General features: G+C 67.4%; 41 protein-coding genes and 1 tRNA gene. 22 read left to right on the plus strand and 20 right to left on the minus strand.

Annotated elements, in window-relative coordinates; all coding sequences use genetic code 11:
• Both OXM57_04300 and OXM57_04305 read left to right on the plus strand, forming a co-directional pair.
• The coding region (locus OXM57_04300) for a metal ABC transporter substrate-binding protein (GenBank protein MDE0351890.1) at positions 1-600 on the plus strand (600 nt) is incomplete at its 5' end.
• Between the two features lie 194 nt (positions 601-794).
• Positions 795-1,661, plus strand: a complete 867-nt coding sequence (locus OXM57_04305; GenBank protein MDE0351891.1) for a metal ABC transporter permease — start codon at positions 795-797, stop codon at positions 1,659-1,661.
• An 18-nt stretch (positions 1,662-1,679) separates the two neighbouring features.
• Here OXM57_04305 and OXM57_04310 read toward each other — a convergent pair whose 3' ends face one another.
• The 3 genes from OXM57_04310 to OXM57_04320 form a co-directional block, all read right to left on the minus strand.
• Entirely contained in the window at positions 1,680-1,949 is a 270-nt protein-coding gene (locus OXM57_04310) for a hypothetical protein (GenBank protein MDE0351892.1), read from the minus strand.
• Positions 1,950-2,069: 120 nt separating this feature from the next.
• A complete protein-coding gene (locus tag OXM57_04315) occupies positions 2,070-4,346 on the minus strand; it encodes a DEAD/DEAH box helicase (protein ID MDE0351893.1) in 2,277 nt (758 codons plus the stop codon).
• 105 nt (positions 4,347-4,451) lie between these two features.
• Positions 4,452-5,126, minus strand: a complete 675-nt coding sequence (locus tag OXM57_04320; GenBank protein ID MDE0351894.1) for an NYN domain-containing protein — start codon at positions 5,124-5,126, stop codon at positions 4,452-4,454.
• 163 nt (positions 5,127-5,289) lie between these two features.
• Here OXM57_04320 and OXM57_04325 point away from each other — a divergent pair, with 163 nt between their 5' ends.
• From OXM57_04325 to OXM57_04360, 8 genes are all read left to right on the plus strand, one after another.
• Positions 5,290-6,066 carry a CPBP family intramembrane metalloprotease gene (locus OXM57_04325; protein ID MDE0351895.1) on the plus strand — a complete coding sequence of 259 codons (777 nt, stop codon included), beginning with the start codon at positions 5,290-5,292 and terminating at the stop codon, positions 6,064-6,066.
• Positions 6,063-6,809, plus strand: coding sequence for a hypothetical protein (locus OXM57_04330; protein MDE0351896.1), 747 nt, complete (start codon positions 6,063-6,065; stop codon positions 6,807-6,809). The genes OXM57_04325 and OXM57_04330 overlap by 4 nt, the downstream gene beginning before the upstream one ends.
• 562 nt (positions 6,810-7,371) lie before the next feature.
• Positions 7,372-8,520: an alpha-hydroxy acid oxidase gene (locus tag OXM57_04335; protein MDE0351897.1), complete on the plus strand. Its 1,149-nt coding sequence runs from the start codon at positions 7,372-7,374 to the stop codon at positions 8,518-8,520.
• A gap of 27 nt (positions 8,521-8,547) precedes the next feature.
• Complete coding sequence (locus OXM57_04340) at positions 8,548-10,704, plus strand: malate synthase G (GenBank protein MDE0351898.1); 2,157 nt, start codon at positions 8,548-8,550, stop codon at positions 10,702-10,704.
• Between the two features lie 107 nt (positions 10,705-10,811).
• On the plus strand, positions 10,812-12,875 hold the full coding sequence (locus tag OXM57_04345) for a sodium-translocating pyrophosphatase (protein ID MDE0351899.1): 2,064 nt from the start codon (positions 10,812-10,814) through the stop codon (positions 12,873-12,875).
• A gap of 22 nt (positions 12,876-12,897) precedes the next feature.
• Entirely contained in the window at positions 12,898-14,136 is a 1,239-nt protein-coding gene (locus tag OXM57_04350; GenBank protein ID MDE0351900.1) for a histidine phosphatase family protein, read from the plus strand.
• Between the two features lie 69 nt (positions 14,137-14,205).
• Positions 14,206-14,712 (plus strand): response regulator, encoded by a 507-nt coding sequence (locus OXM57_04355; protein ID MDE0351901.1) that lies wholly within the window; start codon positions 14,206-14,208, stop codon positions 14,710-14,712.
• Complete coding sequence (locus tag OXM57_04360) at positions 14,709-15,623, plus strand: YceI family protein (protein MDE0351902.1); 915 nt, start codon at positions 14,709-14,711, stop codon at positions 15,621-15,623. The genes OXM57_04355 and OXM57_04360 overlap by 4 nt, the downstream gene beginning before the upstream one ends.
• A 53-nt stretch (positions 15,624-15,676) precedes the next feature.
• Here OXM57_04360 and OXM57_04365 read toward each other — a convergent pair whose 3' ends face one another.
• Together OXM57_04365 and OXM57_04370 are read right to left on the minus strand one after the other, a co-directional pair.
• Positions 15,677-15,817, minus strand: coding sequence for an AbrB/MazE/SpoVT family DNA-binding domain-containing protein (locus tag OXM57_04365; protein MDE0351903.1), 141 nt, complete (start codon positions 15,815-15,817; stop codon positions 15,677-15,679).
• Positions 15,818-16,088: 271 nt separating this feature from the next.
• Positions 16,089-16,706 carry a GNAT family N-acetyltransferase gene (locus OXM57_04370; GenBank protein ID MDE0351904.1) on the minus strand — a complete coding sequence of 206 codons (618 nt, stop codon included), beginning with the start codon at positions 16,704-16,706 and terminating at the stop codon, positions 16,089-16,091.
• Between the two features lie 22 nt (positions 16,707-16,728).
• Here OXM57_04370 and OXM57_04375 point away from each other — a divergent pair, with 22 nt between their 5' ends.
• The 3 genes from OXM57_04375 (at position 16,729) to queG (ending at position 19,956) form a co-directional block, all read left to right on the plus strand.
• The gene (locus OXM57_04375) at positions 16,729-18,105 is read left to right on the plus strand and encodes an FAD-binding oxidoreductase (protein MDE0351905.1); all 1,377 of its coding nucleotides are present in this window, start codon (positions 16,729-16,731) and stop codon (positions 18,103-18,105) included.
• Between the two features lie 110 nt (positions 18,106-18,215).
• A tRNA-Leu gene (locus OXM57_04380) sits at positions 18,216-18,308 on the plus strand.
• Between the two features lie 523 nt (positions 18,309-18,831).
• On the plus strand, positions 18,832-19,956 hold the full coding sequence (gene queG / locus OXM57_04385; GenBank protein MDE0351906.1) for a tRNA epoxyqueuosine(34) reductase QueG: 1,125 nt from the start codon (positions 18,832-18,834) through the stop codon (positions 19,954-19,956).
• Between the two features lie 3 nt (positions 19,957-19,959).
• Here queG and OXM57_04390 read toward each other — a convergent pair whose 3' ends face one another.
• The 6 genes from OXM57_04390 to xsc form a co-directional block, all read right to left on the minus strand.
• Entirely contained in the window at positions 19,960-21,069 is a 1,110-nt protein-coding gene (locus tag OXM57_04390) for a spermidine/putrescine ABC transporter substrate-binding protein (GenBank protein MDE0351907.1), read from the minus strand.
• 178 nt (positions 21,070-21,247) lie between these two features.
• Entirely contained in the window at positions 21,248-22,123 is an 876-nt protein-coding gene (locus OXM57_04395) for an ABC transporter permease (protein MDE0351908.1), read from the minus strand.
• 16 nt (positions 22,124-22,139) lie between these two features.
• Positions 22,140-23,066 (minus strand): ABC transporter permease, encoded by a 927-nt coding sequence (locus tag OXM57_04400; protein MDE0351909.1) that lies wholly within the window; start codon positions 23,064-23,066, stop codon positions 22,140-22,142.
• Between the two features lie 4 nt (positions 23,067-23,070).
• Positions 23,071-24,141 carry an ABC transporter ATP-binding protein gene (locus OXM57_04405; protein MDE0351910.1) on the minus strand — a complete coding sequence of 357 codons (1,071 nt, stop codon included), beginning with the start codon at positions 24,139-24,141 and terminating at the stop codon, positions 23,071-23,073.
• 15 nt (positions 24,142-24,156) lie between these two features.
• The gene (locus OXM57_04410; GenBank protein MDE0351911.1) at positions 24,157-25,242 is read right to left on the minus strand and encodes a C45 family autoproteolytic acyltransferase/hydrolase; all 1,086 of its coding nucleotides are present in this window, start codon (positions 25,240-25,242) and stop codon (positions 24,157-24,159) included.
• A 320-nt stretch (positions 25,243-25,562) separates the two neighbouring features.
• Entirely contained in the window at positions 25,563-27,275 is a 1,713-nt protein-coding gene (gene xsc, locus OXM57_04415) for a sulfoacetaldehyde acetyltransferase (GenBank protein ID MDE0351912.1), read from the minus strand.
• A gap of 662 nt (positions 27,276-27,937) precedes the next feature.
• Here xsc and OXM57_04420 point away from each other — a divergent pair.
• Positions 27,938-30,310 carry a response regulator gene (locus OXM57_04420; protein MDE0351913.1) on the plus strand — a complete coding sequence of 791 codons (2,373 nt, stop codon included), beginning with the start codon at positions 27,938-27,940 and terminating at the stop codon, positions 30,308-30,310.
• Between the two features lie 248 nt (positions 30,311-30,558).
• Positions 30,559-31,548 carry a phytanoyl-CoA dioxygenase family protein gene (locus OXM57_04425; protein ID MDE0351914.1) on the plus strand — a complete coding sequence of 330 codons (990 nt, stop codon included), beginning with the start codon at positions 30,559-30,561 and terminating at the stop codon, positions 31,546-31,548.
• A gap of 35 nt (positions 31,549-31,583) precedes the next feature.
• Here the strand turns inward: OXM57_04425 and OXM57_04430 are convergent, their stop codons facing one another.
• Together OXM57_04430 and OXM57_04435 are read right to left on the minus strand one after the other, a co-directional pair.
• Positions 31,584-33,323 (minus strand): alpha/beta fold hydrolase, encoded by a 1,740-nt coding sequence (locus tag OXM57_04430; protein MDE0351915.1) that lies wholly within the window; start codon positions 33,321-33,323, stop codon positions 31,584-31,586.
• Between the two features lie 403 nt (positions 33,324-33,726).
• On the minus strand, positions 33,727-35,010 hold the full coding sequence (locus OXM57_04435) for a DUF4143 domain-containing protein (GenBank protein ID MDE0351916.1): 1,284 nt from the start codon (positions 35,008-35,010) through the stop codon (positions 33,727-33,729).
• A gap of 164 nt (positions 35,011-35,174) precedes the next feature.
• Between OXM57_04435 and OXM57_04440 the strand changes: the two genes are divergently transcribed.
• Entirely contained in the window at positions 35,175-36,887 is a 1,713-nt protein-coding gene (locus tag OXM57_04440) for a thiamine pyrophosphate-binding protein (GenBank protein MDE0351917.1), read from the plus strand.
• Positions 36,888-36,908: 21 nt separating this feature from the next.
• Here OXM57_04440 and OXM57_04445 read toward each other — a convergent pair whose 3' ends face one another.
• The 3 genes from OXM57_04445 to OXM57_04455 all read right to left on the minus strand — a co-directional run bounded on the left by OXM57_04445 (position 36,909) and on the right by OXM57_04455 (position 41,045).
• On the minus strand, positions 36,909-38,645 hold the full coding sequence (locus tag OXM57_04445) for a hypothetical protein (GenBank protein ID MDE0351918.1): 1,737 nt from the start codon (positions 38,643-38,645) through the stop codon (positions 36,909-36,911).
• A 152-nt stretch (positions 38,646-38,797) separates the two neighbouring features.
• A complete protein-coding gene (locus OXM57_04450; GenBank protein MDE0351919.1) occupies positions 38,798-40,225 on the minus strand; it encodes an aldehyde dehydrogenase family protein in 1,428 nt (475 codons plus the stop codon).
• Positions 40,226-40,235: 10 nt separating this feature from the next.
• Positions 40,236-41,045 (minus strand): protein phosphatase 2C domain-containing protein, encoded by an 810-nt coding sequence (locus OXM57_04455; protein ID MDE0351920.1) that lies wholly within the window; start codon positions 41,043-41,045, stop codon positions 40,236-40,238.
• A gap of 87 nt (positions 41,046-41,132) precedes the next feature.
• On the opposite strand from OXM57_04455, the gene OXM57_04460 reads away from it, so the two are divergent.
• The 3 genes from OXM57_04460 to OXM57_04470 are packed head-to-tail and all read left to right on the plus strand — an operon-like array spanning position 41,133 to position 43,733.
• A complete protein-coding gene (locus OXM57_04460; GenBank protein ID MDE0351921.1) occupies positions 41,133-42,269 on the plus strand; it encodes an acetate--CoA ligase family protein in 1,137 nt (378 codons plus the stop codon).
• On the plus strand, positions 42,266-43,150 hold the full coding sequence (locus OXM57_04465) for a CoA-binding protein (GenBank protein MDE0351922.1): 885 nt from the start codon (positions 42,266-42,268) through the stop codon (positions 43,148-43,150). Before OXM57_04460 ends, OXM57_04465 begins: the two co-directional genes overlap by 4 nt.
• Positions 43,137-43,733, plus strand: coding sequence for a VanZ family protein (locus OXM57_04470; protein ID MDE0351923.1), 597 nt, complete (start codon positions 43,137-43,139; stop codon positions 43,731-43,733). Before OXM57_04465 ends, OXM57_04470 begins: the two co-directional genes overlap by 14 nt.
• A 23-nt stretch (positions 43,734-43,756) precedes the next feature.
• On the opposite strand, the gene OXM57_04475 is transcribed toward OXM57_04470, so the two are convergent.
• From OXM57_04475 to nrfD, 3 genes are read right to left on the minus strand one after another with little or no spacing between them, the layout of a single operon-like run.
• Positions 43,757-44,452: a haloacid dehalogenase type II gene (locus OXM57_04475; GenBank protein ID MDE0351924.1), complete on the minus strand. Its 696-nt coding sequence runs from the start codon at positions 44,450-44,452 to the stop codon at positions 43,757-43,759.
• Between the two features lie 35 nt (positions 44,453-44,487).
• Positions 44,488-47,226, minus strand: a complete 2,739-nt coding sequence (locus OXM57_04480; protein ID MDE0351925.1) for a molybdopterin-dependent oxidoreductase — start codon at positions 47,224-47,226, stop codon at positions 44,488-44,490.
• 18 nt (positions 47,227-47,244) lie between these two features.
• Positions 47,245-48,825 (minus strand): polysulfide reductase NrfD, encoded by a 1,581-nt coding sequence (nrfD, locus tag OXM57_04485; protein MDE0351926.1) that lies wholly within the window; start codon positions 48,823-48,825, stop codon positions 47,245-47,247.
• 175 nt (positions 48,826-49,000) lie between these two features.
• Here nrfD and OXM57_04490 point away from each other — a divergent pair, with 175 nt between their 5' ends.
• The 3 genes from OXM57_04490 to OXM57_04500 are packed head-to-tail and all read left to right on the plus strand — an operon-like array spanning position 49,001 to position 51,523.
• On the plus strand, positions 49,001-49,924 hold the full coding sequence (locus tag OXM57_04490; protein MDE0351927.1) for an ABC transporter ATP-binding protein: 924 nt from the start codon (positions 49,001-49,003) through the stop codon (positions 49,922-49,924).
• Between the two features lie 13 nt (positions 49,925-49,937).
• Entirely contained in the window at positions 49,938-50,717 is a 780-nt protein-coding gene (locus tag OXM57_04495) for an ABC transporter permease (GenBank protein ID MDE0351928.1), read from the plus strand.
• Positions 50,714-51,523: an ABC transporter permease gene (locus OXM57_04500; protein ID MDE0351929.1), complete on the plus strand. Its 810-nt coding sequence runs from the start codon at positions 50,714-50,716 to the stop codon at positions 51,521-51,523. The genes OXM57_04495 and OXM57_04500 overlap by 4 nt, the downstream gene beginning before the upstream one ends.
• Positions 51,524-51,651: 128 nt before the next feature.
• Here OXM57_04500 and OXM57_04505 read toward each other — a convergent pair whose 3' ends face one another.
• A complete protein-coding gene (locus OXM57_04505; GenBank protein MDE0351930.1) occupies positions 51,652-53,649 on the minus strand; it encodes a cadherin domain-containing protein in 1,998 nt (665 codons plus the stop codon).
• Positions 53,650-53,707: the final 58 nt, after the last annotated feature.

Below are 53,707 nucleotides of genomic sequence, written 5' to 3' on the forward strand. Positions count from 1 at the left end.
GAAGAAGACGATGATCACGCCGACGAAGAGGACGACCACGCCCACGAAGAAGACGGCGGACACGTCCACACCGGCGCGGATCCCCACTTCTGGCTCGATCCGCTGCGAGTCGCCAAAGCCGCTCTCCTGATCGCAGAGGCGCTTACGGAGATCGACCCGTCGGGTGACTGGATGTCCCGGGCGGAGGCCTACGCAGCCACCCTGACCGAACTGGACGCCGAGATCCAGGACATCCTTGCCCCGATCCCACACGAGAACCGCGTGCTGATCACGAACCACGACTCGCTCGGCTACTTCGCTGATCGTTACGAGTTCGAGGTCATCGGCGTGGTCATTCCGGGCGGCTCAACACTGGCCGATCCCAGTTCGGCAGAGCTCGCCGCGTTGGTCGAGGAGATCGTGGAAGAAGGCGTGAAGGTGATTTTCGCCGAGACCATCGATTCCACCGCCCTGGCGGAGGCGGTTGCGGCCGAGGCCGGCACCGACGTGGCAGTTGTCACGCTCCACACCGGATCTTTGGGTGAGCCGGGAACGGAGACCGACAACGTCGTCGGAATGCTCAGAAGCAACGCCATGAGGATCGCCGACGCGCTCTCTTAAGAGGGTGCTACAGCTCGGCGCCGCTTGCGGTGCGCGGCGCCGAGAAGGACTCTGAGAGTTCGCCGGTGGCAACCGCCTGACTCGAGATCTGCCGGCTACCTCGCGACCCTTTCCGTTAGGGGTAACCTCCCAGCACTCCTGCAACACTGCAGGCAACCGTCACAGCCTCCCACAGAGCAAGGGTCTGATACCCCATGGAATGGTTTACCGAACCCTTCGCGTTCGCCTTCCAGCAGCGGGCGATGCTGGGTGGCGCGCTGGCCGCCATCGCCGGCGCCGTGGTCGGGACCTGGGTGGTGATTCGGGGTATGAGCTTCCTGGGTGACGCCCTGATCCACGGGGTGATACCGGGGATCACGCTGGCCATCCTCCTCGACTTCAACGTGTTCATAGGAGCGGGGATGGCGGCGGTGGTCATGATCGCCGGGATCAACCTGGTCCACCGCCAGACCGTTTTCTCCGAGGACACCGGTATCGGGCTGCTGTTCGTGGGAATGCTGGGTCTGGGGGTCATCTTCATCTCCCGGTCTCCTTCCTACAGCGGCGGGATCACGGCGATCCTCTTCGGCGACACGCTGGGGGTCCAGGCGTCGGATATCCAGGTCCTGGCGGTGGTGACGGCCGTAGTGGTCCTGGTCTCGCTCATCCTCTACCGACCTTTTCTCGTGCTGTCCTTCAACGAGACCAAGGCCAGCCTGCTGGGGCTACGCCCTTCTCTCACCAACGCCGCCCTGCTGACGTTGATCACCCTCTCCATAGTCGGCTCGTACCGGACTGTCGGAACCTTGCTGGCATTCGGCCTGCTGGTCGGGCCTCCTGCAACGGCCGCTCTCCTGGTGCGGCGGGTTCCCTCCATGATGGTCATGAGCGCGGTTATAGGGGTTTTCAGCGTCGCCGCCGGACTGGTGGTCAGTTACCACGCGAACACTTCGGGGTCGGCAACCATGGCAGTCCTCCCGGTGGTGCTGTTCTTTCTGGTACTGGCCGTCACCAACCTCCGGGAGAAAGTTGCGTCAACGGCAAAGGATGCGCGCGGTGACAGCCAGACCGGTGTCTGCTAGCCTTGGTGCCTCGTAATCTCAGTCGGATTCCGTCCGGATGGTAACGGTCGGGCCCGGCGGGGAGCCGTCAGCACGAAAGGAGCCCGGATGGGTGGGCACGACACGCACGAGTGCGATACGCATGAGCACCACGGCGATGAGGAAGGCCACGTTCACGACTCGCACGAGTGCGATGACCACGAGCACCATGCCAATGAGCATGAGCATGATGACCACGAGTGCGATACGCATGAGCACCACGGCGATGAGGAAGGCCACGTTCACGATCCACACGAGTGCGACGGCCACGAGCACCACGGCCACTGAGTAACGAGCGACCGCTGGGATCGGAGCGGTAATACGTCCGGTCGCACGGTTACTCGAAGAAAGCCGAAGGATTCAACTCCTCCGGCTTTTCGCGTCCGGGACCTACCCGACGGCGTTGAGGGCGGCCCTCAGGAGTCTGCGTGCTCCGCCTTTGGAGAGGGGCTCGTTGAAGTTGCCGCACTTGGGCGACTGGACGCACGAAGGGCACCCGGAGATGCACCGGCACCGAGCGAGTGCCGCCACCGTGGCCATGACCAATTCCTCGCCCGCCGGGTACGCCACCGGAGCGATGCCGGAGCCACCCCGGTAGCCCTCATGGATGAAGATGGTGGCCTCTCCCGTCTGCGGGTGGTGCGTGACGGAGAGGCCACCTATATCGGAACGATCGCAGATCGCGAACAGCGGGAGCATGGCGATCATGGTGTGTTCCGCGGCGTGAAGCGACCCGGGTGCCTCCCGCCGGTCGATACCGGCCCGATCCATGACCGAGGCGGGCACGGTGAACCAGAAGGCGTCGGTCTCTATCTGCGTCGGGGGCAGTTCCAGGGGGATGGTTCGCCGGTCGTTGCCTCTATCTCTCATCCGATACTTGCGGCGGTAGCCCAGCACATGGGCCGACACCCGCACCGGGCCGAGGAAACTGCCCATCGCCCCCACCCGACCCTGCTCGGAGACCCCTAGCACGTCGAGAGCTTTCTGGACGTGCGGCTCTGTGTAGTAATCCACGCGGGCGCTCCGGGCGCGGACCTCCAGCCCGGCCACGTCCAGCTCCTCCACCAGGTAGGTGCGGCCCTGGTGCAGGTAGACGGCGCCCTCATGTGCGTCCGAGAAGGCCCGGTCCCAGTCCACCTCACCGATCACCCGGCGGGAATCGACGTCGTAGATGGAGAACGAGCGGGCGTCGGATGACCGGATGCTCCTTCCGTGGGCGGGCGACCGGCGGCCCGCCCAGAGCAGCCGGCGGTCCTCGACTCGCAGTTCGCCTTCTCCGACCAAGCGGGCCCCCGACTCCCATAGATCATCTCCGAAGACGGGCCGGTCACGCCAGCCGAGAGGTAGCTCGTGGGCAGCGCAACTCAGGTGATAGTCCATGACGTTGGGGTTGGTCGGGTTGACGACCGCGGCTTCGGGCGTCCGGCCGAAGAGCTCGTCCGGATGGTGGACGAAATACTGGTCCAGGGCGTCCTCTCCGGCCACCAGGACGACCAGCGCCATGTCCTGTTCCCGGCCGGCCCGGCCGGCCTGCTGCCGGAACGAGGAAATGGTGCCGGGGAACGTGCACAGCAAGGCCGCGTCCAAGCCCCCGATGTCGACGCCCAGCTCGAGGGCATTGGTGGCGGAGATGCCGACCAGTTCTCGCGAGAAGAGCCGGGCCTCGATGTCCCGCCGGTCCCGGGCCGTGTAGCCGGCACGATACGGAGAAATCCGGTCGGCGTCGGCGCCCAGGCGGCGGGCGGCGTTGACATGGATCAGCTCGGTGGCGCGCCGGCTGCGACCGAAGGCGATCGTATGGATACCGCGGCGCACCAGGTCGACGTACAGATCGGTCGTCTCTGCGATCGAGGATCGGCGGCCGGCGGACTCCTCCTTGAGCGGCGGGTTCCATATCGCCACCATCCGTTCACCGGTAGCGGAGTCGTCGCTGTCCACCAGCGAAACGTCCAGGCCGCACAGGCGCTCGGCCAGATCCACCGGGTTGCCGATGGTGGCGGAGGTAAGCACGAAGGTGGGATCGGCGCCGTAGTGGGCGGCCAGACGGCGCAGGCGCCGGATGATGTTGGCTGTGTGGCTACCGAACATCCCCCGCAGGTAGTGCATCTCGTCGATCACGACGTGACCCAGGCGGGACAGGAAGTCCTTCCACAGGCCGTGGTTGGGGAGGATCCCGTAGTGCAGCATGTCCGGGTTGGTCAGGATGACGTTGGCGCGCCTCCGGACCCGGGAACGCTGCTCGCGTGGAAGATCGCCGTCGTACGCGGATACCTTCATCTGCGGGAGGCTCAAGGCCTGGATGGAACCGAGCTGGTCCTGGGCCAGTGCCTTGGTCGGGAAGATGAGCAGGGCGGTGCTGGTCCCAACCTCGAGCATTCGTTCGGCAATCGGTGCCTGGTAGCACAGCGTCTTACCCGATGCGGTGCCGGAGACCACCACCGTGTGGGTCCCGGCCCTGATCGAGCGGATCGCCCGGGCCTGGTGGCCGTATAGACGCCCGATGCCCTTGCCGGCGAGCCGCTCGGATAGGGTCGGATCGAGAGGGGGATCCAAGTCCTCGAAACGAGCCGGGCGGGCAGGAAAGATCCGGGCATGGACCAGGTCCCCCGGAAAGCGTTCGCTCTTCTCCCAACCCGAGACCAAGTCCCGGAAGTCAGTACTTGCCATGGTCTCGATCCTCTCGCAGCCCGGTGGACACCGGCCACGCGGTCGCCGGCTATTACCCGACTATCGGCACGGAGCGACGAAGTTTCAACCCCCTTGAAGCGGACTTCACGTCAGGCTGGGGAGTCTCTCCGGGAGCATCAGGTTGAGGTCGTCCTCGGTGAGTTCGAGTATCTCATCGGCGAGGTCATTCATCTCTCGCGAGACGCTGTGCCGATCAGGTGTGGCGATCACCACCCGTGCGCCCAGTTCCTGTGCCGATCGCACGGCTTCCGCCAGATCGCGATCACCGGAGAAGATCACGGCCGTATCGAAAGCCCCGCGGCCGGCCAGCCGGGTGATGTCGGAGCACAGCATGGTGTCGACCCCGCGCTGGCGGCGTTCGGGCCGGAAGGTCCACTGCTGATCGAACTCCTCCATTACCCGATCCGGATCGAGGTCGAGCGCCACCGCGGTGCGGGTCAGCGCATCACGGATACCCTGCTCGAACCACGGCCGGTACTCCACGATGTGACCCAAGCGGAGCTGGATTCCGGCTGTCTGGCCGAGGGCCGAGAAGAAGCGGCGCTGGCCGTCCGCCAGCTCGTGGCCGCTATCGAACCGGGCGTCGTACCAGTAGACCCGGAGGAACCGCGCTCCCCGTTCGAAGGTCAGGTCCTGGAACCAGGAGACGACGGCTTCGCTGTCCATCCGCACGTTGCGGGGATTCTCATCGAGGGCCCGGGCGCCCTCAGCCCTCAGAAACCCTGCGTTCACAAACCCGGCATAAGTAGGCAACGTCATTGAAGGCCCTCTCAATCGCTAATAGATACGAGAACAATGGTGATCGATGTGATACATGGCGCTCGCCGGTCACAAGCCATGCCGCCGGAGGCGGGTCCCAATGGATTGGGCGGCACCCTTCCAACGATAGCTTGATGGCTCTCCAATGCTTAACCTTGGACCGATGCCTTCGATCTCCACGGGCCGCCTGTGGCGCCACAACCTCACCGGAGACCGGCGCCAGGTGGTGGTGGTGCTGGTCGTGTCGGCGCTCAGCCTGACCTTTCTCAACTTCGGGACCAACCCGGCGTGGTTCGTGGCCGTGCTGGAGACGGTGGGTGCAGGCGGTTGGGCCGAGCGGGCTAGGGGTGCCTTCGAGGGATCGGACTCCGCCCAACTCAACCGGTTGATCTTCTGGGGCGGTGCGCAGATCCTGGCGTACACCCTTCTCCCGGTTGCGGCCATCAAGCTGGTCCTCAAGGACAGAATCCGGAACTACGGGCTCCGGATGAAGGGGATCGGAGCGCACGGCGGCACCTACGTGATCCTGCTGGCGCTATCGATCCCCTTCGTGGTCCTCGCTTCCTTCACGCCGGCATTCCAGGCCAAGTACCCGTTCTACGACCTGGCCCCCGGTGAAGGGCTGTGGCCCGCCATGACGGTCTGGTGGGTGGTCTACGGCTTGCAGTTCGTGGCGCTCGAGTTCTTCTTCCGCGGGTTCATGGTGCACGGTCTCAGCGCCCGCTTCGGCTACCTGTCGGTGTTCGTGATGATGGTCCCGTACAACATGCTTCACTACAGCAAGCCGGTTGCCGAAGCACTGGCGGCGATCCTCGGAGGGATCATCCTCGGATCGCTGTCGTTGCGGAGCCGGTCCATCTGGTGGGGAGTCGGCGTTCATGTCGGGGTGGCGGCCACCATGGATGTGGCCGCCCTTGCCCACAAGGGCTTCCTGTGGTGAGCGAGCCGAGTGGTCGACGGCCCCTGGTCGCGGCCGTGGAAGCTGTCGGGGTCGGGGTCGCCGGGGCGGCGCTGGCCTGGCTGTTCATCGCGGCCCTGCGATGGGTTCCGGCCGCGCTGGCGGGCGCCGCGGTGGGGGCGGCCGGGCTAAACGGGGCGATCAGCGGCGCCAAGGGCATCTACCAGTGGCGCCGGCCCCGCGGCTGGGTGTGCTGGGGACTGGACTCCACCTGGGGGCTGATCAGCGTGGCAGGCGGGGTGCTGCTGCATCTGGTCAACGCCTTCTACCCGTCCTCGTACTTCGACGGCATGAGCCGCCGCACCAACCGCCATGTGTACGAGGCCGGTTTCACCTTCCGGTCCCGGTTCGCCATCACCTTCGGCAACGTGGTCTCGGCCGCCGGGGGCGACACCGGCCTCCGTGGGGATTCACCGCAGGTGACACGGCGAAGGCGCCTGATCGACGTGCACGAGGAGGCGCATGTCTTCCAGAACCGATCGTTCGGCCCCCTCTACGTTCTCGGATACGGCGCCTGGCTGCTGCTGGCGGGCGCGGCCGGCCTGTTGGTCGGGCTGGTGCTGGATCGGAGCAACTGGCGATCGGTGGTGGAGACCTTCGCCTACTACGACAACCCCTTCGAATACTGGGCCTACCGCAAGGACCGGTACTGGCCGCCCCACGGTGCCCATCCCCGCTTCGTCTGGAGGCCCGGGAACCAGTGCCGGCCGGGCGAAGATCCGTAGAGCCTCCTCGTAAGAACGCGAAAAACTGCGGGCGAACAGGCTCCGCACGCCGGGCCCTCCCCCACCGCCGCCACCTTGGTGTCGAGCGCGTTCCGTCCTCCCCCAGGGTGGGGGCTGCCTCGACGATTTGTTCTCTCTCACGGTCCGGCCGACGTCGGGTCCGGATCGCAGGTGCTTCAACCCTGATTCCTGATGTGGGCGAGACGGCAACCGATGCGGCCAGGGTCGGTGTGCCCTTCCGTGTCGCTTCGACAAACCGTCCATCCGGCATGGAGAATCGCGGTTAACGGTTGACCACTACCATAAAATGAAGGTGTGACACGAGCGGGTGAAGAAGGGCCGATTCCTCTTTTTCGATGGGGAGTCACGTAGCGAGAGGATGCAAGAGGCCGCCTGGAAGTGTCGCCGCCTAGACGAGGTCTCATGAGCACGAACCAACCCGATCACGCAGATCGCTAGCCTTTCACCCCATGGGCATATTCAGGACAATATGGGCATATTCAGGACAATCAGGTCCGTAGCGCGGTTCCGGACCTTCGAAAGAGACCCCGACCTGCGGCGCATGCAGTCGTCGGCAAATATCGACGACCTTCGCCTCATCGCTCGCCGCCGCCTGCCCCGAGGGGTGTTCGACTACGTGGACGGCGCTGCCGAGGACGAGATCACGTACCGTCGCAACAGCTCCGACTATCACAATTGGGAGTTCGTTCCCTCCGTGCTCCGGGACGTATCCCACATCGATACCTCCACCACCCTGCTCGGCCGGCCCCTCCCGATGCCGGTGGTCCTAGCCCCTACCGGCTTCACCAGGATCGTCGATCCGGGGGGCGAGCTGCCGGTGGCTCGGGCCGCGGCGCGCCGTGGCATCCCCTATTCCCTGTCCACGCTGGGGACCCGTTCCATCGAGGAAGTGGCCGACGCGGGCGCCGGGGGTCGCAACTGGTTCCAGGTGTACGTCTGGAAGGACCGCGAGCTGGTTCGCAACATGATCGAGCGGGCGGCCGATTGCGGCTACGAAGCGCTGTGCATCACCGTCGACCTGGCGGTTCCGGGACGCCGGGAACGGGACGTGCGCAACGGGATGACCCTGCCCCCCAAGCTGGGGCTGGACATGCTCTTCGACGGATTGCGGAGGCCGTCGTGGACATGGCGTTTCCTCAACGCCGAACCGATCACCTTCTCCAACGTGGTGGGCCTTACCGACCATGACGGCAGCTCGGCCGTCGCCCTTGCCAGCCTGGTCCACGACCAGTTCGATGCCAGCCTCTCGTGGTCGGACATCGAGTGGTTCCGTTCGGTCTGGGACGGCCCGATCATCATCAAGGGGATCCAATCCGTGGCGGACGCTCGGCGGGCGGTCGAGCACGGCGTGGATGCCATCGCCGTCTCCAACCACGGCGGCCGACAGCTCGAAGGCGCCCCCACGTCCATCGAGCTCATCGAGCCGATTGCCCAGGAAGTAGGCAACGACGCGGAGATCATCTGCGACGGCGGCGTACGGCGGGGGTCCGACATCCTGAAGGCACTCGCTCTGGGCGCCCGGGCGGTGATGGTGGGCCGCGCCTACCTGTACGGGCTGGGCGCCGGCGGGGAGAAGGGAGTCGACTGGGTTCTCGACTTCTTGGCCGAGACCATGCGCTCTACCATGGCGCTGGCCGGAGTGCGGTCGGTTGGCGAGGTGGGCCGGGACCTCGTGCGGCGCCGACCCTAGGGTCGGGAGTCGCCGAGGAGAAACACCATGAACATCGATGGTCTGGTAGTCGCCGACGAGCTGTACCAGTTCATCACCGAGGAGGCGCTCCCGGGCAGCGGCGTGGACCCCGGTGCCTTCTGGAAGGGATTCTCCGACCTGATCCACGACTTCGGTCCTCGGAACCGGGACCTGCTCTGCCAGCGCGCCGAGCTCCAGGCTGCTATCGACGGTTGGCATCGGGCCAACCGGGACGGGGCCTTCGATCGGGCGGCCTACCGGGCCTTCCTGGAGGAGATCGGCTATATCGAGCCGAGGGGCCCGGTGTTCTCCATCACCACCTCCGGCGTGGACCCCGAGGTGGCCGGGGTGGCCGGCCCCCAGCTGGTGGTCCCGATCACGAACGCCCGGTTCGCCCTCAACGCCCTGAACGCCCGATGGGGATCCCTCTACGACGCCCTCTACGGAACCGATGCTCTGGGCGACCCGCCCCCGGCGGGTGGGTACGACCCGGCCCGCGGTCGGCGGGTGGTTACCTGGTCCCGGAGCTTCCTGGACGATGTGGTCCCGCTGTCCGGCGGCTCGCACGCCGACGCCGCCCGGTATTCGGTGGCGGATGGCGGGTTGCGGGTGCTGCTGTCACCGGGCGTCGCCACCGGCCTGGCCCAACCTGACCAGCTGGCCGGTTACCAGGGATCCCCCGACGCCCCCACCGCGGTGCTGCTCCGGAACAACGGCCTTCACATCGCCATCGAGATCGACCCCGAGCGTCCCGTAGCCGCCGACGATCCGGCCGGCGTGTCCGACATCGTGCTGGAGGCGGCGGTCACCACCATCCTCGACCTCGAGGACTCCATCGCCGCCATCGACGCGGCGGACAAGGCGCTCGCCTACCGCAACCTGCTGGGCCTGACCAGGGGTGATCTGACCGCCGAGGTGACCAAGAACGGCCGGGCCTTCACCCGCCGGCTGGCACGGGATCGGACCTACACCGCGCCCGACGGGTCGGGCTTCACGCTTCCCGGTCTCTCCCTGTTCCTGGCCCGCAACGTGGGCCACCTGATGACCACACCTGCCGTCCTCGATCGAGACGGGAACGAGGCCCACGAGGGTCTGGTGGACGCCATGGTCACCACTCTGGTGGCGTGTCATGACCTCAGAGGACGAGCCGGCAGGCGCAACTCCCGGACCGGTTCCTACTACGTCGTCAAACCCAAGATGCACGGATCCGCGGAGGCGCGCTTCACGTCCGACGTTTTCGACCATGTGGAGGACGTGCTGGGCCTGCCTCGCGACACGGTCAAGATCGGTCTGATGGACGAGGAGCGCCGCACCACGCTCAACCTGGCCGAGTGCATCCGGGCCGCCCGGTCGAGAATCGTCTTCATCAACACCGGCTTTCTCGATCGCACGGGCGACGAGATCCACACTTCCATGGAAGCCGGGCCGATGGTGCCCAAAACCCGCATGAAGGCCCAGGGCTGGATCCAGGCCTACGAGGACTGGAACGTGGATGTGGGTATCGCCTGCGGTCTGCGGGGCAGGGCACAGATCGGCAAGGGGATGTGGGCTGCGCCCGACCTCATGGCGGCCATGCTCGAGGAGAAGGTGGGCCACCCGGAGGCCGGCGCCGACTGCGCGTGGGTGCCCTCCCCGACCGCCGCCACCCTCCACGCCACCCACTACCACCGGGTTGACGTGACCGCCCGCCAGGACGAGATAGCCGACCGCCCGCCGCGAGACCTGGCAGAGCTGCTCGAGATACCGCTGGCCCCGAGTGCCGACTGGACATCGGACGAGATCGCCGCCGAGCTCCGCAACAACGCGCAGGGGATCCTGGGCTACGTGGTTCGATGGGTCGATCAGGGCATAGGCTGCTCCAAGGTTCCCGATATCAACGACATCGGCCTCATGGAGGACCGGGCCACCTGCCGCATCTCGTCCCAGCACATCGCCAACTGGCTTCACCACGGGGTGGTGGACCGCCGCCAGGTCATGGAGACGATGAAGACGATGGCGGTGGTGGTCGATCGCCAGAACGCCGGCGATCCCGGCTACAAGCCCATGGCGCCGGCCTTCGACGGCCCTGCGTTCCGGGCTGCATGCGATCTGGTGTTCCTCGGGACGCAGCAGCCCTCCGGCTATACCGAACCGATCCTGCACGCCCGGCGCGCCGAACTGAAGCGCCGCCGAACCGCTAGCTGATCGGCCCGAGGAGGCGCGCCTCGCGTCGCGCCCAACGGCCGGACGGACCAGCCTCGCCGCGAGGGCCATATACTCCGGCATCCCGAGTCGAACAAGAGGTCTGACGTATGTCTTCAGATGCTGTACTGGTGATCGCGCTGGTGGCCGGGCTGGCCGCCCTGGTCCTGGCTGTCTACTACGCCCGGGTGGTCATGGCCGCCGACCAGGGCAACGACCGCATGCAGGAGCTCTCGGCAGCCATCCGGGAGGGCGCCAACGCCTTCATGAGGCGTGAGTACACGTGGGTGGCCGTCTTCGTGGTGGTGCTGGCCGTCCTCATATCGGTGGTCCTCCCCTGGGGGGCGCCGTGGGGTTCGATTGCGTACATCTTCGGAGCGGTGCTGTCGGCAGCCGCCGGCTTCGCGGGCATGCGGATCGCGACGGCGGCCAACTCCCGGACCGCTGAGGCGGCCCGGCTCGGCGGGGTGAAGCGCGCCCTGCCGGTGGCCTTCCGCGGGGGCGCGGTCATGGGGTTCTGCGTAGCCGGACTGGGCCTGCTGGGAGTGACCATCGGCTATCTACTGTTCGTCGAGGTGCTGAGCATCAGCGACTCGGACCAGTACAACATCATCGCCGCCATCGGCCTGGGAGGGTCGTCCATCGCCCTCTTCGCCAGGGTGGGCGGCGGCATCTACACCAAGGCGGCCGACGTGGGGGCCGATCTGGTGGGGAAGGTCGAGGCAGGTATTCCCGAGGACGACCCCCGCAACCCGGCGGTGATCGCCGACAACGTCGGTGACAACGTGGGCGACGTGGCCGGCATGGGGGCCGACCTGTTCGAGTCCTACGTCGGATCGATCGTGGCCCCGATCGCCTACGCGGCCATCGTGTTCTCATCGAGGTCCTTCGCCACCGAGGCGATCATCTTCCCCCTGGCCGTGGCCGCAATCGGGATGTTCGCCGCCATCATCGGCTCCTTCTTCGTACGGGTGACCGGGGACAACCTGGCCAAGGCCCTGCACCGCGGGAACAATGTGGCGGTCGGCCTCACCGTCATCGGCGTCCTGATCCTCACCAACGTGGTGTTCGGGGGATCGGGCGGGGTGGAGAACCCCTTCGGCCTGTCCCTGGCCGTGCTGGTAGGCCTGGCAGTGGGGATCTGCGTGGGCAAGATATCGGAGATATTCACCTCCGACCATTACAAGACCGTCAAGGAGATCGCACGCCAGTCCGAGACCGGTCCGGCCACTGTGATACTGGCCGGCATATCCGAGGGGATGCGGTCCGCGGCCATCTCCGTGGTGGTGGTAGCCGCCGGGATCGCCGGCGCCTACGCCGCCGGAGACTGGGCGATCGGAGACGGCGGAGGGATCTACGGCGTGGCCATCGCCGCCATCGGCGTTCTCTCCACGCTCGGGATCACGGTGGCGGTGGACGCCTACGGTCCGATAGCCGACAACGCCGGGGGCATCGCCGAGATGGCCCACCTGCCGCCCGAGGTGCGGGAGGCCACAGACGAGCTGGACGCGCTGGGCAACACCACCGCCGCACTGGGAAAGGGCTTCGCCATCGGATCGGCGGCGGTAACGGCGCTGGCGCTGTTCGCCGCCTTCACCCAAGCCGTCGGCCTGGACGCCATCGACATCACCAACGTGGGCACGACCGTCGGCCTGTTCCTGGGCGGCATGTTCCCGTTCCTGTTCGCCGCTCTCACCATCAAGGCGGTCGGGAGAGCCGCCTTCCGGATGATCGAGGAGGTGCGGCGCCAGTTCCGCGAGATCCCCGGATTGCTGGCGGGCGATCCGAGCGCTCGGCCCGAGTACGCCCGGGCGGTGGACATCGCCACCGGTTCGGCGTTGCGGGAGATGGTGATTCCGGGCGCCCTGGCAGTGGCCCTACCGCTGGTGGTGGGCTTCATCGACGTGGAGGCTCTGGGAGGCCTGCTGGCCGGCGCTCTGGTGACCGGGTTCCTCCTGGCAATCTTCATGGCCAACGCCGGGGGTGCCTGGGACAACGCCAAGAAGCTCATCGAGAGCGGCGCCTTCGGGGGCAAGGGCTCGGAGCAGCACAAGGCGGCGGTTATCGGCGACACGGTGGGCGATCCGTTCAAGGACACTTCCGGTCCGGCGATGAACATCGTCATCAAGGTGATGACGATCGTCTCCCTGATCTTCTCCGCCGCATTCATCTGATCTGTTACCACCCAGTTCCGTCGTGAAACGGGTGCTGCTGGTCCGCCACGGGGAGTCCGAAGCCAACGCCGGCGAGATCTGGCAGGGTGCCACCTCCTCACCGTTGACCGCCAGGGGTCGCCACCAGGCCGGATTGGCCGCCGAGCGGTTGGCCGGCGGACGGTTCGATCTGGTGGAGAGCTCCGACCTCGAGCGGTCCCTTCACACCGCCGAGATAGCCGGCTTCCGGCCGCGGGTGAAGGCCGGTTGGCGGGAAGGCGACATCGGTGTCTGGGAGGGCCGGCCCGGCGAGTGGGTCGAAGCCCACTACGGCCAAGACCTGACCCGGCTGCACGGGGACTACGACCTGCGGATGGGCGAGACCGGTGAGTCACCCCGCCAGGTGTCCGAGCGGGGCTGGGAGGCGCTGGCCGGACTGTTGAGCCGTCTCGAGGAGGGGCAGACCGGCCTGGTGTTCACCCACGGCGGCCTGATCGAACTGGTGCTGTGGCGGCTGCTGGGTCTTCCGATAGGGCGCCGCCGCCTCGGGTTCCTGTCCAACACTTCCCTTTGCGAATTGGCATTCGAGGACGGGGAGGCGTGCATCCTGCGCTACAACGACGCCGCCCATCTCGGGCCGGTGTCCTTCTGGGCCGATGTCAACCGGGACGGAGGCGGCATCGTGGTCGATCTGATCCGCCACGGTGTCACGCAGGCCAATCTGGAACGGCGCGCCCAGGGGCGAGTCGACAGCGATCTGCATCCCTGGGGACGGGAGCAGGCCCGGCGGCTGGCATCATGGATCGGGAAGGTTGACGAAGTCTTCTCCTCCACGCTGCGAAGGGCGTCGGTCACGGCAGAGATTGCACTCGGGCGGCCGCCCGTGCTGGTGGACGAACGGGTCGAGATGAGCTTCGGCGAATGGGAAGGTGAGCTGTGGGAGGAACTCGAGGCGTCGGGCCGGCTCAGCGGCTATCCCCGGGACGGAAAGGACATCCGGCGGGGCGGCACCGGCGAGACCTGGAGCGAGGCCCAGGAGCGGGTGACCGCGTTCATCAGCAGCCTTGCCGGCACCTACTCGGGGCGCCGGGTAGCGGCCGCGTCACACGGCGGGGCGATCAAGGCCTATTCCACCGCGGTCCTGGGATTCGACTACGGCAAGGCCCGGTTGCTGGGTCCACTGGAGAACACGTCGGTCACCCAGGTGGCGATCGCGCCGGACGGGCACTCGACGCTGGCCACCTACAACATCACCCACCACCTCGAGGGCCTGGAGGGCTAGCTCCGGGAACTCCCTTGCAGGCACCTCTCTCAACAGTCCGCTCAGATTCCTGTGGGACCATAGGTGGCTGTGAGGGGAGCAGACGAGACCGTCGTCCTGGTGGTGGAGGACGATCCGAATATCGCCCGCCTGGTGGACGTGTACCTGCGACGGGACGGCTACCGGGTGTACAAGGCGGCGGACGGCGCCACCGGGCTCGACCGTATCAAGCAGTACCGGCCCAAGCCGGTCATCCTCGACATCGGGTTGCCCGGCGATGTCGACGGCATCCAGCTGTGCCGCGAGTTGAGGGCCACTTCCGATATCCCCATCATCATGCTCACCACCTGGGCCGTTGTCACGGTGGACGACGACGGTCCCGGTATCAGCCGCGAGGACCGGCCCCACGTGTTCGAACGCCTCCTACGTGGCCCGGCACACGCCCCGGATCGAAGAGGCCGGCTCGGGTCTGGGCCTCACCATCGTGGCCGAACTGACCGAGGTCATGGGAGGCACGGTGAGCATCACCGCCCGCCGGCCCACCGGCACCCGATTCATCGTGCAGCTCCCCGCCACGGAACATTGAGTCCATCGTGAGCAGGCGCACCAGGTTCGTCACAGGAGCAGTGGTCGCGATGTTGTGGGTGGCCATCGCCGCGGTCGGATGGTGGAGCCTGCGGACCGACGGACCGGAACCGGTAGATCTGGAGGCGGCTGTAGCTCGGCTGGAAACCGCACCCGGCGACGACAGCGGCGGCTTACCGGCCTCCGAGTCTGACGACCGTGCCTTGGGCTCCACGCCCGCCACCGGGTCCAGCGAGGACTCCGGAGTGGCACCGAGCGCCGGACCGGATGCTTCGGTCAGCACGTCGACCGCCGCGGCCGGGGACAACACCGCGTCGACGGAAGCCGGCAGCGAGACGACAGCTGTGGACACCGAGGCGGCCGGCTTGGCGGGGGTATGGACCGTAGTTACCAGCGAAGGCACCGACGGGACGACCGGAGAAGCCCCGGTCAGCCTTGCCGGATACCGGGTGGTGGAGGTGCTGGCGGGCGGTGTTGACGAGTCCACCGTGGTGGGTCGCACCGCCGACGTGGCCGGCGCCATCGAGCTGCGAGGCGGCACTCTGGTTGCCGCGACTGTGCAGGTCGAGATGGCCACTCTGCGGACCGACGACAGCCACCGTGACAGCCATGCGCGCAAAGCCCTCGACACCGAGGGGTTTCCGCTGGCCACATTCAAGCTCGCAGAGCCGGTGGAGTTGCCCGCCGGGGTGTCCGAGGGCGAGCGTTTCTCAGGATCGGTCCTGGGAGACCTCACGATCAAGGGGGTAACCAACCGCGTCGTGTTCGATCTGGAAGCTCAACTCGCCGGCGACGGCATCGTGGTCGTGGGTTCGGCTCCGGTGACCTTCAGCGACTACGGAGTGACCGCCCCGACGTCCATCGCCGTCATCTCGGTCGAGGACCACGGCATCATGGAGTTCCAACTCTTCTTTGCCCGGTGAGCATCGGCTGGTAGCCGTGCAAGTCCGCGCGACGCCGCAGCACCGACGTTCGTCTAGGCCGGTCCCGAGCGGGCCGCAAATGGCCCCCGAAAAACCGCGACCCGCACACGGTCCCCTGGATGGACGGACAAGGCCTCTCGCACAGCCTTGGGCAAGGTGGTCTGTCCTTTGGACGTAATAGTTGATTCAATCATTTATCACCACCACTTTCCGTGATAACTCCAATATCATTACATCAGTCACAACAGCAAGGATTCTCACCGAAGTCATGGGGTCTCGGTCAGCGATCCGGCGACCCTTTCCTTGATCCCCTCGGGCCGGTTCGATCCGATCGGTGTGGCGTCATCAACCGGCGTAGGTGCTTAGCGATATGCAACTCATGACTCAGGTGGGACAGCAACGTACCCGCAGCTCAGAACGCAGAAAACACTTCGAGGCCCCGGTCGGCTCGAGCGCAGCGGGCGGCTAGCGAGTCTCCCACACGATCAGCGAGGCCCAGTCGTCGACCTCGGGATCCTCCATGTAGTTCTCCAGCACCCCGCGGGCCTCGAAGCCGTTCGCGATCTGGAAGCTCAGGGTCCGGTCGTACAGTTCGCCGGCGGCCACCTTCTCCACGTACTCGGCGGCGGACATGTTGTCCTTGTGCCGGGCGTATCCGGGGATCACCCCGCCGGCGACGATGCCTCGCAGGCCGAGAGTCCGGCACACCTCCTGGCGCAGGTCGTACAGGCGGCTGCCGATCCCGCGGCGGCGGTAGCGAGGGTCCACCGCGATGTCGGTGCCGTAATACCACTCGCCGGTCGGATCGTGTCCGGCCTTGTGCTCCCCGGACATGATGTCCTTCATGCGGTGCTGGGGGCGGGACAGGTCGAAGTGGACCCTCACCCCCAAGCCCATCGCGATCGGCGTCTCGCCGTCCAGTACCACGAAGTTCCCCTCGGGGAAGACCTCGGCGAGCTCGACCAGTTCCGCGGCGTTGTAGAGGTCCGCGGGGTTCACGCTGGGAAAAGACCGGAGTTCGAGTGCCTCCAGTTGCCGGGCCCATCGGGCCTCCAGATTCATGTAGCGGAGGTCTTCGGTCACCCCCAAAATTATACTTCCGGTGGTGCCCGACTACTCGAACCTGTCGCTTTGGATGGCGACATTCGAAGGCGACCTCACGCCCCGCCCGCCCCTCGATGGCGATGCCTCGGTCGATGTGGCCATCGTGGGGGGCGGCTTCACCGGCCTCTGGACCGCCTACTACCTCACCGAGCGGGACCCGTCCCTGTCGATCCTGGTAATCGAGCGGGAGATCTGCGGCTTCGGCGCCTCCGGGCGCAACGGCGGATGGGCGGTGGGGGAACTGGCCGCCGGCTTCGGGGCCTACGCCCGTCGCTCCAGCCGGCAATCGGCGGGCCGTCTCATGGACTACGTGCATGGCTCGGTCGACGAGATCGGGCGGGTGGCGGCAACCGAGGCCATCGAATGCGGGTTCGCCAAGGGTGGGGTGATCCGGTTCGCCCGCAGCCGCGCCCAGGCGGAGCGCCAGGCGGCCGAGATCGAGAGCAACCGCGCCAACGGCATCGGCGAGGACATCATCCGCCTGCTGGAGCCGGAGGAGGTGCGGCGCTTCGCCCGGCCCACCGACCTCCACGGTGGCATCTTCTACGCGCCCTGCGCGGCGCTCGATCCGGCCCGGCTGGTAAGGGGGCTGGCCGGGGTGGTGGAGAGGCGCGGGGTCCGGATCGTGGAGCGGACCGCGGCCACAGCCATCCGGGACGGATCGGTCACCACCACCGGCGGGCGGGTCGGCGCCCGGGTGGTGATCCGGGCCACCGAGGCATACACCCGCGACCTCCCCGGGGAACGGCGGACCCTCGTGCCGCTCTACTCGTTGATGATCGCCACCGAGCCGCTGGACGCCTCGACCCTTGCCGAGATCGGGCTCGACACCCGGCCGACCTTCGCCGACGATCGCTACGCGGTGGTCTACGGGCAGCGAACCGCCGACAACCGGATCGCCTTCGGGGGGAGGGCGATCCCTTACCTGTACGGCTCCCGGATCGACCCGGCCACTGAGAGGAACCGGCGTTCCCACGACCTCATAAGAAGGGTGCTGGTGGACATCTTCCCGGCCCTCGGCGACGCGGCCATAACCCACGAGTGGGGCGGCGTGCTGGCGGCGCCCCGCAACTGGGTCCCGGCAGTGCGCTACGACTCCCGGACCGGATCGGGTACGGCCGGGGGCTACGTCGGCGAGGGGGTGGCGCCCTCCAACCTGGCGGGCCGCACCCTGGCCGATCTGATCGTCGGCGCCGATTCCGAGCTGGCCGAGCTCGCCTGGGTCGGAATCGAATCCCGTCCGTGGGAACCCGAACCGCTGCGCTGGCTGGGTATCCGGGGCACCCGGGCCGTGATGGGCTGGGCCGATCGCTTCGAGTTCGGCACCGGACGCTCCTCCCGCCTCGGCCGCCTGGCCTATGGACTGCTCCGCCGCTGAACCGCTGATCTCCCTCCAACGGAGGGGTTGTCCGTCGTACCCACGGGGGTAACGATGCCCTATAGGAGAACGGACGACAGCCGGATGGCCGTCGCCCGTCACCCCGAACTGGCGGGTATTGCCTGTGGGTACAGGACCGGGCCTGAGAAACTCGGAGCCGGGAGGAGTGCCTCCTGGTTGCGGTTCGACTCCGCTGCCCGCCGCCGTTTACCGCAACATTGGTTAGATGGTAACAGCGCTGCGTCTGGAGGACTACCCCTATACCCGACGTTCCACCCGCCTTGGGTGCCTCGCCCACAGGCTGCTCCGCCGCTGAAGCTGACGAGTCATCACCCCAGGGAACCGGAGGGGCGCCCGTCGCTCCTAGGGGGTAAGGATGCAGCCTCGGACAACGGGCGACAGCCAAACACCGTCGCCCGTCGCCGCGGCTTGGCAGGTATTGCCTGTGGTACAGGACCGGGCCTCAGATGCCCTAACGGTAACGCTGTCCAGGCCCGTTGCCTTCCCCCGTCGGGTTATTGTCCTGATCCCTGGAACGGCGGCATCTGATCCTCATGGAGTGGGAAAATGCATCACAGTGAAGCCATTGGAGCACTTGTTCGAGCATGGACCGCGTCCTCCATCGGCCGGACCGCGTGATATGAGTGGAGCCGGTCCGAACCCCACCCCGCCCATCCTTCCGGCGTGTGTGGGAGACCCAGACCTCGCCACCGGGTGAGATCGCCGATGGCTGCTTCGCAAGTCCAAGTTGAGGCAATTCTCGACATCGGGCGGCGGGCCGGGCTGGCCGCGGTGGGGGTGTGCCGGGCAGAGCCGTTCACCGAGATGGCCGAAACGTTGCACCAGCGTAAGGAAGACGGGCTCCACGGCGGGATGCAGTTCACCTACCGCAACCCGGAGCGCTCTACCGATCCGTCGCGCATCCTGCCGGGAGCCGCCTCCCTGGTGGTGGGCGCCCTCGACTTCTGGCGCTGCGAGCCGGATCACCCGGACGACGGGCTCCCGTACGGACGGGTGGCGGCCTACGCCCGGGAGGATCACTACGCCGCCCTCCGCTCCGCTCTCGATCAGGTGGCAGACGCGCTGCGCGCGGCGGGACACCGGGCGGTGGTGGTGGCCGACGGGAACAGCCTGGTCGATCGGGCGGCCGCCTACCGGGCCGCCATCGGTTGGTGGGGGAAGAGTTCCAACATCCTGGTGCCAGGAGCGGGGAGCCTGGTGGTGCTGGGCGCGGTGGTGACCGACGCCCCTCTGTGCGATACGGATCCGGCGCCGATGGCCGACGGCTGCGGGTCGTGCCGTCAGTGCCTAGACGGGTGTCCCACCGGCGCCATCATCGCTCCCGGGGTGGTAGATGCCCGCCGCTGCCTGGCCTGGCTGGTCCAGGAGTCCGGGGTCTTCCGTCCCGAGTTCCGGGTGGCGCTGGGGGACCGGATCTACGGCTGCGACGACTGTGCCGAGGTGTGCCCCCCCAACCGGGTCCGCGTCCGCCTCGACAGCCCGAGGGCGAAGAGACCGAACGAGGCCTGGGTCTCTCTGGTCGATCTGCTCGACGCCTCCGACGAAGACCTCATGGCCCGCTTCGGACGCTGGTACATCCCGCGCCGCCAGCCCCGATACCTGCGGCGCAACGCCCTGGTGGCGCTGGGCAACGTCGGGGATCCATCCGAACCCCGGGTCCGCTCCGCTGTCAGCCAGGCCCTGGCACATCCCGACCCGCTGGTGCGCGCCCACGCCGTCTGGTGCGCTCGACGCCTCGAGTTGGGCCTCACCGCTTTACAGGGCCGCGACGACCCGCTGGTCCGTGAGGAACTGGATCGCCGGGTGCCGGTTCGTGCACCCCTCGCGTAGGCCCTACCCCACCGCCTCGATGAACGCGTCGGTGTAGTTGATCTCGAAGTCGCCGGTGTCCTGTATCTCCTCCAGCGAACCCACCCCGCCCGGGATCACCGCCGGGTCGGCCACGAAGTCCAGCAACTCCTGCTCCAAGCCGTCAAGGGCCGCCTCGTTGGGCGTGGAGTAGTAGTTGTAGTTGGACAGCGCCGCACCGTTCTCCGGATCGAGAATCCAGTTGATGAAGGTGTGGGCCGTGCAGGGATTGGGGGCGTCGTGCGGGATCGCCATGTTGTCGATCCAGCGCGTTCCGCCCTCCTCCGGCACGAAGTACACGTAGCGGGACGGGTCGTCGGTCTCCAGGAACTGCGTGAACATGTCACCCGAGTAGCCATGGGCTATCGCCGTCTCGCCGGTAGTGAGCAACTCGTCGGCCTGATCCGTGTCGAAGGCCGCCACCCGGCCCCGCGCCTCGGCGACCAGCTGCTTGGCCTCCTCCAGCTCGGCGTCGTCAGTGGTGTTGAGCGAGTAGCCGAGGTACTTGAGCGCCGCGCCCAGGGTTTCCCGCGGGTCGTTCAGCAGCGAGATCCGGCCTGCGTACTGATCCGCGAAGCTCGGGTCGAAGACGATCGACCAGGACCTCGGGAAGTCGGTTCCCACCACCGCGGTGTCGACGGCCAGGCCGGTGGTTCCCCACTGGTAGGGCACCGAGTAGTCGCCGGCGGGGTCGTACACCAGATCGCTGAAGTCCGCCGAGATGTTGCCGATGTTGGGTATGGCATCCTTGTTGAGAGGTTGGATGTCCTCGCCGGCGATCAGGATGGCCACCATGTAGTCGGACGGAACGATGAGGTCGTATCCCGAGTTGCCCGCGGAGATGATCGGCTGCATGGCCTCGTTGGAGTCGTAGACATCCACGGTCATCGCGACGCCGTACTCGGCTGCGAAGGCGTCCACCAGGTCCGGATCGATGTACTCGGCCCAGTTGTACAGGTTCAGGTCACCATCCGTCTGGCCCACTTCGCAATCTGCTGCGGCAGCAGAGTCTCCGCCGTCCTCCGCACAGGCGGCCGCCAGGAGCGTCATTGCCGCCAGCACGGCGACCAGGCGACGCATCGGGGTAGGTCTCATTGCAACCTCTTTCTATGTTCTCGCTCGTGACTTCGAAGCCCGCCCCAGGCTCGCCCTCCGAATGGCGGCCGCGTCGAGACGGCTCAGGCGGATTGTATCGGCGCGCCGGAGAGAAGGTGGCGCTGATCGGTAGTTCTCGTGGTCGAGGGATGTGGTCTGCCGGTCCCCGGACAGACCACTAATCCGATCGCCTTCGCAGGCGGGCTCCCAGGCTCCGGCCCGTCTCTCCGGTCCGGAGGCGTTGGGTGGCAAGCGACAGGATCACCAGCACTATCGACGCCGCCAGCATGATGACCGAGACGGCGTTGATGAGCGGGGTGACGCCGCGGCGGATCATGCCGAACACGAACACCGGCAGGGTGGTGGAACCCGGGCCTGAGGCGAACTGGGTGACCACCACATCGTCGAGCGACAGGGTGAGGGCGAGGAGCGCACCGCCTGCTATGCCCGGCGCGATCTGCGGCAGGGTCACGTAGCGGAAGCTGCGCCACCGGTTGGCGTAGAGATCGAGGGCGGCTTCCTCCAATTGCTCGTTCATGCCCGACAGCCGGGCCCGGACCACCACCGACACGAAGCTGATGTTGAAGGCGATGTGGCTGATCGTGATGGTCGTGAATCCCTTGGTGAGGTCGAGGCCGAACAGCAACTCGGCGATGCGGATCCCTTCGGAGAAGAACAGCAGCATCATCACCGCCATGGTGACGTCGGGGATGATGATCGGCAGGTAGAGGAGGGCGTCGAACACCCGCTGCCCCCTGAAGCGGAACCGCTCCAGGGCCAGCGCGGCCAGCGTCCCCAGCACCACCGAGATCACGGTGGACAGCAGGGCCACCCGGATGGACACCCACAGGCTGTTCTGGAGCTGCGAGTGGTCGATGAACTGCTCGTACCAGGACAGGGTGAAGCCGCCCCATCGCCCCACGTTGCGGTCGTCGCTGAACGAGAACACCACCAGCAGGACGATCGGGGCGTAGAAGAAGGCGTACACCAGCCAGGCCGTTCCCGACAATGCCCAAGCAGTGACGCTGCCGGGCCGGGCCGCACCGCCCATCATGGCCGCCTCCCGCGGATCACAGGTTCCGCCCTCCCGCCCGGAAGTAGATCAGAGTGGCGGTGAGCATCACGGTCATCAGCACGAAGGACAGCGAGGCTCCCAGAGGCCAGTTTCGAGCGGTCAGGAACTGCACCACGATGTAGGAGCCCAGCATGGTGGACTTGCCGCCGCCCAGGATCTGGGGGGTGACGTAGGCGCCCAGGCTGGGTACGAACACCAGGATCGAACCGGCCAGTACCCCGGGCATCGACAGCGGCAGCAGCACCCGCCGGAAGGTCTGGGCGCCGGACGCGTACAGGTCACGGCCGGCTTCGATGAGGCTCCCGTCGATTCGCTCGATGGCTGCGTAGAGCGGCAGGACCATGAAGGGCAGGAACCCATATACCAGGCCCAAGATCACTGCCGAGTGGGTGAAGAGGATCTCCTGACGTCCCAGACCGAGCGCCTCGGTCACGGCGGCGAAGGGACCGTCCGACCCGAGAATCACCCGCCAGGCGTAGTTGCGAACCAGGAAGTTGGTCCAGAACGGGATCATCACGAACACCAGCAGGATGTTGCGAACCGTGGGCGTCCGGGTGGCGATGAAATATGAGAAGGGATAGGCCACCACCAGGCAGATGAGAGTGGTGAGCACCGCTATCCAGACAGATCGGAACAGGATGTCGCGGACGATCGGTTCGGCCAGGCGGCGGTAGGAGTCGAGGTTCCAGCCGGCCAGATCGGTCCCACCGATCGTGTTCCGGGTCGCCACCGAGTAGATCACCACTATCCCGAACGGGATGGCGAAGAACAGTACGAGGTAGACGTAGGCGGGAAGTGACAGCAGGAACCCCCGCCTGGAATCGGCTCGCGCGGCAGCCCGCTCGAACTCCGGGGTGGCCTCCGGCAACGCCGCGCCGGCGCCTCCCGGTCCGGAGGGCGGTGGGGCGGCGGTCAGAGTCACTCCACTAGTCCTGTACCACCGCTACCGAGGATGGCTCCCACGACACGGTCACCTCGTCGCCCGTGCTGACCGAGGCCCCGCCGGGCCGGTTCTCCTCCCGGACGTCGACTTGCATCCATTGGAAGGACACGCGGTAGATCAGGGCGTTACCCAGGTAGGTGACCTGCTCCACCTGGCCGTCCACGGACGTGTGGTGCGCTGGCGCCCCGCCCCGGTGGTGCAGGAAGGCCTGCTCCGGACGCAGGCTGACCGCCACCCGGCCTCCCGGTGGGATGTCCGAGGGGGCTGCAATGGTGACCCCGTTGGTGAGGGTGACCCGATCCGGTCCGGTCACCATCCCGTCCAGCAGGTTGGCATGCCCGATGAAGTCGGCCACGAAGCGGTTGGCGGGCCGGGCATAGATCTCCTCGGGCGTGCCGACCTGGAGAAGCCGACCCCCGTCCATCACCCCGATCCGGTCGCTCATGGCCAGCGCCTCCCCCTGGTCATGGGTGACGAAGACGAACGTGATCCCCACCTCGCGCTGGAGAGCCTTGAGCTCGAGCTGCATGGCTTCGCGCAGCTTGAGGTCGAGAGCTCCAAGGGGCTCGTCCAGGAGCAGGACCTTGGGGCTGTTCACCAGCGCCCTGGCCAGCGCCACCCGTTGCTGCTGGCCGCCCGACAGTTGGTCGGGGCGGCGTTGCTCCATCCCTTCCATGTGGACCAGGGCTATAGCGTCCCGGACGCGAGGTACGACCTCGGCCTTGGGGATCTTGCGCATCCGCAACCCGAACGCCACGTTCTCCTCGGCGGTCATGTGGGGAAAGAGGGCGTAGTTCTGGAAGACGGTGTTGACAGGCCGCCGGTTGGGGGGCAGGGTTCCGACCTCATCGCCGAAGATACGCAGGCTGCCTGTGGTGGGGAACTCAAGACCCGCGATCAGTCGGAGCGTGGTGGTCTTACCGCATCCGGAGGGACCGAGCAGGGCGAAGAACTCGCCGTCGGCGATATCGAGATCGACGCTGTCCACGGCGACGACATCACCGAAGCGCTTGGTGATCTGATGGAGCCCGACGGCTGGAACAGCTGGTGGCATGCCGACCTTCCGTGGTCAGAGGAACTCGATGGGTACGTAGTCGTTCATGCTGGGGAGGCCCCATACCGCCCAGAAGTCCCCGGTTCTGGGCCGCATAACGGTAGCCCCGGAAGTCTCCACCTCATACGGCGGCGCGGGCACCTGGCACACGCCGTGGCGGGTGAGATCCATCAGGTCCTCCTCGGTCAGGTCGGTCCGGTCGAGGTGATCGGAGGCGACCGACAACCGCCGACGGGAGCTGTCCTGCAGGTCGGAAGGCCGCTCGGTCTCGACCGCTCGGGTGGCTTCTTCGAGCGTGTGGTTGGTCCGGACCAGCGTCTCGGTGGACAGGGTTGTCACGGGTCTGGCGCTGGGCATCGCTTCGATGCTGAAGCCCGTCCCCTCCGAGTCGAAGACCAGGTAGTTGTGTCCTCCCGCCAGGTCCGCGTCCAAGATCACATCCCGGGCCTCGACCGCAGTTTCGGTTAGAAGAGCGTGGCGGACCACGGTCGGCCACGTCACCCCGATCTGCCCGTCGGAAGCGGTCAGGTTGGTGATGCCCACGCACACCCCGTGCTCATTCATACCGATCTGCCCGAGGCACCCCACGGTGGTGAAGATCAGTGCCCGCGGCCCATCGTCAGGTCTGGTGCGCATCAGGATCACGTGGTCGGTGGCGGAGGCGTGCATATCCCAGGTCTGCCCGAGGAAACCGGCGCCCGCCGCCCGGTGGTCCGGCACGATGAACGCCGTGCAGTCATCTTCCACCACCACGGGGGCAGAGACTTCGCCACCCAGGTGTGTCCGCACAGTGTCTACGAAGTCGGTGAAGCCGCCCACCACCACCGCCTCGGCCAGGCTGATCCCTGCCCCGGAGGCCGTCGCCGACATCTCCTCGTACAGCGGAGTGGACTCCCGCTCGTGCGCTTCCAGGCAGGCCTCGGCCAACTCGAGAACCGTCCTCCTGGAGACTGGCGCCCCGGTCCACAATCCGGACATCACAAGCCCGATGCGTTCCTCGGTGTACTCCCGGATCTCTGCCGCATAGGTACTGCCATGGGCATGACCCATCTCGGCAGGAATTCCGCCCACATCCAGCATGCGAATAGGAGGCCGTCGCATCTGTCCCAAGCGTAATGGTCCGAACTGCACGACTGCATAACCCCATCGTGCTCCACTATGAGCAGGACAACGGTGAGGGCTCGGAAGAGTGGGCCGACTCCGGCCGACGGTATTGCCTTTGAGCGGAGGGCTTCGCACGCCCGGCGAGTCAGATAGGAGGTCGGGTTTCATTCCGACCGCTGGTCATGTCTCGCTGGAACTCACTTCCTGCTGCGAAGGTCGAACAACCTCACCGGAGCTACGTCCGGTCGTCGGCGGCGACGTCACCAATCAGTCTCTCGGACCATGCCGACGCCACGGCCTCGGGGCCTCCCGATGGACTATTCACTGCTGTACTTGGCGTACTTCTCCAGCAGCCGGACCGGCTTCTGGAGGGCGTCGCGGCGGAAGGGCTCGCCCAGCTCCTGGCTCACCTGGATCTCGAGCACGGCGGGCCGCCCCGATTCGACGGCCGCTCGCAACGCGTCCCCGACCTCCCCAGGCTTCTCGACAACCTCGCCCTCGGCCCCCATGGCGCGGGCGATGGCCGCGAAGCTCGGATTCTCGAGCATGGTCGCCACGTAGCGGTCGTCGTAGAAGTCGATCTGGTTGCGCTTCTCGGCGCCCCATTGGCCGTTGTTGAACACACACGCCACTACGGGGATGTTCTCCCGCACGCAGGTCATGACCTCCGCCAGGCTCATCCCCCAGGCGCCGTCCCCCACGTAGGCGATGGCAGGCCTTTCCGGGGCGGCCACCTTCGCCCCCATCGCGGTGGGGAAGGCGTAGCCGCAGTTCCCGAACATCATCGCTGCGAACATGCTGTTGGGCCGGTCGAAGCTCAGGTACGAGTTGGCCACGGAGCAGATATTCCCGATGTCGGTGGTGACCATGGAGTCGGCCGGCATGGCGAGTTCCAACTCCCGCAGCGCCGTGCGGGGCTCGATGGGAACATCACGTGAGGAGGAGAGGGAATCCAGTTCCCGTCGCCAGGCTTCCTTCTCGGCCTGGATCCGGGCCATCCGGTCGTCACAGGTTGCCGCGCACGCCAGATCCACGCCCGTCAACCTGCGCGTCAACTCGGCGGCCACGGCCCCGGCGTCGCCGTGGATCGCCACCTCGGCCGGCTTGACCAGACCCAACGACCGGTGGTCCGTATCGACCTGGATGATCCGGGCGTCCTCCGGCCAGTATTCGATGCCGTACTGGGGCAGCGTCCCGAATGGTCCCAGCCGGGAGCCGAGCGCCACCACCACGTCGGCCTGGGACACGATGCGCATCGCCGCCTTGGAGCCCTGGTAGCCGATCGGCCCGCAGGCCAGGTCGTGGCCGGCGGGGAAGGCGTCGTTGTGGAGGTACGAGCAGATGGCCGGAGCCCCCAGCAACTCGGCCAGGCCCACGGCTTGGGCCTGCCCGCCGCCCATCACGACGCCCCCTCCCACCATCAACACGGGGAAGCGCGCCTCTGCCAGCAGCCGCGCGGCGGCGGCCAGGCCGTCCGACCCGCCCGAGGAGCGCTCGATCACGAGGGGTTCTCTGATGTCGAAGTCGGCTTCCCCGTAGAAGTAGTCGCGCGGGATGTTGATCTGCACCGGGCCCCGCTCCGCCATCGCCAGCGTGAAGGCCCGATGGGTCAGCTCCGCGATCCGCTCGAACCTCTTGACCTCCACCTGGTACTTGGTGATCTTCGAGAAGATCGGCATCTGGTCCGTCTCCTGGAAGCCTCCCAGACCCTCCCCCATGGAGCCGGCCTGCGGTGTTATGGCGACTACGGGCGAATGGGCCCAGTATGCGGCAGCGATGGCCGTTACGAAGTTGGTGATGCCCGGACCGTTCTGGCCGATGCAGACCCCGTGCCGGTTCGAGACCCGGCTGTAACCGTCAGCCATGTGCGCGGCGTTCTGCTCGTGGGCTACCGGCCAGAACCTGATCCCGGCGGGCTCGAAGATGTCGAGGGCTTCCATGAAGGCCGATCCGACGATGCCGAATACGTCGGTCACTCCCTGGGCGGCGAGGGTCTCGACAAAGGCCTCGCTAGCGGTCATCCGGACCATCTTCTCTCCTCCTCCGTACGAAGCCAGGTGGCGCACCGGTGCTCCTGTTACCCGGCACGAGACGCCAAGGAGACTCCTCGCGCTTCCCGGCCCCAGAAGGGTACTCCACCCATAGTGATGGGCACTCCCGACCGGAGCCATGGAGTCCGGAACGAGCAGGCCCCGCCGGCTCGCTGACCGTCTGAAGCGGACCGCCGGTCTGGTCCCGTGACGGCATGGGCGCGATTGGCGGCCCCATGCCACCAGGAGCCGGGCGCCCTCGGCGGCGGTGAATGTGTGGTGAGTACCTGTTCACTATCACCGCGCGTATGTGAGGATCGATTCACTTTGTATATCAAGCGGTTTCCTACCAATACAATGAGAAGTGGAGCGTCGATCCGGGCGGGAGCCTAGGACTCGAATGCTTCATACCCCTCGCGTCGGGCCACCCGGGCGGCGCCAGCCGGCGATCGCAGCGGCCGGACGCGGGCTACCAGGCGCCGCCAACCAGGAACTCCCGGTGCGGAACCGCGAGGGCCTCGGCGGCACGTGGAGAATCAGGCACGAGGATGCGCGAATGAGTATGAAGGTATGGTGAAAACAAGGCAGGCAGCGGCACGACCGCTTGTGGAACGTTTAAGGGACCGTGAACAGCACCGCGGCGCGACTCGCTCGGTGTCCACATGACCCGTTTGAACGAAGGCGACCGGCTTCGGGCCGAGAACGAGACGCTGCGGGCCCGTATCTCCCGGCTGACCGAGGCGATCCTGCGGATCAGCGAGGATCTGGACCTCGAGACCGTTCTCCAGCACGTGGTAGACGGTGCCCGGTCGCTGACAAGCGCTCGTTACACGATACTTACCACGTACAGCGAGGAGGGCGAGCTTCAGGACGCGCTGTTGTCCGGCTGGAGCGAAGAGGAGACCGGCCGGTTGCTCGCCTACGATTCCGGGCCGGCCCTGGTCGAACACCTCAAGGGACTACGGGAACCACTCCGGACCCGGGATTTTGCGGCCTACGCCGCCGCGGCCGGCTTCACTGATCTTCCCATCAAGTTGAGGGCCTTCCTGGGTATGCAGATCCGCATTCGGGACAGGCACGTGGGCAACATCTACATCGCCGAGAAGGAGGACGGCGGGGAGTTCACCCTCGAGGACGAGGAGACCGTGAAGATGTTCGCCGCGCAAGCGGCGACGGCTATAACCAACGCCCGCCGGTACGGCGACGAGCAGCGGGCCAAGGCCGATCTCGAGGCCCTTGTGAACACATCCCCGGTCGGGGTGCTGGTCATCGACGCCGTCACGCGGGAAGTGGTCAAGATCAACCACGAGGCGAGCCGCATCTTCGGCTGCGGATCCGGAGACCCAGCCGACTGCGCACGGGCTCTTGAACGGGTCCAGTTCCGGAGCTTGGACGGAACCGTGCTACCGGCCGGCGAGGTTCCCTATGAACGGGCTGCCCGGACCGGCGAAGCCGTTTATGCGGAGGAACTGGTGATCTGCCCTCCATCCGGCGGCCAGGTGACCACGCTCGTCAACACCACTCCGGTCCTTTCCGAGCAGGATGAGTTGATCGCTGTGGTGGTCACGATCCAGGACATCACACCCCTCGAGGAACTGGAGCGACTGCGTACCGAGTTCCTGGGGATGGTCAGCCACGAGTTGAGGACGCCGCTGACGTCGATCAAGGGCTCCGCCGCCACCGTGCTTGCTGCCTCATCGCCGCTCGACCCTGCCGAGACCCGCCAGTTCTTCCACATCATCGAGCAACAGGCCGATCACATGCGGGGCCTGATCAACAACCTGTTGGACCTGAGCCGCATAGAGGCAGGAACCCTGTCCGTCATCACCGAACCTACCGACGTCGCAGCCGTGATCGACCAGGCGAGGAACCTGTTCCTGAGCAGCGGATACCGCAACAGTATCGAGGTGGATGTGGCGCCGGGCCTGCCGCGTGTCCCGGCGGACGGGAAGCGGATCGTCCAGGTGTTGCACAACCTGTTCTCCAACGCGTCGAAGTACTCCAGGGACTGGTCCCCCATCCGGGTGACAGCCTGGCTGCATGAGGCCCAGGCCGTGATAGCGGTATCCGACGAAGGCACAGGTATCGCCAGCGAGCACCTGCCCCGCTTGTTCACGAAGTTCTCCCGGGTAGACGCCGGAGGAGACCACCGGGTTGGCGGCCACGGCCTGGGCCTCGCCATCTGCCGGGGCATCGTGGAGGCCCATGGAGGCCGTATCTGGGCGGAGAGCGATGGGGAAGGGCATGGAACGCGGTTCCTCTTCACGATCCCGACCGTCGACGAGTCCACCGCGAGCCCTCTACCCGACCGCATCGACGGATCCGCCGGTCCCGGGCATGCGCCCCGAGAAAGCGACCGGATCCTGGTGGTGGACGATGATCCCCAGATGCTGCGCTACGTCCGCAATACCCTCGCCGAGGCCGGCTACACGCCGATGGTGACCGGCGACGTGAGCGAGGCGAGCACCATGCTGGAGTCGGAGAGGCCACAGCTCGTACTGCTGAATCTGGTCATGCCCGGAGTCGCAGGGTTCGACTTCCTGGCGCGAATTCGTACGGATTCGCACATCCCGGTCATCGTCCTGTCAGGGCGTGGGCGTGGCCAGGACATCGCCAAGGCATTCGAGTTGGGTGCGGCAGACTACGTTGTCAAACCCTTCTCGCCGGCGGAACTGGTGGCCCGTATCGGAGCGGCGTTGCGACACGCGGCCGCCCACCCGCACGGCGGGATGGAGCCCTATACATACGGCGACCTCGTCATCAACCACTTGGAGCGTGCCGTGACCATGTCGGGCAAACCGGTGCGCCTCACGCCCACCGAGTACAAGCTGCTCTTCGAACTCTCCAGGCACCCCGGACGGGTACTGACCCACGACCAGCTTCTGCGGAGTGTATGGAGCGAAGACCACCCGGCCGATCAGCGTCTGCTCCGCTCGTTCATCAAGAACGTGCGCCAGAAGCTTGGAGATGACGCGAGGAATCCCTCATACATCTTCACGCAGTCCGGCGTCGGTTACCACCTCGCCAAGCCCTAGGACTACTGCCCGAGACAGAGACCCTGCAGGGTTCACCGGGTGGTGATGCCTGGTCGGATGCCGGGCCCCGGTTCCGGAACCCACCTGACGGAGCAGGTTGCGATGGATGGAATCCTGTCCGCCCCCGCGGCGACCACCCGCTTGGGGCCGTTGCGGTCCCGGCGCCGCCACTTACCGACGATTGTGCACTCCCTATACGCCCGCGCGGATATAGAGTTACGCCTCACCGGCACGTAGGAGGTGAGAGGATGGCCGGGCTCACGGTGGACCAGTTGGACCGGTTCCAGGAGGACGGTTACCTGATCGTCGAGGATGTACTCACCGGGGAGGATCTGGCCGCGATCGAGGCCGAGTACCGGAAGATCGTCGATCGGGTCTCAGCCGACCTGGCCCTCGAAGGAAAACTGCGGCCGCTCACCGGGACCACCTTCTCGGAGTGCTACATCGAGGCGATGCAGCAACTCGACGACATGTACGACCTCTACCAGCACCTCGACATCTCCCTCCCGCTGCTCGAGGACCTCGACCATAGCCACACCATGAACGCCGGGCCGGAGGCGTTCCGCCTGCTCACCAACCCGCGCCTACTCGACATCGTGGAGTCGGTGATAGGACCGGAGATCTACTCCAACCCGGTGCAGCACACCCGGATCAAACCGCCCGTCCGCCATCTGCCGGAGGCGGCGCTCGACGCCAACATCGCCGCCACCCTGTGGCACCAGGACTCGGCCGTCATCGATACCGAGGCCGATGAAACCGACATGCTGACCGTATGGCTCGCCGTGACGGATGCCACCCTCGAGAACGGGTGCCTGATCGTGGAACGCGGCAGCCATCGCGAGGAGATGACCCTTCACTGTCCGGGCAAGATCTTCCCCGCCGAGATCTACATTCCCGAGTCGATCATCGACGACGGACGGGTCATTCCCATGGAGGTGCCGGCCGGAGGTGCGATCCTGCTGAACAAGCTCACCGAACACGGTTCCCTGGACAACCACAGCGACGACATTCGGTGGAGCTTCGACCTCCGCTACCAGCCGATCGGCCAGCCCACCGGCCGCTCCGTGTTCCCCGGATTCGTCGCCCGCAGCCGGGCCCACCCCGAGTTGGTGGTCACCGACCCCGAAGAATGGGCGAACCTGTGGTGGGACGCCCGGGACCGGATCGCCGGCGGCGTGACGTCCATGCACCTGAACGCACGATGGGAGGCCAACGCCCGCCAGCCCATCTGCGCCTGACCCGTCCCGGCATCGGGGCTCCTCCCCCCGGCCGGTCAGCAGATCGTGGTGCGTTCTTCGGGAAGAACGAGGTCGATCAAGGCCCGGTGGATGATCTCGTTGGCGCATTCGTTGTTGGGATACACGCCGTGCGCGAAGTGCTCGGCCACGACCAGGTAGCCGTTCGACAGCGTATCTTCCACCAGCTCGCGTGACTCGCTGAGCGGCGTGGCGGGATCCTGCGGGTTGCCGATGACCACGATGGGCACATCGCTGCCGTCGAGCGTCCCGCCGAACGAGGCCCGATCGAGCAGGTCGTAGAACGCGCATGTGCCCGGCGCTGCGAACTCGAGGTGGGCCAGTAGCGGCAGTTCCCGGCGCACCGCATCCTCCATCGCCTCCTCGTCGGACAGCCGCACGTGGCGATCCAGTTGCGGGTTCAGCACCCACGAGTCGAGGCAGTTGACATGCTCGACGAACGTGGTACCACCGCTGCTGTCCCCGAGCTGAAACCGGGCGAACTCGGCGAGGAGGGATGGATCGTCGGCCTCGACCAGCAGGGCGTAGCCTATCCACAGGTACGGCCAACTCTCCTGGCTGTACAGCGGCGTGATGATCGCCAGTGCTCCCGCGACCGGATTCCCGCCCGTGGCTTCGACCACCGCCTCGAGCGCTCCGACGTTCTCCTTGAAGTACCCGCGCGGGTCGCCGTCGTTGTATATCGGGCACCGGGGCTGATCACACGCGTCAAGGGCTTCGCCCAGCAGCACCTCGAACTGGCGGAGCTCATCGATGACGTTGGCGACGCGCGCCTCGACCGTGCTGACATCGTCGACCGGGTTGTCCGCGCCGTCGACCACCATGGCTCGCACCGACTCGGGGAACAACGTCGCGTACCACACGCCGAGCGCGGCGCCGTACGAAGCGCCGAAGTAGCTGATCCGCTCCGCTCCGAGCGCCTTGCGGATCTCGTCCATGTCGCGGGCCACGTACTCGCTATGCAGCAGTCCGGCTGCCGTGCCCATGGACTCCACGCAGAGCAGCGCCGCCGCCTCGGCCGCAGCGTATTCCTCGGCGGTGTCGAACGGGAGTTCCACCTGCGACAGCAACTCGAGTTGCGCTCCGGGCTCGCCGCACACGAAGCGCGGCTCCGAGAGCCCCACGCCACGCGGGTCGAAGCCCATGATGTCGAACCGTTCGAGCACCGGTGCGGTGAAGACCACACCGGGGCCGTCCAGGGCCCACGCAGCCATGTCGATGCCGCTGGCGCCGGGTCCTCCGGGATTCACCACCAGGTAGCCGATGCGGCGGTCCGGATCGGTGGCGCGGTGCACGGCGATGGTGAGGGCCAGCTCTCCCGCACCCGGGTCGCGGTAGTCGAGCGGCACCGTCACGACACCGCACTCGAGCCCCTCGACACCACAGTCGATCCACCGGACGGTGCGCTTGGGGGCCGCAGGGCTCCCGTCCGCGCCATCCACGGCGCCGACTTCGTCGACCGGATCCGCCGTGTCCCCTTCGTCCGCGCTGTCCGCGGCGCTGTCCGGGTCGTCCCTGCGATCCGCGCCTGCGACGGAAGTGACGGTGGTCGTCGCGCTCGGATCAGGACCTGTCGTCACCGTCCCGCCGGCGGCGGTGGATGTGGTGGTCGCCGGCTCGCCAAGGGCGGAAGAAGACGTGGTGGTAGCCGGCTCGCTCACCGAGGCCGGAGTCGGGCTCGTCGTTGCCCCGGCCTCGCCGCCGGCGTCGTCGTCGTCCGGTGACGAGCATGCCGCTGCCAGCAGTCCGAGCAGCATGACCGTTATCAGGATGCGGCACCGATGAGTACGAGCGCCGCCCCTGCCACCGCCACGAGGTAGTGGAGTGTTCCAAGACATCTAGCAGCCCCCTGCGGGAGTGGTTCGGTGGACGGCAAATCCTATCCGTGAGCCGGGTCTACAGACGACCCGGCTTGCCGGCCTCAGCTCCCCAGGTCAATTATCGAGGAGCCAGGCGAGCATCGAGGTCGAGATTGCGATGAGTTCCGGCGGCTCCGGATCGAGCACCCTGCGGGCGGCCACGATCCCCCGCCACAGGAACCTGCGATTTTGAAAGCCACAGTTTCAACTTCGGGCGTTTTTTGAAAGGCACGTTGTCAAAATTGGAGGGTTCCACAGATTCTCGGCTCCACGTCGATGTAGTTCCGCCGCGGTGATGGCTTCACGGCCCCAGCGACGTGATGGGTATCACGCACACCCCGTCGGGGCGCTCGAACGCATAGCCGGTGGCGGTCAACACGATCAGCCGCGACGGGACACCTTGCGAGGCGCTGTCGACTCTGGTCCGGAGCCTGATGAGAGCTTCCGCGGCCTTGTCGATGGCGTCGCGGCCACCCAGCTTGACCTCCGCCGCCGCCCAGCGGCCGTCCGGTTGGGTTATCACCAGGTCCACCTCGAGGCCCTGGCTGTCGCGATAGTGGGAAAGAGTGGCCCGGTTGGCGGCGGCGTACACCTGCAGGTCGCGGGTGACCATGGATTCGAAGAGCCGGCCGGCGAAGCGCAGATCCCGCATCAGGGCCGCTACCCCCGTGTCGAGAACGGCGACCGTCAGGGAGGGATCGGCAAGGTGGAGTTTGGGGGCCTTGCGCGCCTGTGCCCGGGAGGCCAGGTGCGGTCTCCAGGCCGGTACCTGCTCCACCACGAACAGGCGACCAAGCGCATCGAGGTACTGGGGAACGGTGCGGCGCTCCAACCCCGGCTGTCCGTTACCGGGCGCCGTGTCCGCCGCCAGCGTGGTGTGTTTGACGTCTGTGGCCACGTTTCTGGCTATTGAGATCAGCAGGCGCTCCATCTTGAGAGGATTCCGCTCGACACCGTCCACCCTCGACACGTCGGTGCGGGTGATCTCGGACAGGTAAGCCCGGGCCGCGTCGCGCGCGGCGTCGACGCTCGCTCCGACGTGCTGGGGCCATCCGCCTCGGCAGGCCAGCCCGAGGACGTGGTCGAGGGAGTGGCCCTGGTCAGTGGCCTGGCAGGGCCCGCCCTCCAGAATGTCGCTGAGCGATATCCTTCCGTCTGACTCGCCAGACTCGAACAGGCTCATGGGACGCATGCGCACCCGGATGATCCTGCCGGCGCCCGAATGCCTGGTGACGTCGTCCGGAGGGTTGGCGGAGCCGGTGAGGATGAACTGGCCTTTGAGGCCTCGAGCATCGCAGGCCCGGCGCATGGGGTTCCAGATGCCCGGCGCCAGTTGCCATTCATCGAGCAGTCGTGGCGTCTCTCCGGCAAGGATGCCACCGGGCTCCATACCGGCCGAGAGGGCTTCGTTCGCGCGTTCGTCGAGGTACACGGCGCTCCGGGCAAACCTTCGACCGGTCCATGTCTTGCCGCAGGCCCTCGGGCCCTCCACCACGACGGCGGGCATCGTCTCCAGGGCAGAACGCATCTCGCCGTCCACGATCCTGGCCAGGTAGCCGGTAGGCGTGATCGTGTCCGGTACCACCCGCTGCCCTTTCTTCGCGATCTCCGTTGCGCAGACCCTGGTAAGCCTATATGCCACTTTAGCGGCGTTCAATATGCCAATAAACCGGCCGCCTCAGCCCTCGGGCTCCGGTCAGGCAGCAATTACCGGGATCTGTGGCCACATCGGCGAGTGGCCACAGGTCAATGGCGGATGTATTCGCGGAACGATCCGTAACCGTTAACGTGCCCGGCATGATGATGGGGGCCAGGGCCCTGGCGGAGATGCTCGACGGGTACGGAGTGACCCATATCTTCATGGTGCCGGCCGTCCTCCGGCGAACACTTGCGGAACTGGAGCGGTTCGGAGTGCGGCGCATCCACACCCACGGGGAGAAGCCGGCCGCGTACATGGCCGACGGGTACGCCAGGATGGCGGGCCGGCCCGGGGTCTGCATGGCCCAGGCGGTGGGAGCGCTGAACCTGGCCGCCGGCCTCCGCGACGCGCGTCTGGCCGGCTCTCCCATCATCGCCCTCACCGGAGGACGTACTCCGGACGCAGCCGGCACGGGCGTCTACCAAGAGTTGGACGACCTGCCTGCCTTCGTCAACGTCACCAAATTCAGCGCTGAGGTTGACTCGGTGGAGCGGATTCCCGATCTGGTCCGGCAGGCATTCCGCTCGGCGGTGTCAGGCCGCCCCGGGCCGGCACACCTCCAGTTCGTCGGCAACGAAGGCCAGATCGACCTCGGGAACGGAGACCTCGATCCCTCCGTCGAGCCACGGTTCGCTTCGGTGCCTCCGGCGCGGCCCCTCCCCGACCGCCAGGCCGTGGCGGCCGCACTGGACCTGCTCGAGCGCGCCGAGCGGCCGGTGCTAGTGGCGGGCGGCGGCGTGCGGGCCTCCCGCGCCTCGGGCGAGTTGGTGGCTGTCGCGGAACGGCTGTCGATCCCCGTGGTGACCTCCCTCAACGGGAAGGACACGATTCCGGGAATCCACCCCCTGTGCGTCGGGGTGGTGGGCACCTACTCACGGAGCGCCGCCAACCGGGTCGTCAACCAGGCGGATCTGGTGTGTTTCGTGGGGTCGAGCACCGGCAGCATGACGACCCACTTCTGGCAGGTTCCGGCACCCGGGGTTCCCGCCATCCAGATCGACATCGACCCGGAAGTGCTGGGTCGCAACTACCCGCTGCGGGTGTCCATCAACGCGGATGCCCGGGCAGCCCTGGCCTCCATCCTCGAACGAGCCGGCCCGGCCGGTGCGAACCGGCAGGAATGGCTCGCCACTGCCCGCGATGAGGTGGATGCGTGGCGCCGGCAACACCTGGGGCGTCTTCGCTCGGATGCGGCGCCCATCCGCCCGGAGCGGATCTGCGCAGAGTTGACGGATCTCGTACCCGACGATGCCTGCATCGTTGTCGACACCGGCCACGCCGGCATGTGGATGGGCGGCATGTTCGACACCCGGACGCCCGACCAGCGCTACCTCCGCACCTCCGGACACCTCGGCTGGGCGTTCCCCGCCGCGCTGGGCGCCAAGTGCGCGGCCCCGGACCGCCCTGTGGTCTGCTTCACCGGTGACGCCGGGCTCTGGTACCACATCGCCGAGATCGAGACCGCCGTCCGGTGGGGCATCAACACGGTGACGGTGGTCAACAACAACTCCTCGGGCAACCAGTCCGCCCGCGGGTTCGACCGCGCCTACGGAGGAGAGCAGACGCCCGAGGGCCGCCGCCTGTGGACCTTCACCGACGTGGACTTCGCCCGGCTCGCCGAAGGGATGGGGGCGATGGGCATCCGGGTCGAGAAGCCCGACCAGATCGGCCCCGCCCTCGACCGCGCCCTGGAGGCGGAGCGACCCGTCATCATCGACGTAGTCACCGATGTCGCGGCAATGGCACCCCTCGCCGTGGTTTGACGGCTGATGCTCCGTCGTGCGCTAGCGGGGGCCGTCGACCGTCACCGTTACGACATCGACCCCGTGGTACTTCTGGTGGCGTACCGACGACGAGTAGTGCTCCAGCAGGCGGAATGAGATCTCCCGGACGTCGGTTATCTCGGAGGCTTCGCCCAGGTAGGACAGGCGGTCCTCCAGGTTCTCCCTATCCGACGCGCACACGAACTCCAGCTCCGCCCCCTCTGCACGGGACCGGGCGGCCACCACCAGGCGGCGCTCGTCCTCGGTCTGGTCCTGGGCCGTTTCCAGGCTGGACAGGGTCTCCTCGCCGACCAGGACCAGCCTCTCCGCCGAGTCCGAGTCCCACCCGACCTTGGAGGCAAACCTGCGCAGGAAGTCTCCGAGTTTCGGCAGCGTTTCCGAGTCGAGTCCGAGCTCCAACCGCATGCGCCGGGGGCCGGTCAGCTCTATGAAGGACGTCATGAGAATGGCGACGATCGCTCCTGACGTCATCCCGTTTCCGAGCAACACCCCCAAGAACCCCTTACCCAGCAGATCGGGGTAGATCACCTGGTTCTGGAAGCCCACGCCGATCCAGAAAGCCAGTCCCGCCACCACGGCCTTGCGATGGTCGAGGCCATCCTGGAGGACGATCTTCACGCCCTGGATGAACAGCAGAGCGAGCAGGACGGCGATGTACGCGGCCGCCACCGGCGCCGGGATACCGATCAGGAGAGCCGTCGCCTTGGGCAGGAACGCCACGGCCACGAAGATGATGCCGATTACAGCGCCGACCCTCCGCGCGGCGATGCCCGTGACCTCGGCCAGCGAGACGCTTGACGAGTAGGTCGTGTTGGGAAGGGTTCCCGCCAGGCCGGAAAGCAGGTTGCCCGTTCCGTCGGCGTTCAGTGCTCCCTGCACCACGCGGAAGTCGGTTGCCTGCTGGCGGCGCCGGGAAACCCGCTGGATGGCTACCCCGTCACCCAGGGTCTCTATCGCTCCCACGAGGGTCACGACCACGAACGCAGGGAGCAGCGCCCAGAACTCGGGGCCGGGAGTGACTTCCAGTCCGGGCCAGCCGCCCGAGGGCACGCCCACCCAGGGGGCCTCCAGCACGGGTCCCACGTCATACAGTCCGAACAGGGCCGCCACGCCGCAACCCACCGCGATGCCGATGACCGGCGACCACAGCCGCAGCGCCGACGGGGCCCGCAACACCAGCCCGGCCACCGTCACCAGGGTCGCCACAGCAGCGGCCGGCGCGGCAGCCGACGACATTCCCTCGGGTACGTCCGTCAGCGAGTCGAACACGACCGGCATGACCGTGGCTGTGATGAGCATGATCACGGTTCCCGAGACGACCGGGGTGAATATGCGACGGAGCAGCGAGAGCCGGGCTGCCATCAGGTACTGGAACAGGGACGAGACCACGATCAGGCTGGCCATCGTGGCGGGTCCGCCCTCCACCAGTGCCGCGACGCAGACTGCTATGAACGCCCCGGAGGTTCCCATGACGAGCACGTACCCGGCGCCTATGCGTCCCCACTTCACGGCCTGGAGCACGGTGGTCACGCCGCTCACGATCAGCGCCGCGAACACGGCCCAGGAGATGTAGGACTCCGGTTGTTCCGCCACCCTGGCGACGATCACCACCGTCAGGACGATCGGCGCGACGATTATCGTGGCGGCCTGCAGGCCGGCCCCGGCCGTCACGGCGGGCGGGGGGTTCTCCTCCGGTTCGTAGCGCACGTTCCGGTTCTCGCGTTCGGCGGCCGCCATCGCCTCTCCTCCTCGTGGTACCCACCAACCTTGCCGTCCGATCGGACGGATCTACTGAGCGGTCTCTCGGCCCCGCTGAGTACGTTCATGATAAGAGCCGGAAGGCGCCGCGGACGGGGTTTGGGGGTCCCTGAGGGCCCAGTTGGGGTTGCTCATTCTCCGTATCGACGCCAGTGGTCGCCGAACAGGGCCTCTTCGGTGGGTCGGTCCTCGGCGATGGTGGTGGACAGGTGGGTCAGGTTGATGAAGTGGCGGTAGTTCAGATTCTCGCTGATGCTGTTTCCCGCCCAGGTTCCGCAGCCCATCGTCAGGGTGAAGGGAAGCCCGTTGGTGAAGCTGCCCCCGTTCCCGATGGCGTGGGCCTGGTTGACGAGCACCCGGACCACGTCCAGCTCGGTCGCAAGGAGGCGGGCATTGTCGACCGAAGCCGTGTATATCCCGCACGAGTGGCCCCGCCCTCTGACCTCCAGGACGGCCCTCACCGTCTCGATAGCCTCCCGGATGCCGGCCGCCCGGTAGACGGTGAGCACTAGCGAGAGCTTTTCGTCGGCGAAGGATGCGGCGGTGGCCGGCAGCTCGTCCTCGACCAGGAACAACCGAGCCTTCGCAGCCTGGCCGCCCAGCCCGGCGCGCCGGGCGAGGACGTCCGCATCCCGAGCGATCATCTCGCGGTTCAGCCTCCCGTCCACCCACAGAGCGTCCCGGATCGCACCCTTCTCCCGCCCGTCGACCACGTAGGCCCCGGCCTTGCGAAGCTCGTCCAGCGCCCGGTCGTATACGTCATCGAGGATCACCAGCGAGTTCTCCGAGGAGCAAGATGTGGCGTTGTCGAAGGTCTTGGAGGCCACGATGCCCGCGGCGGCTTGCCCGAGGTCGGCGGTGCTGTCGATGATCACGGGCACGTTGCCTGCGCCCACTCCGATCGCCGGCTTGCCGCTCCGGTAGGCGCGGCGCACGTTGTTCTGCGACCCGGTGACCACGGACAGGTCGCAAGCCTCCATCAATGCCGTGGTGGAGTTTCGGGTGACCGGTTCCGGGAGGATCTGGACCAGATCGCACGGTGCGCCCACGCCCTCCAGCGCATCCCGCATGAGCTCCACCGCCCGCGACGTGGTCGCGTAGGCGAGCGGCGAGGGCGCGATGATGACCGCGTTGCGGCCCTTGACAGCCATCATCGCCTTGTTGACCGGGGTGGCGGCGGGATTGGTGGACGGCGTGACGGCGGCCACCACCCCGACCGGCTTGGCGTAGATCATCAGGCCTCGGGACGGATCCTCCTCGATCAGGCCCACCGTCCTGGCCCGGCTCAGGTCCCGGAGGGTGCCGAAGGTCTTGCGGCGGTTCTTGAGGATCTTGTCCGGGACGTTCCCGAGGCCGGTGGTCCGGACGGCGAGTTCCGCCAGTTCCCGGGCGTGCTCGGGCTTGTAGAGCGACCAGGCCAGCGCCGTCACCACCTCGTCCACCCGGTCCTGGTCCGATTCGGCGAACTTGGCCATGGCCGACCGGGCTCGGTCCACCACCGCGGTCACGATCTCGCCCGCCGAGTCCTCGGCGCCCGGAGCCTTCGGTCGAGCGGTCATGCGCCGGGCCTCACCGGTCGGGCGGGCGGCGCCGGTGCGCGACCGCGACGGTGGCGTTGTCGTTGAGGCCGAGGTTACGGGCCTTCGCGAGGATGCACTCGGCGATCCCTGAGGCGTCTTCGGCTTCAGGGTCACATGCCGACCCGATGCCGGCCGGTGAGTCGTCCCACAACCACTCCATGCCCCCACCCTCGGCCGCAAGCGGTTCCCAGGCGCCGTCGCTGGCGATGATCACAACATCGGGTAACTCGGAGTCCTCGAACCCGTCGACCATCTCCACGTCGACCGGCCCCGCATCGTGGCCGCCGTCCTCGGGCGGTTGACCCAGGCAAACCCGGATGAACCCGTAGGGATCTCGATGGGGACGACCGCAGCAGGATCCCGAGTAGCCGTCCGGCCCGAGCCACGCCACGAAGGGCATCGTGTCGCCCATCCACCCGATCCGCAGACCACCCTCCGGTGTCCACGCCGCCATGCACAGCGTGCTCATCGGGATGCTGGCGCCCGAGACCCAAGGACTCTCCTCCCGCAACGTCCGGGACAGCTGGAGCACCTGCTCGTTGGCGTCGGCAAAGGCCATTGCCATGTCCGCCTCGCTGCCGATCCGCTCCGGCAGGCAGTCGACGGCCGCCTGCGCCGCCTCATCGCCGCGGGCGTGGCCCCCGAGTCCGTCGGCCACCGCGATCACCCATGAACCGTCATCCGACACTGCCGTGAACATGCGGTCCTCGTTCACCTGGCGTGGTCCGGCGTCTGTCACCGCGGCGACCGACGCTACCCCCGGCGACCGGCCCGGCTCAGTGGATTCAAGACGCGACATAGCGACATCATGCCAGATCGCCGGCTCCCACTGGCGTCCGAGCCACAGGGACGGCGTGCCGGACCGCATAGGATCAACCACTCGAGCATGAACATCCCCGAGCACGCAGCCAAGGCCCTGCTGGAGGACGCCGGCATTAGGGTTCCCGCCGGCACCGTGGCCGACTCGCCCCAGGGAGCGGCCCGGGCCGCCGCCGGCCGCGGCCCGGTGATGGTCAAGGCGCAGGTACCGGCGGGAGGCCGGGGGAAATCGGGTGGCGTCAGGCCCGCTCGGAACCCGGCCGAGGCGCATGCCGTCGCCGAAGATCTCCTAGGCAGCCGTATCGACCGCCACCTGGTAACCGGAGTTCTGGTCGAGGAACGGATACCGGTCGCCAGGGAACTCTACGCCGCGGTCCTCAACCATCCCGCGGGCCCGGCGCGGCGGGTGGTGCTCTCCGAGCGTGGCGGGGTGGACATCGAGGTAACGGCCCGTACCGACCCGGGGTCGATCCGGACGCTCGACATGGACCCGAGAACGGGTTTGCGCCCGCACGCCGCCCGGCGTTTCGTGGCAAGGACGGGAGTGGATGCGGCCGCTCCGGCCGTTGCCGATGTGCTCATTCGGATGGACCGCCTGCATCGGGACTCCGACGCCCAACTCCTCGAGATCAACCCGCTCGCCATCACGGATGCGGGCGACGTGGTGGCGCTGGACTGCAAGCTCGTGATAGACGGCGCCGCCGCGGCCCGCCGGCTGTCGCTTGCCGCCGTCGCCGCACCGGAGCCGCTCACCGAGCTGGAACGGGCCGCCCGGGAACTCGGCCTCCAGTTCGTCGAACTCGACGGGGATATGGGCGTGCTCGCCAACGGCGCCGGCCTCACGATGACCACCATGGACGTGATCGTCCACCTGGGGGGCCGGCCCGCCAACTTCCTCGAGATCGGCGGCGACGCATACACGAAGGCGCGGCCGGCGTTGGAACTCGTGCTCAGGCAGCGGGGACTGCGCTCCCTGGTGGTCAACTTCTGCGGGGCCTTCGCCCGGACCGACGTGATGGTCGACGGGCTGACCGAGGCGTGGCTCGAACTGCAGCCCGATGTCCCCGCCTTCTTCGCCATTGACGGCACCGGGGCGACGGAGGCCAGGAGGATGCTTCAGGAGCGGCTGGGCCTCGAGCCGTACCCGACCATGGATGAGGCGATCACGGCCGCTATCCGTGACGCTGGACAGGATGCCCCATGATCGTCCGGGGCCACGAGCGGGTACTGGTCCAGGGCATCACCGGCCGCCAGGCCACGTACTGGACGGCCCGCATGCAGGAGTACGGCACCCGGGTCGTCGCCGGGGTCAGTCCCCGGAAGGCGGGCATCACCCACTGCGGCGTGCCGGTGTTCGGCAGCGTGCTGGAGGCCGCGGAACATGTCCCCCTGGACGTCTCGGTGTTGTTCGTTCCCCCTCTGAGCGTTAAGCCGGCGGCGCTCGACGCGGTGGCCGCCGGCGTGCCCAAGCTGGTGATCCTCACCGAGCACGTCCCGGTTCAAGACGCCATGCACGTGATCGCGGCCGCCCGGGAGGCCGGAACGGAATTGGTGGGCCCCAACACGGCCGGCCTCGTGACGCCGGGCGAGAGCTCCGTCGGCTTCATGCCCGCCTTCGACCCTGCGATCTTCCGCCCCGGCCGGGTCGGGGTGGTCTCGCGCAGCGGGAGTCTCGGCACCCTGGCCTGCCTGAACATCGTCCGCGCCGGGCTCGGCCAGTCCGCCTTCATCGGGATCGGAGGCGACCCGGTGCTCGGTACGCGCACGCGGCGCGCCCTGGAACTCCTGGAGCAGGATCGGGGCACCGGAGCGATCGTCCTGATCGGCGAGATCGGCGGCGACATGGAGGAGGACGCCGCCGGTTACTTGCCGGAGATGAGCAAGCCGGTCGTGGCCTTCGTCGCCGGGCGAGCCTCGCCCCCGGATCGGAGGATGGGACACGCCGGAGCGATCTTCCAGGGAGATCGGGGGTCGTACGAATCCAAGCGCCGGGCGCTGGAGGGTGCGGGCGCCGTCGTGCTGGACACCCCGTCAGGCATCGGACCGGCCCTGCTTGCGATGGAGGAGAGCGATGGCATCCCATAAAGAGTCCTCCTCGCTGTTCGCCTCGGATCGGGAGCGGCGGCTGTGGACTTGGACGCTGGCCGTCGTGGTGGCCATCTACTCGACCCTCGGCTTGGCGCGGACCCTGGCGGGAATCCTGCGGGACGAGGGTTTACTCGTGGCCGCCTTCCTCATCGGCATGGTCCTCGTCGCGGCGACCGTTCTGGCCCTGGGGCTGAGGACGCGGCCGGGGGCGGCGGAGATAGGCATCGCGCTGGGCATCGCGGCCGTGTACTTCATGGTGATGTTACGGATGGCGCTCCCGGAGGAACGCACCCATCTCATCGAGTACGGCGTGGTGGCCGTCTTCATCCACGAAGCGCTCAAGGAGCGGGCCCGCCAGGGTCGTCGCGTCCCGATCCCGGCCCTGTTGGCGATTGCGGCGGCTTCGGCGGTCGGGACGATCGACGAATGTATCCAGGCATTCATACCCAGCCGCGTCTTCGACCCCGAGGACATCCTGTTCAACTTCCTGGCTGCCCTCATGGCGGTGGTCTCCAGCGTGGCGCTGTCCTGGGCGCGCCGCCGGCGGGACAGGGTGCGGGGAGAGGCCGACCGCCGGTAGCGGCCCCCTGAGATACGCGCCGGCTACACCGGAATCGCTGCCGCGGCGAGGGCCGCTAGGTCGGGGACGACGAGATCGGCGACGGCATCGGTTCGCCGCGTCGCGCCTCCCTGGCCGGCACGGTTGACCCATACCGACGAGATGCCCAGCTGGTTTGCCGGCCCAATGTCGTGGAAGAGGCTTTCGGCCACGTGCAGCCACGCCCGTTTGCCGACCGCCATACGGGCTGCGGCTAGCTCGAAGTTGTTGAGGCTGGGCTTGTAGCTGCGAGCCTGCTGAGCGGTCACCACCACGTCGAAGTCCACGTCCAGCGCCCGGGCCGTGCCTTCGAAGAGGTCGTCGTCCACGTTGGAGATCACCGCGAGCCTGTAGCGCGCCTGCAACGCATCCAGGGCGCTGTTGACATCACCGAACACCGGCCAGCCGGGCAAGGAGTCCGCCAGAGCGTCCTTCTCCGACCCCGCGCACCGGAAGCCCAGTTCCGTTGCGATCATCGCCATCACGTTGCGCAGCACATGCCGATACTCCAGAAACGTCTGCGAGTCCTGCGCCCGGGGCTCCAAGTCCGCGTACAGGGCCAGAATCTCGGCCCTGGATCTCCGCATCCCGTGAGACTCCAGCACCTCGCCGACAGCCGCGCATATGCCGGACTCCCAATCGACCAAGGTCCCGTAACAGTCGAAGCTGACCCACTCGAACCCGCCGAATTCCAGTGTCACATCAACCCAGGATCTTCACGGCCGGTAGGTTTCCGTCAGGCCTCGTACGCGGCTGGAACCGGAGGGAGCGGCCTCGTGAGCCAGCGGGGCCTGCGCAGGCCTCCGGGACCCGGCCCCGGACGTGTCCTGCCCATCCATTCCTGGTAGATCTCATGTGATCTGGCCGTGTCTACGAAGACGTCGCCATAACGGTCTTCGGGACCTGCGTGGCCCAGCCTGACCCGCTGGTGCCAGGCGTGCATGCCGGACACCGGATCGGGATGGACCGGGAATGCCAGGTTCTGGTGGACGCCCGGATCCCGCCACCAGATCCGCTCGCTGTCCGGATCCTCCGACCGGAAGGGCTCGATGCCGGTCTTGTGCCGGAGCAGCCAGCCGCCGTCGTGGCGCCGGATGTCCACCAAGGCCGATGACCACCGCTCGTTGCCCATATTGGCATCGAGACGCCACCTGCCCATGTGGTGGGAGGCAGCCACCACGCCCGGCCTGATCCCCTCGGTGCGCCAGGCCCGCATCACGAAGTAGCCGATGTCGGTGGTTATTCGCACCAGGTCCCCGGTTTCGAACCCGAGCTGGTCGGCGTCGATGGAATTCATCCACAACGGATGGCCGTGGCTGATCTCGTACAGGTACTTGGCGTTACCCGACCGGGTGTGGATGAGGGTGGGCAGCCGGAAGATCGGGAGCAGGATGCGCTCGTCTCCCTCGAGATCGAGATCGCGCCAGTACACGTGAGACTTGAGGTACGTTGGTATGGCCGCATCCGCCCAGTCCCACGATTCCAGCGTGTCGGAGTGCCATTCGAGCAGGCGGGAGGGAGAGGTGAACCCGCTCCTACGCTCCCCTTCGACCTCCACCCCCGGCTGATCGGCGCCCACGGCCTCCTCGTTCAACAGGTAGCGTTCGCGGTCGATCTCGAAGGCACCGTACTTGCGCATGTACTCGAGAGGGGTGAGGCCTTCCCGTCCGGCGTGTTCCGGAAGTCCGGGCACCGAGTTGTCGAACATCCAGCCGTAGTACTCGTCCACGCTGACCGGTCGGGACGGGTCGCCGGGCGACTCGTACCACCGCCTCACCCCGAGGGCGCCGTCGGGGTCGATCCGCCAGGAGAGGTCGATCCAGAACTCGTTCTCCTCCCACACCTCGCCGGGGTTGGCCTCGTAGGTGCGCTCGTACCGCTCACCGGCCCGCTCGCCTGCCACCCGCAGCACGGGTTGGCGGAAGCCGAGCCAGCGGGCCGCATGGGTCTCGTAGGAATGGGTGTCGTGACGTTCGGCGCCGACCCCCATCGGCAGCACGTAGTCGGCGAACCAGGCGGTCTCCGACCAGGTCGGGCTGAGCGCCACGTGGAGACCGACCTTGTCCTCGTCGGTGAGGGCCTCGAGCCAGGTGAAGCCGTCCGGGTTGGTCCAGATGGGGTTGTAGACACGGGTGAAGTAGACCTCGAGCCGTCCCCGATCCTCCTTGAGGAAGTGCGGCAGGAGGTAGCTCAGCTCGTAGTGGCTGAGCGGGAACTCCGCCGGCCAGATCAACTCGTTCCACCTGTTCGCCGGGGGTGGCATGTTCCAGTGGTCGGGCTTGAACTTGTCCCACGCGCTCGGCGAGGTGCCCCCCTCCGTCCCCACCGATCCCGTGAGCACGTGCAGGAAGAAGAGGCAGCGGGCCACCTGCCAGCCCCCGAGGTTCCCCGACCCGGCCGCGCGCCAGGTGTGGGAGGCGAAGCGGCTCCCCGCCTCGGCGATGCCCCTGGCTACCGCCTCGATACGTTCGGGATCCACCCCGGTCTCGGCGGCCGCGAACTCGATCGTGTAGTCCGCGTAGGTCTCGCGCAGCAGTTCGAGAAAGCTCTTGTAGGTGACAGGCCGCTCAGGCGCCCGTGCGGCCAGCGAGGCCTCCCAGTTGACCCACCTGCGTATGAAGTCGTGGTCGACGACATCCCACTCGATCAGCCGGGCGGCGATGGCCAGCAGCATGGCCGCCTCGGTACCCGGCCAGGGGGACAGCCAGTGGTCGGACATGGAGGCGGTGTTCGAGAGGCGCGGGTCGATGGTGGCCACCTGCGCCCCCGCCTGGCGGGCCTCGATTATGCGCTGGGCGTGGGGGTTGAAGTAGTGCCCGGACTCGAGTTGGGCCGACAGCAGGAGGATGAAGCGGGCGTTGGCGAAGTCGGCCGAGGGCCGGTCGTACCCCATCCACATGGCGTAGCCGGTGCGGGCGCCCGAGGAGCAGATGTTGGTGTGGCTGTTGTGCCCGTCCACCCCCCAGGACCGGAGGATGCGGTCGATGAAGCCGTCCTCGCCCGGCCGTCCCACGTGGTAGATGATCTCGTCGTGACGGTCCTCCTGCAGAGCGGTGCGGATCCGGGACGCGATGTCCTCGAGGGCGTCCTCCCAGGAGACCTGCTCCCACTCCCCTCCACCGCGGGGCCCGACCCTCCTCAGCGGGTGCAGTATCCGCTCCGGGTCGTACATCTGGTTGAGGGTCGCCGGTCCCTTGGCGCAGTTGCGGCCCCTCGATCCCGGATGCTCCGGGTTGCCCTCGAAGCGCCGCACCCGGCCGCTGTCCTTGTCGACGTAGGCCAGCAGCCCGCACCCGGCCTCGCAGTTGAAACAGGTGGTCGGCACCAGGCGGTAGCGGCGCTTGACCCGTTCGGGCCACGCCTTGGCGTCGTACTCCTCCCAGTCGTCCCAGGACTCGGCCGGGGGGTAGGGCACCAGGCCCGTCCCGGGGACCAGCCGAGGCAGGCGATCCGTTGCGCGCCGGTCCCTATCCATGGTGACCTCGGTGCCCGCTCATGACAGGGGCACGCTCTGCCCTGCCCTGACGAAGGCGTCATCAGCGAACCAGAGGCCGACCAGGGCCGCCAGGCCTCCCAACTCGGCCACCCAGAGCGGAACGCCGGTGCCGGCCAGGAAGACCGCTCCCAACACCACGGGTATAGCCACCCCGATCACCTGGCCTCCGAGCCACCATTCCCTCGCGTGCGCGCCTCTGGTCAGGTGGTACATCGCGGCGGCATGGTTGCGGGTCGGGTGCCGCGAGACGAGTTCGACCGCTCCGATGACGCCCAGCGCCGCCGCGCCGCCGACGAGGGCCCAGGCGAACGCCCGCTGTACCCCCGGCTCGAGGTCGAAGACCGCAGCCAGCAGCAGTCCCGCCGCGCCGCCCGCCGTGAAAGCCCCGGCCAGCATGTGCCACAACAGCGTCGGGCTCTGCCAGAGGTCCCGGCCCTCCGCCTGGCCGAACAGGAAGGCGGTGTAGCCGGCCACGCCAACGCCTACCACTGCCCCCGCCCAGATGAGTACGGGGAGGAAACCGGCGCCGGCCAGCCCGGAGACGAACCAGAGGCCGAGGATCACGGCGTGCGCGGCCAGGATCCAGGCGCCCTTGACCAGCCACGATCCAGGATTGCCCTTGGTCAGGAGGTAGTAGAACCGGTCGGGTCGTTTGAGGTCCCAAATCAGCAGGACACCGGTCAGGGCCAGGAAGAGCCCGGCGATCAGAGGAACTCCCCACCGGGCGAAGGCGCTGTCCGTACCCGCGCCCGACAGCAACGAGAGCGCCAGGACCATGACGATGCCCGCCGAGATGCCCTTGGTGAGGAAGTAACTCGACACCCTCCAACCCCACGGCATCGGGTGGTCGGTGTTGTAGACGACCCGCGGTGGCGCCTCCTTCGGGGGTCGTGGCGCCGACGGCTGCCCCTTGCCCCGGCGGCTGCCGCTGCGCCCGGCCGTCGGCGTCAGGTCCACGGTCATGAACGACGGCGCCGGATCGCTCCAGATACCCCCGTCGCCCGGGTCGACCGCCCCCAACGGATCGATACCCGCCGGCTCGACGCCCTTGTACCACAGATTCGGCGCTGTGCCCTGCTCCGGGGACCGCTGGAGCATCCGCTCGGCGTGGACCATTCGCGAGATGGGCGTGGTCGGGTCGTGGACATCGCCCGAGATGATCGCTCCTTCCGGACACACCACCACGCAGGCGGGCTCCAGCCCGACCTCGACCCTATGCACGCAGTAGTTGCACTTCTGGGCGGTGTTGTCGTGGGGATCGATGTAGAGCGCGTCGTAGGGGCAGGCCTGCATGCAGCTCTTGCAGCCGATACAGAGGCTGGTGTCGAAGTCGACTATCCCGTCGTCCCGCCGGAACAGGGCATTGGTGGGACAGATCGATATGCAGGGGGCGTCGGTGCAGTGGTTGCACCGCATGACCGAGAAGGACCGTGTGGTGTCGGGCCAGGTTCCCTTCTCGATGTACTTGACCCAGGTGCGGTTCACTCCCAGCGGGACATCGTGCTCGGTCTTGCAAGCCACGGTGCAGGCGTGACAGCCGATACACGCCGTCTGGTCGATGACGAAGCCGTACTGCAAGGCACTCCCTCTATACCTGGACCGCGGGCGCAACCCCGGCCCTGCAAGGGTAATCCGCTTCGGAGTGCCGGACGCTCTATACCGGGACACCGCCCGGGCGATACGTGTCTGGGCCGCGATTCGCCCTCAGGCTTACCGACACTTGGTCGGATAACGCGTGTAACGTTCTGCGACCATGCAACCCCTGGTAGAAGCCACCGACCTGACAAAGCGATTCGGCGACTTCACCGCAGTCGACGCGATCGGCTTCTCCGTCGCCTCGGGAGAGGTGTTCGGCTTCCTCGGTCCCAACGGTGCGGGCAAGAGCTCCACCATGCGGATGATCGGCGCCGTCTCGCCCGTGACGTCCGGACGGCTGCGCGTGTTCGGTCTCGATCCGGCTACCGACGGCCGGCACATCCGGTCCCGGCTGGGGGTGGTACCCCAGGACGACTCGCTCGACATGGAGTTGAGCGTGGAGGAGAACCTGTACATCTATGGCCGGTACTACGACATCCCGCGCCGCGAGATCCGTGCCCGGATCGACGAACTGATCGACTTCGCCCAGCTCCGAGAGCGCCGCACCTCGCGGGTGGATCCGCTCTCGGGCGGGATGAAGCGGCGCCTCACGATCGCCAGGGGCCTGATCAACCGTCCCGACCTCCTGCTCCTCGACGAGCCGACCACGGGACTCGACCCCCAGGCCCGCCACGTGTTGTGGGATCGTCTCTACCGGCTCAAGCAGGACGGGGTTACCCAGATCATCACCACCCACTACATGGACGAGGCCGAGCAGTTGTGTGATCGGCTGGTGATCATGGACCGGGGCCGCATCGTCGCCGAGGGGTCGCCCCGCGGTCTCATCGAGACCCACGCAACCCGCGAGGTGTTAGAGGTGCGCTTCCCTGTGGGAGAGTTGGAGCCGGCTGGACCGACGCTCCAGGGGACGGCCGATCGGGTCGAGTTGCTGGCCGATCGGGCACTCCTCTACACCTCCGATGCCGACTCTGCTCTGGGGGAGGTACACCGGCTCGGTCTCCGGCCGGAGAGCGCGCTGGTGCGCCGCAGCACGCTCGAGGACGTCTTCCTCAAGCTGACCGGGCGCACCCTGGTCGACTGACGAGGGCCGGCTGATGCAGGTACCGGGAGCGCTGCGAGTCGTCGAGGCGAACGCCATCGCGTACCGGCGGGTCTGGAAGGGGTCGGCGTTCTCCTCGTTCGTCACCCCGGCCCTGTTCCTGGTGGCGATGGGCCTGGGCCTCGGGTCGCTGGTCGACCGTGGAACGGGCGCCGCCGCTTTCGAGGACCTCAGCTACGTGGCCTTCCTCGCGCCCGGACTCCTCGTCGCCAGCGCCATGCAGTCCGGAGCGGCCGAGGGATCGTTCCAGGTGATCGCCGGGATGAAGTGGACCCGCAACTACCACTCGGTGGTCGCCTCGCCGGTCGGCACCGGCGGCCTGGTCGCGGGTCACTTCATCTGGACCGGCCTCCGGGTGTTGATGGTCTCGGTGATCTTCGGGGCGGTAGCGGCCGCCCTGGGGGCTATCTCGCCGGTAGCCGCCCTGGCCCTGGCGCCCATCGGGATACTCATCGGCCTGGCCACCGTGGCGCCGATGACCGCCTTCACCGCCAACCGGGAGAACACCGAAGCCCTCACCGCCGTCTTCCGTTTCGGCATCACGCCCATGTACCTCTTCTCGGGCGCCTTCTTCCCGATCACCCAGCTACCCGGTTGGCTCCAGTCCGTGGCAACGGTGACGCCGTTGTGGCACGCGGTCGAGCTGGCCCGGCGGGTAGCACTCGGCTACGACTCGGCCCTTCCGGCCTGGCAACACGTCGGGTACCTGGTCCTGATATTCGCCGTGGGGGCTGCCCTCACCCGCCGCCTCTTCTCCCGGCGGCTGAACGTATGACCACCCGCACGCTGGCACTCCGGATCCTGCCGCCTCCGCTGGTGGGGCTGCGCGCCCAGCGCCTGATCGAGCGCAACATGCTCGTCTACAGGCGGGCGTGGATGATCCTCGTGTCGGGCTTCTTCGAGCCGGTCTTCTACCTGCTCTCGCTCGGGATCGGGATGGGCCGCCTGGTCGGAGAGGTGGCCGGCCCGGGGGGTACCACCCTCAGCTACGCGGCCTTCGTGGCGCCGGCCCTGCTAGCGGCCTCGGCCATGAACGGAGCGGTGTTGGAGTCGACCATCAACATCTTCATCAAGCTCCGGTACGGCAAGATCTACGACGCCATCCTCGCCACCCCCCTCCGCCCGTGGGACATCGCCATCGGGGAGATAACCTGGTCGTTGATCCGCGGCGTCCTCTATTCGACCGGATTCGTCGTGGTCATGGCGGCGATGGGCCTGGTGGCCACACCGCTGGTGATCCTGGCCATACCGGCGGCGACCCTGATCGGCTTCGCCTTCGGAGCGGTCGGCATGGCGGCCTCCACCTTCATGCGTAGCTGGCAGGACTTCGACCTGGTCGTGCTGTTCCTGCTGCCCATGTTCCTGTTCAGCGCCACCTTCTACCCGCTCGACGTCTACCCGCCGGCGCTCCGGGCCCTCACCCAACTCTCGCCGCTGTATCACGGGGTCGAGCTCATCCGGGCTTTCACCCTCCGCTCCTTCGACCTGGGGATCTTGGGCCACGTGGCCTACCTGATCGCGCTCGGATCGGTGGGACTTGTGGTGGCCGGACGGCGGCTCGGCGCCCTGCTCAACCCGTAGGCAGCGAGGCATCCGGCCGCGTCGGCAACCCCGCAGATCTCCTCGAGCAAGGGCGCCAGAGATGCGACGGTCCGCCGGTCGGGGGCGCCGGTAGCAACCGGCCGAAGCGACGCGCCCCGGTCCTGTTCCTAGGAATCGGGGACCCGGCTCTCGGCGCGGTAGAGGAACGCCGCCATCTGCGCGCGTAGCGTGTCACGCTCGGGGCAGAACACCGAACCGTCGCCGCAGCCGGCGGTGATCCCCCACGCGGCGAGCCTGGCCACGTGGTCCGCGTACCACGCGTCGGAGGGCACATCCGCAAACGCCGGGGCCAGGCCCCGTGCCAGCTTGTAGGCCCGCGACAGGAACACCGCCATCTGCGCGCGGGTCACGGTGCCATCGGGACAGAACACGGAACCATCCTTACAGCCCGCCGTGACGCCGAGTTCGGCCAGTCGCTCGATGAACGGCACATGGAACCCCGAGGCTTCCACATCCGCGAACCTCGACGTCGAGACCGCAGACGGGTCCCTGCCGTCGAGGACGCGCACGATCCACACCGCCGCCGTCTTGCGGTCGATCGCCTCGCCCGGGCAGAAACCCTGCTCGCACTCGGTACCGGCGAACACACCGAGTGGGCCCAGCGTCGACACCGCCGCGGAGTAGTACACATCACCGGCAACATCACCGAACACACCCACCGGACCGGCAGCCGGCGCCGGACCGGAAGGACCGCCGCCAGTGCCACCGCCACCACTAGCACCGCCGCTGCTGCTCGGCGTCGACGATGGGCCGGACGGCGGCTCCGGACGTTCCTCCGTCACGGCCACCCTCACGTCGAGGTCGGTGGCGTGGTCGGCCGGATCTGTGGCCGTCACCGTGATCTCGTAGATGTTGTCGCCGCCGTTGTCCCCCGGCGTGGCGTGGTCCGGCGGCTCGCGGAAACGCAGCCGGCCACCGCTGATCGTGAACTGGCCGCTGTCGGCACCCGACCGCGACCAGGTGATCGATTGCCGTTCGGGGTCGGTGGCCCGGTAGGTGAAGACAGTCCTGGTCTCGCCGCTCGGGTAGAAGACCACCGCGTCTCCGGTCAGGACCGGGGGCTCCTCCACGTCGGTGACCGTGATCGTCACCGTGACCGAGGCGGAGGCGAGCGAGGGGTCGGTGGCGGTCACCCGCACCCGGTAGCTCGACCTGGTCTCGCGATCGAGCGCCGCCTTCGTACTCAGCAGGCCGGTAGCGCGGTTGATGTCGAACAGCGCCGCGTCCGCCCCGCCCAGCGTGTAGGTCAGGGGGTCGCCGGGGTCGCTGGCCGTGACAGGGTCGCCGATCGCGGTCTCCGGGTCCGTCTTCTCGGCCACGCTGCGCGTGGTGCTCGTGGATTCGAACTCGGGCCGGCTGTTCTCGGGCGGCGGTGTCCGGACCGGATTGTCCGACTCCACCGTCGTGGTCTTGGTCGTGCCGTGGCGGTCGACGTACGACACATCGAAGCTCAGGTCCTTGCCGACGTCTTCATCGTCCGGCACGTAGACGGGCGAAGTGGCCTGGGCTGGTAAAACAGCAGCGCGGAACGGTACAGCGGCGAAGGCGCCGGCAGCCGCGACGACCGGTGAGGCGGTATAGCCGAGGGCCGAGCCGGTCTTGGTGCCATCCGGCAACGTCCACGAGATTTCGGAGATGGTCCCGTCGGGATCGGCCAGGGTGGCCCGCAATCCGGTGCCCACCTGCGGTTGCAGGTTCGACAGCTGGACGACTCCCGGCTCCTCCACGTTCGTGACGGTGACCGTCACGTCCAGTGTTCCGGTATGGGTGCCGTCGAAGGCCCGTACCGTCACGTCGTAGACGTTGTTGCCGCCGCTGTCCTGAGGGGCTTCGAAGTCGGGAACGGTGACGAACGAGAGCTCACCGTCGGTCGAGATCGTGAAGTCGCCGGAATCGCGCCCACCCAGCGACCAGTGGACGATGAACTCCTCCGGGTCGTTGGCCACGTAGGCGCCCACCGGCCCGTCGTGATCCTCCTCAACCGTGATCGTGGCTTGGCTGTTCGGAGCGGCGGGTCCGGGCTGGGGCGGCTCGTTCACGTCCGTGACCGTCACCGTCACATCCAGAGGGGTGCTCTTGCCGGCCGCCGTGGCGGTCACGGTCACCGAATAGACACCCCAGGAGCGGAAATGTCAAGCTGCAGCTCGGTTGGCGGGTTGTCGG

It is taken from the genome of bacterium, from assembly GCA_028820935.1.
Classification (GTDB): domain Bacteria; phylum Actinomycetota; class Acidimicrobiia; order Spongiisociales; family Spongiisociaceae; genus Spongiisocius.

Bases quoted from the DNA above. Each gene is read 5' to 3' on its own strand.
- OXM57_04430 (MDE0351915.1), bottom strand. From the start codon at position 33,323: ATGCTGCTCGGACTGCTGGCAGCGGCATGCTCGTCACCGGACGACGAC.
- OXM57_04305 (MDE0351891.1), top strand. From the start codon at position 795: ATGGAATGGTTTACCGAACCCTTCGCGTTCGCCTTCCAGCAGCGGGCG.
- OXM57_04345 (MDE0351899.1), top strand. From the start codon at position 10,812: ATGTCTTCAGATGCTGTACTGGTGATCGCGCTGGTGGCCGGGCTGGCC.
- OXM57_04450 (MDE0351919.1), bottom strand. From the start codon at position 40,225: ATGACCGCTCGACCGAAGGCTCCGGGCGCCGAGGACTCGGCGGGCGAG.
- OXM57_04410 (MDE0351911.1), bottom strand. From the start codon at position 25,242: ATGCGACGGCCTCCTATTCGCATGCTGGATGTGGGCGGAATTCCTGCC.
- OXM57_04465 (MDE0351922.1), top strand. From the start codon at position 42,266: ATGATCGTCCGGGGCCACGAGCGGGTACTGGTCCAGGGCATCACCGGC.
- queG (MDE0351906.1), top strand. From the start codon at position 18,832: ATGGCTGCTTCGCAAGTCCAAGTTGAGGCAATTCTCGACATCGGGCGG.
- OXM57_04455 (MDE0351920.1), bottom strand. From the start codon at position 41,045: ATGTCGCGTCTTGAATCCACTGAGCCGGGCCGGTCGCCGGGGGTAGCG.
- OXM57_04405 (MDE0351910.1), bottom strand. From the start codon at position 24,141: ATGCCACCAGCTGTTCCAGCCGTCGGGCTCCATCAGATCACCAAGCGC.
- OXM57_04320 (MDE0351894.1), bottom strand. From the start codon at position 5,126: ATGACGTTGCCTACTTATGCCGGGTTTGTGAACGCAGGGTTTCTGAGG.
- xsc (MDE0351912.1), bottom strand. From the start codon at position 27,275: ATGGTCCGGATGACCGCTAGCGAGGCCTTTGTCGAGACCCTCGCCGCC.
- OXM57_04445 (MDE0351918.1), bottom strand. From the start codon at position 38,645: ATGGCGGCCGCCGAACGCGAGAACCGGAACGTGCGCTACGAACCGGAG.
- OXM57_04315 (MDE0351893.1), bottom strand. From the start codon at position 4,346: ATGGCAAGTACTGACTTCCGGGACTTGGTCTCGGGTTGGGAGAAGAGC.
- OXM57_04340 (MDE0351898.1), top strand. From the start codon at position 8,548: ATGAACATCGATGGTCTGGTAGTCGCCGACGAGCTGTACCAGTTCATC.
- OXM57_04480 (MDE0351925.1), bottom strand. From the start codon at position 47,226: ATGGATAGGGACCGGCGCGCAACGGATCGCCTGCCTCGGCTGGTCCCC.
- OXM57_04325 (MDE0351895.1), top strand. From the start codon at position 5,290: ATGCCTTCGATCTCCACGGGCCGCCTGTGGCGCCACAACCTCACCGGA.
- OXM57_04390 (MDE0351907.1), bottom strand. From the start codon at position 21,069: ATGAGACCTACCCCGATGCGTCGCCTGGTCGCCGTGCTGGCGGCAATG.
- OXM57_04440 (MDE0351917.1), top strand. From the start codon at position 35,175: ATGGCGGATGTATTCGCGGAACGATCCGTAACCGTTAACGTGCCCGGC.
- OXM57_04335 (MDE0351897.1), top strand. From the start codon at position 7,372: ATGCAGTCGTCGGCAAATATCGACGACCTTCGCCTCATCGCTCGCCGC.
- OXM57_04420 (MDE0351913.1), top strand. From the start codon at position 27,938: ATGACCCGTTTGAACGAAGGCGACCGGCTTCGGGCCGAGAACGAGACG.
- OXM57_04365 (MDE0351903.1), bottom strand. From the start codon at position 15,817: ATGATTGAATCAACTATTACGTCCAAAGGACAGACCACCTTGCCCAAG.
- OXM57_04460 (MDE0351921.1), top strand. From the start codon at position 41,133: ATGAACATCCCCGAGCACGCAGCCAAGGCCCTGCTGGAGGACGCCGGC.
- OXM57_04500 (MDE0351929.1), top strand. From the start codon at position 50,714: ATGACCACCCGCACGCTGGCACTCCGGATCCTGCCGCCTCCGCTGGTG.
- OXM57_04425 (MDE0351914.1), top strand. From the start codon at position 30,559: ATGGCCGGGCTCACGGTGGACCAGTTGGACCGGTTCCAGGAGGACGGT.
- OXM57_04490 (MDE0351927.1), top strand. From the start codon at position 49,001: ATGCAACCCCTGGTAGAAGCCACCGACCTGACAAAGCGATTCGGCGAC.
- OXM57_04395 (MDE0351908.1), bottom strand. From the start codon at position 22,123: ATGATGGGCGGTGCGGCCCGGCCCGGCAGCGTCACTGCTTGGGCATTG.
- OXM57_04470 (MDE0351923.1), top strand. From the start codon at position 43,137: ATGGCATCCCATAAAGAGTCCTCCTCGCTGTTCGCCTCGGATCGGGAG.
- OXM57_04495 (MDE0351928.1), top strand. From the start codon at position 49,938: ATGCAGGTACCGGGAGCGCTGCGAGTCGTCGAGGCGAACGCCATCGCG.